The 57,671-nt window shown below is 42.6% G+C and carries 55 protein-coding genes and 1 pseudogene (1 of these 56 running past the window's edge); 20 read left to right on the forward strand and 36 right to left on the reverse strand.

Annotated features, from left to right (window positions below; all coding sequences use genetic code 11):
- Nucleotides 1–122, forward strand: a pseudogene (locus EAE91_RS25075) (IS982 family transposase); the annotation flags it as partial.
- A 116-nt stretch (nucleotides 123–238) separates the two neighbouring features.
- Here EAE91_RS25075 and EAE91_RS18975 read toward each other — a convergent pair.
- The 3 genes from EAE91_RS18975 to lsrR all read right to left on the reverse strand — a co-directional run bounded on the left by EAE91_RS18975 (nucleotide 239) and on the right by lsrR (nucleotide 4,725).
- Nucleotides 239–1,705: a nucleotidyltransferase domain-containing protein gene (locus EAE91_RS18975; RefSeq protein WP_214089850.1), complete on the reverse strand. Its 1,467-nt coding sequence runs from the start codon at nucleotides 1,703–1,705 to the stop codon at nucleotides 239–241.
- 336 nt (nucleotides 1,706–2,041) lie between these two features.
- Nucleotides 2,042–3,634 (reverse strand): autoinducer-2 kinase, encoded by a 1,593-nt coding sequence (lsrK, locus tag EAE91_RS18980; RefSeq protein ID WP_214089851.1) that lies wholly within the window; start codon nucleotides 3,632–3,634, stop codon nucleotides 2,042–2,044.
- Between the two features lie 89 nt (nucleotides 3,635–3,723).
- A complete protein-coding gene (lsrR, locus tag EAE91_RS18985) occupies nucleotides 3,724–4,725 on the reverse strand; it encodes a transcriptional regulator LsrR (protein WP_214089852.1) in 1,002 nt (333 codons plus the stop codon).
- A 231-nt stretch (nucleotides 4,726–4,956) separates the two neighbouring features.
- On the opposite strand from lsrR, the gene lsrA reads away from it, so the two are divergent.
- The 6 genes from lsrA to lsrG all read left to right on the forward strand — a co-directional run bounded on the left by lsrA (nucleotide 4,957) and on the right by lsrG (nucleotide 10,824).
- The gene (gene lsrA, locus EAE91_RS18990; protein ID WP_214089853.1) at nucleotides 4,957–6,492 is read left to right on the forward strand and encodes an autoinducer 2 ABC transporter ATP-binding protein LsrA; all 1,536 of its coding nucleotides are present in this window, start codon (nucleotides 4,957–4,959) and stop codon (nucleotides 6,490–6,492) included.
- Nucleotides 6,486–7,487: an autoinducer 2 ABC transporter permease LsrC gene (gene lsrC / locus EAE91_RS18995; protein ID WP_214089854.1), complete on the forward strand. Its 1,002-nt coding sequence runs from the start codon at nucleotides 6,486–6,488 to the stop codon at nucleotides 7,485–7,487. The genes lsrA and lsrC overlap by 7 nt, the downstream gene beginning before the upstream one ends.
- On the forward strand, nucleotides 7,487–8,488 hold the full coding sequence (gene lsrD, locus EAE91_RS19000; RefSeq protein ID WP_214089855.1) for an autoinducer 2 ABC transporter permease LsrD: 1,002 nt from the start codon (nucleotides 7,487–7,489) through the stop codon (nucleotides 8,486–8,488). The genes lsrC and lsrD overlap by 1 nt, the downstream gene beginning before the upstream one ends.
- 61 nt (nucleotides 8,489–8,549) lie before the next feature.
- Nucleotides 8,550–9,569, forward strand: coding sequence for an autoinducer 2 ABC transporter substrate-binding protein LsrB (lsrB, locus tag EAE91_RS19005; RefSeq protein ID WP_214089856.1), 1,020 nt, complete (start codon nucleotides 8,550–8,552; stop codon nucleotides 9,567–9,569).
- Between the two features lie 68 nt (nucleotides 9,570–9,637).
- Complete coding sequence (gene lsrF / locus EAE91_RS19010) at nucleotides 9,638–10,513, forward strand: 3-hydroxy-5-phosphonooxypentane-2,4-dione thiolase (RefSeq protein ID WP_214089857.1); 876 nt, start codon at nucleotides 9,638–9,640, stop codon at nucleotides 10,511–10,513.
- 11 nt (nucleotides 10,514–10,524) lie between these two features.
- Nucleotides 10,525–10,824, forward strand: coding sequence for a (4S)-4-hydroxy-5-phosphonooxypentane-2,3-dione isomerase (lsrG, locus tag EAE91_RS19015; RefSeq protein ID WP_214052881.1), 300 nt, complete (start codon nucleotides 10,525–10,527; stop codon nucleotides 10,822–10,824).
- A 239-nt stretch (nucleotides 10,825–11,063) separates the two neighbouring features.
- Here the strand turns inward: lsrG and EAE91_RS19020 are convergent, their stop codons facing one another.
- Nucleotides 11,064–11,576: a hypothetical protein gene (locus EAE91_RS19020; protein WP_214089858.1), complete on the reverse strand. Its 513-nt coding sequence runs from the start codon at nucleotides 11,574–11,576 to the stop codon at nucleotides 11,064–11,066.
- Nucleotides 11,573–11,893 (reverse strand): antitoxin of toxin-antitoxin stability system, encoded by a 321-nt coding sequence (locus EAE91_RS19025; protein ID WP_244868937.1) that lies wholly within the window; start codon nucleotides 11,891–11,893, stop codon nucleotides 11,573–11,575. Before EAE91_RS19025 ends, EAE91_RS19020 begins: the two co-directional genes overlap by 4 nt.
- 649 nt (nucleotides 11,894–12,542) lie before the next feature.
- Here EAE91_RS19025 and EAE91_RS19030 point away from each other — a divergent pair.
- Nucleotides 12,543–13,022 carry an Hcp family type VI secretion system effector gene (locus EAE91_RS19030; protein WP_011147363.1) on the forward strand — a complete coding sequence of 160 codons (480 nt, stop codon included), beginning with the start codon at nucleotides 12,543–12,545 and terminating at the stop codon, nucleotides 13,020–13,022.
- Nucleotides 13,023–13,107: 85 nt separating this feature from the next.
- Here the strand turns inward: EAE91_RS19030 and EAE91_RS19035 are convergent, their stop codons facing one another.
- Genes EAE91_RS19035 through EAE91_RS19050 form a run of 4 tightly spaced genes read right to left on the reverse strand, consistent with a single transcriptional unit; the run spans nucleotide 13,108 to nucleotide 14,901 of the window.
- A complete protein-coding gene (locus EAE91_RS19035) occupies nucleotides 13,108–13,440 on the reverse strand; it encodes a hypothetical protein (RefSeq protein ID WP_214089859.1) in 333 nt (110 codons plus the stop codon).
- A complete protein-coding gene (locus EAE91_RS19040) occupies nucleotides 13,433–13,786 on the reverse strand; it encodes a hypothetical protein (protein WP_214089860.1) in 354 nt (117 codons plus the stop codon). Before EAE91_RS19040 ends, EAE91_RS19035 begins: the two co-directional genes overlap by 8 nt.
- Nucleotides 13,779–14,138: a hypothetical protein gene (locus EAE91_RS19045; protein WP_214089861.1), complete on the reverse strand. Its 360-nt coding sequence runs from the start codon at nucleotides 14,136–14,138 to the stop codon at nucleotides 13,779–13,781. Before EAE91_RS19045 ends, EAE91_RS19040 begins: the two co-directional genes overlap by 8 nt.
- Nucleotides 14,131–14,901: a DUF4225 domain-containing protein gene (locus EAE91_RS19050; protein ID WP_214089862.1), complete on the reverse strand. Its 771-nt coding sequence runs from the start codon at nucleotides 14,899–14,901 to the stop codon at nucleotides 14,131–14,133. The genes EAE91_RS19045 and EAE91_RS19050 overlap by 8 nt, the downstream gene beginning before the upstream one ends.
- Before the next feature lie 707 nt (nucleotides 14,902–15,608).
- Here EAE91_RS19050 and EAE91_RS19055 point away from each other — a divergent pair.
- The gene (locus EAE91_RS19055) at nucleotides 15,609–16,478 is read left to right on the forward strand and encodes an AraC family transcriptional regulator (RefSeq protein WP_214089863.1); all 870 of its coding nucleotides are present in this window, start codon (nucleotides 15,609–15,611) and stop codon (nucleotides 16,476–16,478) included.
- 186 nt (nucleotides 16,479–16,664) lie between these two features.
- On the opposite strand, the gene yfcD is transcribed toward EAE91_RS19055, so the two are convergent.
- A complete protein-coding gene (gene yfcD / locus EAE91_RS19060) occupies nucleotides 16,665–17,216 on the reverse strand; it encodes an NUDIX hydrolase YfcD (RefSeq protein ID WP_214089864.1) in 552 nt (183 codons plus the stop codon).
- Between the two features lie 356 nt (nucleotides 17,217–17,572).
- Entirely contained in the window at nucleotides 17,573–19,450 is a 1,878-nt protein-coding gene (locus tag EAE91_RS19065; protein WP_214089865.1) for a lipase family protein, read from the reverse strand.
- Between the two features lie 910 nt (nucleotides 19,451–20,360).
- On the opposite strand from EAE91_RS19065, the gene EAE91_RS19070 reads away from it, so the two are divergent.
- From EAE91_RS19070 to EAE91_RS19085, 4 genes are all read left to right on the forward strand, one after another.
- Complete coding sequence (locus EAE91_RS19070; RefSeq protein WP_214089866.1) at nucleotides 20,361–20,771, forward strand: type III secretion system chaperone; 411 nt, start codon at nucleotides 20,361–20,363, stop codon at nucleotides 20,769–20,771.
- Nucleotides 20,772–20,827: 56 nt separating this feature from the next.
- Nucleotides 20,828–22,357 (forward strand): hypothetical protein, encoded by a 1,530-nt coding sequence (locus EAE91_RS19075; RefSeq protein WP_214089867.1) that lies wholly within the window; start codon nucleotides 20,828–20,830, stop codon nucleotides 22,355–22,357.
- A gap of 266 nt (nucleotides 22,358–22,623) precedes the next feature.
- Entirely contained in the window at nucleotides 22,624–23,244 is a 621-nt protein-coding gene (gene yfcG / locus EAE91_RS19080) for a GSH-dependent disulfide bond oxidoreductase (RefSeq protein WP_214089868.1), read from the forward strand.
- A gap of 154 nt (nucleotides 23,245–23,398) precedes the next feature.
- Entirely contained in the window at nucleotides 23,399–24,313 is a 915-nt protein-coding gene (locus tag EAE91_RS19085; protein WP_214089869.1) for a TIGR01777 family oxidoreductase, read from the forward strand.
- On the opposite strand, the gene EAE91_RS19090 is transcribed toward EAE91_RS19085, so the two are convergent.
- From EAE91_RS19090 to EAE91_RS19140, 11 genes are all read right to left on the reverse strand, one after another.
- The gene (locus EAE91_RS19090) at nucleotides 24,294–24,878 is read right to left on the reverse strand and encodes a UbiX family flavin prenyltransferase (protein ID WP_214089870.1); all 585 of its coding nucleotides are present in this window, start codon (nucleotides 24,876–24,878) and stop codon (nucleotides 24,294–24,296) included. The two genes, EAE91_RS19085 and EAE91_RS19090, sit on opposite strands and share 20 nt — an antisense overlap.
- Before the next feature lie 86 nt (nucleotides 24,879–24,964).
- Nucleotides 24,965–26,482, reverse strand: a complete 1,518-nt coding sequence (gene purF, locus EAE91_RS19095) for an amidophosphoribosyltransferase (protein ID WP_214089871.1) — start codon at nucleotides 26,480–26,482, stop codon at nucleotides 24,965–24,967.
- A gap of 14 nt (nucleotides 26,483–26,496) precedes the next feature.
- On the reverse strand, nucleotides 26,497–27,003 hold the full coding sequence (gene cvpA, locus EAE91_RS19100) for a colicin V production protein (protein ID WP_036778783.1): 507 nt from the start codon (nucleotides 27,001–27,003) through the stop codon (nucleotides 26,497–26,499).
- Nucleotides 27,004–27,222: 219 nt separating this feature from the next.
- The gene (dedD, locus tag EAE91_RS19105; protein WP_214089872.1) at nucleotides 27,223–27,906 is read right to left on the reverse strand and encodes a cell division protein DedD; all 684 of its coding nucleotides are present in this window, start codon (nucleotides 27,904–27,906) and stop codon (nucleotides 27,223–27,225) included.
- Nucleotides 27,896–29,194, reverse strand: a complete 1,299-nt coding sequence (gene folC / locus EAE91_RS19110) for a bifunctional tetrahydrofolate synthase/dihydrofolate synthase (protein WP_214089873.1) — start codon at nucleotides 29,192–29,194, stop codon at nucleotides 27,896–27,898. The genes dedD and folC overlap by 11 nt, the downstream gene beginning before the upstream one ends.
- A complete protein-coding gene (accD, locus tag EAE91_RS19115; protein ID WP_214089874.1) occupies nucleotides 29,187–30,131 on the reverse strand; it encodes an acetyl-CoA carboxylase, carboxyltransferase subunit beta in 945 nt (314 codons plus the stop codon). The genes folC and accD overlap by 8 nt, the downstream gene beginning before the upstream one ends.
- Nucleotides 30,132–30,233: 102 nt before the next feature.
- Nucleotides 30,234–30,923 carry a DedA family protein gene (locus EAE91_RS19120; RefSeq protein ID WP_214089875.1) on the reverse strand — a complete coding sequence of 230 codons (690 nt, stop codon included), beginning with the start codon at nucleotides 30,921–30,923 and terminating at the stop codon, nucleotides 30,234–30,236.
- 46 nt (nucleotides 30,924–30,969) lie between these two features.
- On the reverse strand, nucleotides 30,970–31,764 hold the full coding sequence (gene truA, locus EAE91_RS19125; RefSeq protein WP_214089901.1) for a tRNA pseudouridine(38-40) synthase TruA: 795 nt from the start codon (nucleotides 31,762–31,764) through the stop codon (nucleotides 30,970–30,972).
- A 41-nt stretch (nucleotides 31,765–31,805) separates the two neighbouring features.
- Nucleotides 31,806–32,816, reverse strand: a complete 1,011-nt coding sequence (locus EAE91_RS19130; RefSeq protein WP_214089876.1) for an aspartate-semialdehyde dehydrogenase — start codon at nucleotides 32,814–32,816, stop codon at nucleotides 31,806–31,808.
- A 51-nt stretch (nucleotides 32,817–32,867) separates the two neighbouring features.
- Nucleotides 32,868–33,995 (reverse strand): 4-phosphoerythronate dehydrogenase PdxB, encoded by a 1,128-nt coding sequence (gene pdxB, locus EAE91_RS19135; protein WP_214089877.1) that lies wholly within the window; start codon nucleotides 33,993–33,995, stop codon nucleotides 32,868–32,870.
- A gap of 91 nt (nucleotides 33,996–34,086) precedes the next feature.
- The gene (locus tag EAE91_RS19140) at nucleotides 34,087–34,860 is read right to left on the reverse strand and encodes a helix-turn-helix domain-containing protein (RefSeq protein ID WP_214089878.1); all 774 of its coding nucleotides are present in this window, start codon (nucleotides 34,858–34,860) and stop codon (nucleotides 34,087–34,089) included.
- A 102-nt stretch (nucleotides 34,861–34,962) separates the two neighbouring features.
- Between EAE91_RS19140 and EAE91_RS19145 the strand changes: the two genes are divergently transcribed.
- Entirely contained in the window at nucleotides 34,963–35,877 is a 915-nt protein-coding gene (locus EAE91_RS19145) for a DMT family transporter (RefSeq protein ID WP_214089879.1), read from the forward strand.
- Here the strand turns inward: EAE91_RS19145 and EAE91_RS19150 are convergent.
- The 3 genes from EAE91_RS19150 to EAE91_RS19160 all read right to left on the reverse strand — a co-directional run bounded on the left by EAE91_RS19150 (nucleotide 35,858) and on the right by EAE91_RS19160 (nucleotide 38,793).
- A complete protein-coding gene (locus EAE91_RS19150) occupies nucleotides 35,858–37,279 on the reverse strand; it encodes a sensor histidine kinase (protein ID WP_214089880.1) in 1,422 nt (473 codons plus the stop codon). The genes EAE91_RS19145 and EAE91_RS19150 overlap by 20 nt on opposite strands.
- Entirely contained in the window at nucleotides 37,266–37,943 is a 678-nt protein-coding gene (tctD, locus tag EAE91_RS19155) for a transcriptional regulator TctD (protein WP_214089881.1), read from the reverse strand. The genes EAE91_RS19150 and tctD overlap by 14 nt, the downstream gene beginning before the upstream one ends.
- A 196-nt stretch (nucleotides 37,944–38,139) precedes the next feature.
- The gene (locus EAE91_RS19160) at nucleotides 38,140–38,793 is read right to left on the reverse strand and encodes a DUF7424 family protein (RefSeq protein ID WP_244868938.1); all 654 of its coding nucleotides are present in this window, start codon (nucleotides 38,791–38,793) and stop codon (nucleotides 38,140–38,142) included.
- 381 nt (nucleotides 38,794–39,174) lie between these two features.
- On the opposite strand from EAE91_RS19160, the gene EAE91_RS19165 reads away from it, so the two are divergent.
- The 3 genes from EAE91_RS19165 to EAE91_RS19175 are packed head-to-tail and all read left to right on the forward strand — an operon-like array spanning nucleotide 39,175 to nucleotide 42,131.
- Nucleotides 39,175–40,155 (forward strand): Bug family tripartite tricarboxylate transporter substrate binding protein, encoded by a 981-nt coding sequence (locus EAE91_RS19165; protein ID WP_214089883.1) that lies wholly within the window; start codon nucleotides 39,175–39,177, stop codon nucleotides 40,153–40,155.
- A gap of 13 nt (nucleotides 40,156–40,168) precedes the next feature.
- The gene (locus EAE91_RS19170) at nucleotides 40,169–40,600 is read left to right on the forward strand and encodes a tripartite tricarboxylate transporter TctB family protein (protein WP_214089884.1); all 432 of its coding nucleotides are present in this window, start codon (nucleotides 40,169–40,171) and stop codon (nucleotides 40,598–40,600) included.
- Between the two features lie 10 nt (nucleotides 40,601–40,610).
- The gene (locus tag EAE91_RS19175; protein ID WP_214089885.1) at nucleotides 40,611–42,131 is read left to right on the forward strand and encodes a tripartite tricarboxylate transporter permease; all 1,521 of its coding nucleotides are present in this window, start codon (nucleotides 40,611–40,613) and stop codon (nucleotides 42,129–42,131) included.
- A 54-nt stretch (nucleotides 42,132–42,185) separates the two neighbouring features.
- Here EAE91_RS19175 and EAE91_RS19180 read toward each other — a convergent pair whose 3' ends face one another.
- The 3 genes from EAE91_RS19180 to EAE91_RS19190 form a co-directional block, all read right to left on the reverse strand.
- Nucleotides 42,186–42,452, reverse strand: coding sequence for a hypothetical protein (locus tag EAE91_RS19180; protein ID WP_214089886.1), 267 nt, complete (start codon nucleotides 42,450–42,452; stop codon nucleotides 42,186–42,188).
- Nucleotides 42,453–42,821: 369 nt separating this feature from the next.
- Complete coding sequence (fabB, locus tag EAE91_RS19185; protein ID WP_214089887.1) at nucleotides 42,822–44,036, reverse strand: beta-ketoacyl-ACP synthase I; 1,215 nt, start codon at nucleotides 44,034–44,036, stop codon at nucleotides 42,822–42,824.
- Nucleotides 44,037–45,357: 1,321 nt separating this feature from the next.
- Nucleotides 45,358–45,822 (reverse strand): Lrp/AsnC family transcriptional regulator, encoded by a 465-nt coding sequence (locus EAE91_RS19190; protein ID WP_214089888.1) that lies wholly within the window; start codon nucleotides 45,820–45,822, stop codon nucleotides 45,358–45,360.
- A gap of 177 nt (nucleotides 45,823–45,999) precedes the next feature.
- Here EAE91_RS19190 and EAE91_RS19195 point away from each other — a divergent pair, with 177 nt between their 5' ends.
- The 3 genes from EAE91_RS19195 to EAE91_RS19205 all read left to right on the forward strand — a co-directional run bounded on the left by EAE91_RS19195 (nucleotide 46,000) and on the right by EAE91_RS19205 (nucleotide 49,233).
- On the forward strand, nucleotides 46,000–46,611 hold the full coding sequence (locus tag EAE91_RS19195) for a LysE family translocator (protein WP_214089889.1): 612 nt from the start codon (nucleotides 46,000–46,002) through the stop codon (nucleotides 46,609–46,611).
- Between the two features lie 168 nt (nucleotides 46,612–46,779).
- Nucleotides 46,780–48,822 (forward strand): bifunctional tRNA (5-methylaminomethyl-2-thiouridine)(34)-methyltransferase MnmC2/FAD-dependent 5-carboxymethylaminomethyl-2-thiouridine(34) oxidoreductase MnmC1, encoded by a 2,043-nt coding sequence (mnmC, locus tag EAE91_RS19200; RefSeq protein WP_214089890.1) that lies wholly within the window; start codon nucleotides 46,780–46,782, stop codon nucleotides 48,820–48,822.
- Nucleotides 48,823–48,933: 111 nt separating this feature from the next.
- On the forward strand, nucleotides 48,934–49,233 hold the full coding sequence (locus EAE91_RS19205) for a type II toxin-antitoxin system RelB/DinJ family antitoxin (protein WP_214089891.1): 300 nt from the start codon (nucleotides 48,934–48,936) through the stop codon (nucleotides 49,231–49,233).
- Nucleotides 49,234–49,356: 123 nt separating this feature from the next.
- Here the strand turns inward: EAE91_RS19205 and EAE91_RS19210 are convergent, their stop codons facing one another.
- From EAE91_RS19210 to hutU, 8 genes are all read right to left on the reverse strand, one after another.
- On the reverse strand, nucleotides 49,357–49,635 hold the full coding sequence (locus tag EAE91_RS19210) for a YfcL family protein (RefSeq protein ID WP_046396548.1): 279 nt from the start codon (nucleotides 49,633–49,635) through the stop codon (nucleotides 49,357–49,359).
- A 21-nt stretch (nucleotides 49,636–49,656) separates the two neighbouring features.
- Nucleotides 49,657–50,208: an elongation factor P hydroxylase gene (locus EAE91_RS19215; RefSeq protein WP_214089892.1), complete on the reverse strand. Its 552-nt coding sequence runs from the start codon at nucleotides 50,206–50,208 to the stop codon at nucleotides 49,657–49,659.
- 22 nt (nucleotides 50,209–50,230) lie between these two features.
- On the reverse strand, nucleotides 50,231–51,034 hold the full coding sequence (locus tag EAE91_RS19220; RefSeq protein WP_214089893.1) for a sulfite exporter TauE/SafE family protein: 804 nt from the start codon (nucleotides 51,032–51,034) through the stop codon (nucleotides 50,231–50,233).
- Nucleotides 51,035–51,123: 89 nt separating this feature from the next.
- On the reverse strand, nucleotides 51,124–52,209 hold the full coding sequence (gene aroC, locus EAE91_RS19225) for a chorismate synthase (protein WP_214089894.1): 1,086 nt from the start codon (nucleotides 52,207–52,209) through the stop codon (nucleotides 51,124–51,126).
- A gap of 74 nt (nucleotides 52,210–52,283) precedes the next feature.
- The gene (gene prmB / locus EAE91_RS19230) at nucleotides 52,284–53,216 is read right to left on the reverse strand and encodes a 50S ribosomal protein L3 N(5)-glutamine methyltransferase (RefSeq protein ID WP_214089895.1); all 933 of its coding nucleotides are present in this window, start codon (nucleotides 53,214–53,216) and stop codon (nucleotides 52,284–52,286) included.
- A gap of 231 nt (nucleotides 53,217–53,447) precedes the next feature.
- The gene (locus tag EAE91_RS19235) at nucleotides 53,448–54,842 is read right to left on the reverse strand and encodes an amino acid permease (RefSeq protein ID WP_214089896.1); all 1,395 of its coding nucleotides are present in this window, start codon (nucleotides 54,840–54,842) and stop codon (nucleotides 53,448–53,450) included.
- A gap of 87 nt (nucleotides 54,843–54,929) precedes the next feature.
- Nucleotides 54,930–56,474 carry a histidine ammonia-lyase gene (gene hutH / locus EAE91_RS19240; RefSeq protein WP_214089897.1) on the reverse strand — a complete coding sequence of 515 codons (1,545 nt, stop codon included), beginning with the start codon at nucleotides 56,472–56,474 and terminating at the stop codon, nucleotides 54,930–54,932.
- A gap of 8 nt (nucleotides 56,475–56,482) precedes the next feature.
- Nucleotides 56,483–57,671, reverse strand: partial view of a urocanate hydratase gene (hutU, locus tag EAE91_RS19245; protein ID WP_214089898.1) — the 3' portion only. Its footprint extends 491 nt past the window's final position; only the last 1,189 of its 1,680 coding nucleotides appear in the window; its start codon lies off the right edge, out of view; its stop codon occupies nucleotides 56,483–56,485.

Genomic DNA, 57,671 nt, shown 5'->3' on the forward strand with positions numbered 1-57,671 from the left:
ACCGCAGTCAACTCGGTTTTTTATTGGAAATCGTCGCTGGCCTAATTGCTTATACATTCCAACCTAAAAAACCGAGCTTGAATTTACGGGATTGTGATATCGCTATTTTTAAACGAAGCTGAGGTTAAATAGGATTACAATAATTAAATTATTGCACTAGCTAATGACGATGTTTAGATACGAATCAATACCTTACTCATCGTAATATGTTTAGCTAAAAGAACTAGCGTCATTCCGTCTATAAAATTGACTTCTCGACCTGTACCATATTTAATCTCTCTGCTACTATTTCACATGCGTCAAGTAATGAATAGAATAAACTTTCTAATTCTGCTCGACTTCCAATAAGCAATTTTTGCTTTAGCGTATTCTCACATTCTTTTAGGTTTTGCGTATATTTAATAATACCAATGAGAATTTCGTTATCTCCATAGTATTCCAAAACCTGAGTTTTTTTTGTTGGGTAGAAACCACTTTTTAGGATTTGCAAAGGTCGTAAGCAACCGTGATCGGTGAGTTTCATCATCAGTCCAAGCATATAATGTGCCCGGTGTCCATATGTACCAGAAATCAGATAAGAACGAGCTATTTGCCTGATAGTAAATAGATTGTTGATAATGCCATATACATCACCTTTCAATGACGGTTTCATTTCTAAAGCAAGATTACCATAGACTCTCTTAGTTCCATTGATGAGCGCATATGCTCTGAAACTAGGATATTGGTGAATATTCGATTCACTATATACGGAGATGGATAAATCCTTGAACCTGGATTGCGTTGAGCGAATTGCTTCAAGGATAACTGTATCAACTTTATCCACAATAACAATAGAGTCTATATCTGAACCACTTCGCATATCACCCCGGGCAGCACTACCGTGGAGATAAAAAGCTAATAATCTATCTCCAATAAACTGCCTTAAAATAATAACCACTTGATCGATGAGGGGTTGTAATGAAAGAAGATAGTCTACTTTACCATGTGCTGGAACAATACGTGCCTCTGGGTACAAGTGCTGTAATAATGCCGAATAGTACTCCGCAATTTTACTTAACCGCGCCGCTGCATCACGGAAAATATTAATATCGGACAAAAGCTCTTCTTCGAACTTTTGCCAAGATGTATTGCAAGAGGTCAACCAATTAAGGTCTTCTATCGGCGCTTTCAAAACATACACGCTATCTTTGTGAATACAAGATAGTTCCGTCGATTCGAGCAGACGATATAGCCCAAATTCGGCGTAACGCATTGCCCAACCAAGCTGGCGTACTCCCCAAACGTGAGTCTTTGGCGTTAAGTTTCTGAGGTAGTAAAGACGCGCAATATGAGCAACGCTAAAAACTGCTTGTCTATATATATCAAGATTTCCTTTGATATTAGGGAGTACCACATCACTTATTTTTTCTGACCGTAAGAGCCAAGGATTCTTAGTAAATTGCCACATACAATGAGGCGGATAATACGATAACTCACTAATCGTAAGATAATTTAGGGTGAACTCAAAAAACTCCGCCTGAAGATATCTTAGCGATGTAATGCAATCTGTGACTAAATTGTCAGTTACAATCACGTAGAAATGCCTCACACACCGAGAAGAATAATCAGGTTGGCGGAGATATGAATCAGTTTCCACAATACCAAGGAGATTTTCTCCAAAAACTTCTAATGCGGACTGAATAAAATAGTCAGTTCTTGCGTCCATATAAATTTACTCTATAAGTATATCAAGTCTATAAATCATGCATCGAATCAAGCCACATGCTTTAATAGGTTATAGTCGTAAGCAACAGGGATCTCAATTAAAAACGGATTATTAAGAATGATATGCTTGTTCCAAGACTTTCGGAAGCTCTTCTGTTCCTACATGTCTATTCATTCTTAGTTGAATAAAACCGAACAATAGTACGGTTGCATGAGACAAGTAACCATTACCATCAATCCATGCAAAATTAATTAAAAAATTAAGAAAATACTTGGTGCACAAGTCGCCTATCAGCACAAGCGCACCTAGCAATACGGCAGATCAATCCATTGCAAGCTATAGTCCCGGTGCCTTCCACAATGAAGTTGTCAAACCATGATCGACCAACGTTAATTGATCAGCATATATCGCCTGCCAGTCCTGTTTAGCCTTTTGATACACTTCATAATGTTCAGGATTTGGCTGATATTCATGTTGCCAACGCACCAGTCTTTCTCCTGTCATCCCCATTGCATCATAAAGCCCAACCCCCACTCCGGCAGCAATTGCACACCCCAAAGCGGTCGATTCTTTAACCATCGGCACCCGAACCGGCAATCCTGTCACATCAGATAAAATCTGGCTCCATAATTTTCCTTTTGAACCACCACCAGCGAATACCAGTGAATCCGGTTTCACTGCGGAAAAAGCAGAAATCAGATCCAAGTTACAGGCCGAGACAATCGCTGCATTCTCTTCCAACGCACGAAATAGAGTCGCTTTATTGCATTTTTCAGGATCAATGGAAAGGTTAATAAAGGAAGGTGCGGCGTGATACCAAGCTTTAAACCGCATCACATCAGAGAAAATTGGCATGATACCGTAAGCGCCTGCCGGGACTCTGGCCGCCATATCCTCCAGTAAGCTATAAGTATCAACACCAAGACGCTCCGCCAATAGCTTTTCTTCCGCGCAAAATGCATCCCTAAACCAACGCATGGTTAAGCCAGTAAAGAAACTAATGGACTCCGCCTGAACCATACCGGGAATAACATGAGGATTTATCCGTGTATTCATATTTGGGTCAGTGACCGGTTCCGGCAAATTGACCACCTGCTGCCAAAATGTGCCACCAATCACGGCGGTCTGAGCTGGCTTGACCACACCTAAACCAAGGCAGCCTAGCTGTACATCACCACCACCCATAATGACCGGTGTGCCAACATTCAGTCCACATTGAGCAGCGGCTTTCTCAGTGACGTAACCTAGCAAGGTTCCCGTCTCTTTTACCGGCGAAAGAATATCGGAACGCAATCCTGCCATTTCCAGTAGATCGGGACGCCAATCACGGCTTACCAGATCCAGCATGCCTGTCGTACCAGCATTGGAGGGATCGACAGCCAATTCACCACTGAGCATATTTGCCAGCCAGTCGCTGATCATGGTTAAGGCCGTCGCCTGATGATAGATATCCGGGCGATGATGAGCCAACCATAACAGACGAGGCATTGCCCCCAAGGCTAATGTTTGCCCTGAACACTGATAAACATCATATTCAAAAGTGTTGTTATACAGCGCCTTCAATTCACTCACTTCATGGCTGGAACGCGCATCCACATTGGCACAAGCCCAGATCGGCTCACCATTGCGGTTATAAAGCACAATGCCTTCCCGCATGGAACAGGATGCCACCCCCTGAATAGCACTAGCGGGCAATTGTGCGGTTTTCAGCGCCTGGCGGATACATTGGCATGTAAGTTGCCAGTTCGTCGCTAAATCAAACTCCATTGAGCCCGGTACATCAGGTACAGGCTGATGTATCCATTCAGCCTGTCCTGCGGCGATCTGATTCCCTTCAAGATCAAATATCACTGCACGAACACTCCCTGTTCCTGCATCAAGCGCCATCAGATATTTTCCCGATGGATTAGCACTACGGCGTTGATTCATGATGCTATCCTCAGTTTAATTACTTTTTGAACTTATAGCTTTACCTCAAATTTTTTCTGCTTATTTCACGGATAGCGTCAATACAGGGTTCAACGCAGCAAATTCAGCATTGCTTTGGCAGTCTGTTCTTCCGTCACCAGTCCATTGATATATTGACCATTCAGCGCAGCAATAATGGCTTCCGCTTTCTCTTCCCCTCCCGCCACGCCAATCACTGTCGGGATGGTTTTTAGTTCCGGCATGGAGATACCAATCAGCTCTTGGTGAATCTGCATATCCTCCACCAGTTCACCATCAGCGCGCATAAAATAGCCAAGGATATCGCCCACCGCGCCTTTCCGGCCAAACATTAGCTGTTCACCACCACTGATATAACCAGAACGCATAATTGTCGCCTGTTGTTGCTGATTAACCGCACCGATACCAACGATAGCAATATCAGCCGCACAAGCCGCTAGCAAAACATCACGGACACTGCTCTCCTGACGGAATGTTTCAGCAACCTGAGCCGTGGAAGCACGTAATGGGGCGGGGATAATACTGATTGAACAAGCTGCATCCAGTTGACCAATACCGGTCATATAAGGACCGACACCACCGGATAATGTGACTAGCCTAATTTGTTGTGATGAGATAAAACCACTTAAATGTTGCAATGTGCACATGGTAGTTTCACCAAATCCCACTGCTAATAATTGCTGCGGTTCAATCAATGCCATCAGCAAATGTGCCGCACCAACCCCCAATCTGGCATTAAGATTCATATTCGCCAGCGCAGGTAAAACGCGTACCTGTTTCAAAGAGAAATGTTTTTGCAGGGTATCTTCCAGCTCCAGACACCCCTCATAACGAGAGTTAATTTGTACCCGAATGACACCTGATTGCCGACCTTTCTCCAGTAATCTGGAAACTTTTAACCGGCTCAAACCAAGCAAATCGCCGATGTCGCCTTGTGTCAGGCCATCGTGATAGTAAAACCATGCAATACGCGCAAGCAGCTCTTCTTCACTCATGCTATTACCCGGATAGGTGTCCTCAGACGATATATTTTTCTCTTTCACTGATTTTTCTTTCACTGATTTTATCGACATAACCACTTTCTTTTATCCGCACTCAACAGATAACCATTAAAACGTATAACACGCCAGAGTCTTACCGCAAAAATTTGAACACAATGCAATTAATATGCAAATTTTTCACAAAGTGTGATCTAAATATTGCCAATATCACAGTTTAACAGCTACCATGTTGAACAATTGTTTTTTAAATAGATAAATGTTCATTTTATTTGCCTCCGCACCTGTATGTAAGAGGATGCCGCGATGTTACATAACAACACCGCAGTACCACCGCTATTAGAAGTCAGTGGCATCAGTAAGCAGTTTTCCGGCGTAATGGTACTGAAACATATTGATTTTACTCTGCTTCCGGGGCAGATACATGCTCTGTTAGGGGGTAATGGCGCGGGCAAATCAACACTGATGAAGATTATTGCCGGTATCGAACAGCCGGATAAAGGCATTCTCAAGATTAGCGGTCATCATGTTAGCCATCTTAATCCCACTAAAGCCCATCAATTCGGTATTTATCTGATACCACAAGAACCATTGCTATTTCCGAATTTGTCTGTGCAGGAAAACATCCTGTTTCGTTTGCCAAAGCATCAGGTAGATAAGCCTAAAATGAAGCAGCTACTGGCATTACTTGGCTGTCAATTAGATCTACATGTCAGTGCTAGCAACCTTAATGTTGCCGATCAGCAACTGGTCGAAATTATGCGTGGCCTGATGCGTAATTCGAAAATCTTAATCCTTGATGAACCAACCGCCTCCCTGACACCAGCAGAAACCGAACGCCTATTTACCCAGCTCCGCGAGTTACAACAGCAAGGCGTCGGCATCATTTTTATCTCTCACAAGATCCCTGAAATTTACCAATTAGCGGATCAGGTCAGTGTCATGCGTGACGGTAGTATTGCTTTAAGTGGCAAAATCCACGATTACACAACCAATGACATTATTCAGGCCATTACACCCGTCGCGAAAAATCAGCCATTAAATGGCACCCCAAAATTGGGTCTGGATCTCGGAAATAACCAGCACCAAACAGCGCCAGATCGACCAATACTGACAGTCACAAAACTGAGCGGCGAGGGTTTCAGCAATATCACATTCTCAGTAAAACCGGGTGAAATTCTTGGCTTGGCCGGGGTTGTCGGCGCAGGCCGTACAGAACTGGCTGAAACACTTTATGGCCTGCGCCCTGCGATATCCGGTGAAATCAAGTTAAAACAACATGCTGTCAATGGGCTAAAAACCGCTCAACGTCTGGCTCAAGGTTTGGTTTATTTGCCGGAAGATCGGCAATCATCAGGGTTATTTCTGGATTCATCACTCGGCTGGAATATCTGCTCTCTAACCCACAACCACAATACATTCTGGATACGCCCTGCCTACGATACCGCGGTACTTGAACGCTATTGCCAAGTCCTGAATATCAAATTCAACCATATCAACCAACCGATCAAAACACTGTCCGGCGGTAATCAACAAAAAATTCTGATTGCTAAATGTCTGGAAGCTCACCCCGCCGTCCTGATTATTGATGAACCTACACGTGGTGTGGATGTCGCGGCACGCAATGATATTTATCAACTGATTCGCCATATCGCCCAACAGCAAGTAGCCATTATTTTTATTTCATCGGATCTGGATGAGGTGGTTCACATGGCTGATCGGGTATTAGTCATGCATCAGGGCGAAATCAATGGCGAATTAACTAAGCAACAGATGGATGTTGACACCATTATGCATATCGCCTTCGGCGAACATAAACCACAACAGGCGGCATCATGTTGAAACTTATCCAGAATAACCGCGAAATTACCGCATTGATTGCCATTCTCGGTCTATTTGGCTTACTCAGTATCATCGACCACCAGTACTTTAGCTTACACACTGTCACCCTCGTTTTTAGCAGTGCGCAGATCCTTATCTTGCTTGCTATAGGGGCAACACTGGTCATGCTGACTCGCAATATTGATGTCTCTGTCGGTTCCATTGTCGGCTTATGCGCAGTCATTATGGGAATGTCATTGAATGCCGGTTTTGGCCTGCCGGTTTCCTGCCTGTTGACTCTTCTGCTCGGTATGTGTGCCGGGTTCATCAATGGCGCACTGGTCGCCTGGCTGAAAATTCCCGCGATTGTTACCACCCTCGGTACCTTGGGGCTCTACCGCGGCCTGATGTTATTGCTTACTGACGGTAAATGGATTGAAGGCTTGCCGGACGAATTAAAGCGCCTTTCCGCACCTTTATGGCTCAATATCTCACCTATCGGCTGGCTGTTAATGATCCTGATATTAACAGTGGCGTGGATACTAGCAAAAACCACATTTGGCCGGAGCTTTTACGCCACCGGAGACAACCTGCAAGGCGCTCGTCAACTGGGCGTTCGTACAGATAGCATTCAAATTATCGCTTTCTCCGTGAATGGCGTCATGGCAGCACTGGCCGGGATTGTTTTTGCCTCCCAGATCGGTTTTATTCCGAATCAGACCGGCAGTGGGCTGGAAATGAGAGCTATCGCCGCTTGTGTGCTAGGAGGCGTCAGTCTGCTCGGCGGCACTGGTACAGTGATCGGCGCTATTTTAGGCGCATTTTTCCTGACACAGATAAACAGCGGATTAGTACTGCTAAAACTCCCTGCCTGGTGGAATGATTTTATTGCCGGATTTGTTCTGCTGGCGGTATTGATTTTTGATGGACGCCTTCGTTGTGCCATCGAAAAAAATATCCGACAACAGAAATATGCCCGTTTCCTCAAAAATGACAAAAGTAATCAGGTGACATAATGAGTATCGGTCAACGTTATGGTTGGGAATTCACCTTAGCCGCATTACTGATTATTGAAATTCTGCTATTTGGCATAGCAAACTCGCGCATGCTGGATATCAATATATTGTTGCTGAGTACCAGTGATTTTATCTGTATCGGGATTGTGGCCTTGCCACTGACGATGGTTATTGTGAGTGGCGGCATCGATATTTCATTCGGTTCAACCATTGGTCTGTGCGCGATATCGCTCGGAGTGATGAATCAGGCCGGTATTCCAATGGCTGCCGCTATTCCTTTGACACTACTGGTCGGTGCGATATGTGGAATAATCAATGCGGCGCTGATTTTATATACCGGCATTAACCCATTAGTTATCACACTCGGCACCCTATATCTGTTCGGTGGCAGTGCCCTGCTGCTTTCCGGCATCTCCGGTGCAACCGGTTACGAAGGTATTGGCGGCTTTCCACCAGCATTGACTGATTTCGCTAATTTGACTTTATTTGGCCTGCCTATGCCATTGATGCTATTTCTACTTTGTGTCCTTATTTGCTGGCTATTCATGCATCGTACCCACAGTGGACGCAATATTTTTCTGATTGGACAAAGCAGTAAAGTTGCCCGTTACGCAGCAATTCCCATTGCCCGGACACTGTATCTTCTCTATTCCCTGACCGGCATAGCTTCTGCTATCGCCGCCATTGTATTAGTTTCCTATTTTGGATCAGCTCGCTCTGACCTTGGCGCGTCATTTCTGATGCCGGCAATCACCGCAGTAGTATTGGGCGGAGCCAATATTTACGGTGGTTCTGGTTCAATCATCGGCACCGCGCTGGCTATATTATTAATTGGTTATTTACAACAGGGGTTACTGATGGCTGGCGTCCCCAATCAGGTCGCCAGTGCCCTCGCCGGTGCCCTGTTGATTATTGCCGTGGTAGGACGTTCCATCAGCCTGCACCACCACCAAATCCGTGACTGGATACAGCGATGGCGAAATCAGAGATTGTCTTCATAAACTTACAGATTGAATTTTATGACATTACAACCCCTCTGAAACCCAACAAATGGAGAGAGTAATGAAAACATTAATCCTGAAAAAACTGGCTCTAATTAGCCTATTAAGTCTGGCTTGCGCCTCTTGGGTACACGCCGCCGAAAGAATCGCTTTCATCCCTAAACTGGTCGGTGTCGGCTTTTTTACCAGTGGCGGCCAAGGTGCGGTAGCCGCCGGGAAAACCTTGGGTGTCAATGTGACCTATGATGGGCCAACAGAACCCAGTGTTGCCGGGCAAGTTCAACTTATCAACAACTTTGTGAACCAAGGCTATAACGCTATTGTGGTCTCTGCGGTTTCACCGGATGGCCTATGCCCTGCGTTGAAACGGGCCATGCAACGAGGTGTGAAAATTCTAACCTGGGATTCAGACACTTCGCCGGAATGTCGTTCTATCTATATTAACCAAGGAACGCCGAACCAACTGGGCGGAATGCTGGTGGATATGGCTGCCAATCAGGTGCAAAAAAAGCAAGCCAAGATCGCCTTTTTCTACTCCAGCCCAACGGTAACTGACCAGAACCAATGGGTAAAAGAAGCCAAAGATAAAATTGCCACGGAACATCCGGGTTGGGAAATTGTTACCACCCAGTTTGGTTATAACGATGCAACCAAATCCTTACAAACCGCGGAAGGGATCTTAAAAGCCTGGAGTGATCTGGACGCCATTATTGCCCCAGATGCCAATGCCCTGCCAGCCGCGGCACAAGCGGCGGAAAATCTGAAACGACAAGATGTTGCAATCGTGGGTTTCAGCACCCCCAATGTCATGCGCCCTTATGTTGAACGCGGAACCGTCAAGCAATTCGGGCTCTGGGATGTGGTCAACCAAGGCAAAATATCAATTCATGTCGCCAATCAATTACTCAAGAAAGGTGATTTAAATGTCGGCGATAAACTAGATATTCCCGATATTGGTATTGTTGAAGTGGTGCCAAACCGCGTTCAAGGCTACCGCTATGAAGCTAAAGGAAACGGTATTGTTGTTCTGCCTGAACGGGTTATTTTCACCAAAGACAATATCAATCAATACGATTTCTAATACTACGGCCCAGCAATCTCTGCCATGCATGGTTGCTGGCCCAATGTCAGTGAGTTAGGAGAAGAAAAATGGCAGATTTAGATGATATTAAAGATGGTAAAGATTTTGGTATTGATATCCCGCAGAAGAACAGCCTGTTTGAACTGAAAGGCTGTGGCGCACTGGATTGGGGAATGCAATCACGACTTTCACGCATTTTTAATCCTAAAACCAATCGAACGGTTATGCTGGCTTTCGACCACGGTTATTTTCAGGGGCCAACAACCGGGCTTGAACGCATTGATATCAATATTGCTCCGCTGTTTCCCCATACCGATGTCTTGATGTGTACCCGCGGTATTCTGCGTAGTCAGGTTCCACCCGCGACCAACAAACCCGTGGTCTTGCGGGCCTCCGGTGCCAACTCGATTCTGACGGAGCTGTCTAATGAGGCAGTCGCGGTTGCGATGGAAGATGCTTTACGCCTGAATGTCTGCGCGGTAGCCGCTCAGGTCTATATCGGCTCTGAATATGAGCATCAATCAATTAAGAACATTATCAAATTAGTCGATCAGGGAATGCGTTACGGCATGCCAACAATGGCAGTCACCGGCGTTGGGAAAGATATGGTTCGGGATCAACGTTATTTTTCTCTGGCGACGCGCATTGCGGCCGAAATGGGCGCACAAATCATTAAAACTTACTATGTCGATACTGGCTTTGAGCGTATTGCCAGCGGATGTCCAGTTCCTATTGTGATTGCCGGTGGTAAAAAGTTACCAGAAAAAGAGGCTCTGGAAATGTGTTACCAGGCTATTGATCAAGGGGCTGCCGGTGTTGATATGGGACGTAATATTTTCCAATCCGAAGCACCGGTTGCCATGTTAAAAGCGGTTCAAGCCGTCGTACATCAGAATGAGAGTGCCAACAAAGCTTACGAGTTATTTTTAAGTGAAAAACAATAAGGAGAATCGAGATGCACGTAACTTTGGTTGAAATTAATGTTAAGCAAGACAAATTAGACGAATTTATTGAAGTTTTTCGCCTTAATCATTTGGGATCAATTAAAGAAGCAGGCAATTTACGTTTTGATGTATTACGGGATGAAAATATCCCTACCCGCTTTTATATTTATGAAGCCTATGTTGATGAAAACGCGGCTAACATACACAAGCAAACCCCTCATTATCTGAAATGTGTCGAACAACTCGAATCCCTGATGTCTGAACCAAGGAAAAAGAGATCGTTTATTGGTGTGATGCCAGAAATAAAATAAATATACCCGCCATCTTTCAAGTTGCCTCTTTGTTGGCTGCACTCACTCACCCCGGTCACATAGTTACCTATGCTGCCGGGGATTCGTTCCCTTGCCGTCGCGATGCATCTTGAAATCCATAGGGTATAAAACGCTTCAATATAACGATAAAATACAACTTCGTTTAAATCACTAAATTATCCGGGATAGGATATTCTGCCCGGGGGTTTTAAGCTCCTTGTAATTCTTGGTCTTTTTTCTTAACCATGAACACCCCTTTCCAGTTCTTCCCTAGCAGCAATAAGTACTTGCTCTGGCATTGTTCTCAAAACTTCTTTGGGTTTTTTGTTACCTAACCAACTATTATGCGAACCAAACCAAACAGCCAATCCCCAAGAGGTCTTTTTATTACCAAATAACGTGATTATTTTCTTAACAATATCAAGCGGTTTGAAATCTTCATTCAAAGCATATTGAGGAAAATAATCTTTACCATCAATCGTAATCGCAAAAATCTTATTACTATTTTTCCATCTGTTTGGCCCTGAGCTCTTATTACTGGATTTAAACCCGTACCCCTCTGAAACAGCCATCGAGGTTAACCAGATTGAATCTGATAGGATTAATTCCTTTAAAGCCTTTCGACGTGCTGAAAAGCGAGCATCACGATCTTGCTCATGTTCAGATGATAGTTTCCTAACAGAATTATCTGCCTTTATCTTATTAAATCCTTTCTTTTTGGGTCGAATCTCAAGCTCTGCTTTCTGATTCACTTTTTTATCGGCCTTAAGTACAGAGAACCGCGTTTGAGTTTCGTTGCCATCTCAGTAGCAACCTGATTCATATCCAAACCTTCACCAGTAAAATTAGCTGGAATGTTTTTTAACTCAGTTGTCCCTCGTTTAGCAAACTCAACAAAATTAATAATCTCTTCATACATATGTGCAGGCACAGCATAAAACTGGATCTGATTGTTTGATGAGACAGCAATAGCATCTCCTTGGGCTTCCGCCAATGCCGCGCTAGGATTGGCTTTGAACTTGCTTATCGGTATGGTGTAACCACACATAACCTTCTGTAACATATACATATAGAATACCTCCACTGAACGCTGCCATATATAGCTCTAAATATAGAGCTATATTCGGATACCACTAACATCTCGTAGATTAATAAATTATTAATTTACAGGGTTCTCATAATAAACCAGTACACTCTGATCATATTTTTACTTCTGAGGACTATACTGTGAAGTAGTATATATTTGCAACCAGAGGGACTCATGCGGCATCAATATTCCTTATTCCCCTCTACGTTCTTTCTCTATAAACCTCTATTCATATTTATCCCCCCAAGAATAACGCTACATTCTCCTTGCCTATCACTAAAATCAACAAGTAATAATTCCCAACAAAATCTCTCAAAGTCAAAATCTGCATTACTGAATATCGTGTTAATAATACCGATATCGTCAATAAACAATTGCTTTAAAACCAACCAAAAAGATTGACTTTTAATCAAATTTCGCTATTTTTGAGGAATGGAAAGAGCCTTGATCAGCATTCTCCTCTTTGATACTAACTTAGGATATTTCAAAATGCTCTCCAAACAGGCAAGCATACTTATGTTTTACCTTCTTGGCAGCATGACGAAAGTTAGAAGAAAGAGAGATGAGTCTGAAAACAAAACTACTTTCTTATCTACATCATTCATACCAATGACATAGGAGTAAATATATTTTGGCTGACTTAATCTATCTGACGATAAAAGGAAAAAATCAGGGACTCATCTCTGCGGGTTGTTCATCAATTGACTCGATTGGTAATAAATACCAAGTTAACCATCAAGATGAAATTCTGGTTTACGGTTTGAGCCACTCAATGTTACGTAAGAAAAACGTTAAACATCAACCGGTGATAATTAGAAAACCCATTGATAAATCAACACCTCTGTTAGGTGTTGCAATTTCCAATAATGAAGTAATGGATTGTTTTATTAACCATTATCGGACAAGTTTAAATGGAGGATTAGAATTATATTTTAATTTAAAGCTAATCGGAGCTCAAATATTGGAATACAGTGTACTCCATCCTAACTCTTTAGAAAATAATGACCAGCAACCTCAAGAAACGCTATCGTTAATATATAAAAGTATAACGTGGAACCATATTATCGCAGGGACCGGCGGTTATAGTATATGGGAAGATACGGTATATTAACTCTCAATAAAATACCACCTCCCAAACGGGAGGTATTTAGATAAACCTCAAAATAAATTTCACTCTATAATCCATCAAATAAATATCAATTATTTTCTTTTTTTTTACTATCAGGTTTATTCATAGTAAGAAGACAAGAATATGCAATTGCAAAAAACAAAGCACCAAACCGGATTGATCTATAATCATAAATACTAAAATAATGTGGAAATATATATACCAATACACCACCATTTACAGCAATATTATGCTGAACAGTATTAACAACCACAAAAATAACAGTAAAAAGCACCGCTCGAATATAACCCCTTACATATCCCCTCAGCTTAAACAGTACAATAAGCACGAAAATAGACATTGCGTAATAAATAATTACAAAAAAGATATTATAATTGGATAACGTTATACCATCACTCATCTTTTTCACCATTATCTCTGTTTTCTTTTTCTTTACTATAGGGTTTATCCATAATAAGAAGACAAGGATATAAAAATACAAAACCCCAAGAGCCATACTTAATTGAATCATAATCGTAAATACTAAAATAATGTGGGAATATATATACCAGCACACCACCATTTACACAAATACTAAATTGAGCAGTACTAACAACCACAATAATAACAGTAAAAATCACCTCTCGAATATAGCCTCTTACATATCCACTCAGCTTAAACAGTACAATAAGCACGAAAATAGATATTGCGTAATAAATAATTACAAAAAAGACATTGTAATAGGATAACGTCACATCATCATTCATTTTTTTCACCATTATTTCCATTTTGCTTTTCTCTTTCCTCACGATAAAATTTGCTCACAGGCATCAGACAGCAATATACAATAAAGAAAAACAAAGCACCAAACCGAATTGAGCTATAATCATAAATATTAAAATAATGTGGACATATATATATCAGAACATCGCCATTTAATAAAATATTATATTGAATAACAGTAAAAACCAAAAAAATAATAGTAAAAACAACCGCTTGAATATAAATTTTTACGTACCCCCTCAACTTAAAAAGTACAACAAGCACGAAAATAGACATTGTGTAATAAATAATTACAAAAAAGACATTATAATAGGATAACGTCACGTCATTATTCATCTTTCTCACCTTTAGAAATCGAATAAATACTGAAACTAGTCACCATATCACCAATAAGTTCAGCAAGCAAAGGTACTTTTCCCATCTCTTGCCACCCTCTGATATAATCAGTTTTTATATATCTAAATAAACGAAAAGTTCCGGGCCTCACAACAGATCTTGCCATTCCGTACCCAGACAATCCCAGATCTACATAGCCGTAAACTCTATCACCATCAGCTTCACTATAACCAAGCGTTTTAGCCGCATCACGATAAACATCCCTTACCGGACCTGAAACCTCTTTTCTTAATAACAGGTAATACCCATTCTCATAAACATTATTTCCTCCCTGTATCATTAGAGGTACACCAAAACCCGCACAAGCTGCACCAAGAGAGGCCACGCATACGCCAAAACCTGCAAAGATTTGAGAACCACCACTAACAAAACCAACTTGTTTCAAAAATAAATTGATTATTTCATCCTTTTTTTCTTTTTGAACAATCATATATAGCTGGCTATCATTCATTAACAGGTCAAATTCCTGTCTCTTCAGGTTATCTATTTCATCTTGCAGGATTGCAATACCACCATCAACAGACAAGCAATTTGTACCTATCTCATGATTAACCGTTCTGATGAGTTCATTTATTTCAAAAAGGAAACGACACCTACTTCTAGCATCAGAAAGATATCTAAAATTAAGCTTGGATGATATCTCATGTAATTCTTTAATTTTGAGTTCTAAATAATACAAACTCTGTCTTGATGAAAATGCCATGTTAAACCTCTATAACTCGTTAATTTTGACTCATACGATCCCCAAACAATGTGATAACCATTCCATGATCCTGTCCAAAAGAACATTGTAAACCCTTAGTCTTAGAATGCTGATTCTAAACTCCAATGGATAACCGTTATATAAAAAAGTCCTCATCCACGGCTGAATCAGATAGCTATGATTTGGTCCCACATGATCCTAATTCCTAACAACACCTATTAAAGCACTCCAATATCGAGAAATGTTTTTCCATAGCGAATACCCAGATTATCTGGGTCATACAATATCTTTACGACTTCTATCAAACCAAACCCATTAAATCACAATAATAGAACAATAAATAGTCTTTTCTTCCCCAGATATTCTATCTTCTAAATACTAACCATTATTCAAACCTAATTTTTAACCTTACTTAAACACTATCTATTCTTCAACAATAACAATTATATCCCCATAGAGTTTCTCATCCCTAAAGAATCCGGTTATTTTCATTAATAAGATCAATAGGATTAAAATCTTCATACTCTTTTTACTACCTAATGCGCTTTCAATTCATTGCCCTGCTATGTGCTATTATTTTCTTCCTTACACGATTAGAGCTTCATTTAAAATAATGTTTCTCACATCGGCTTAATGCCAAAATCAGCAAGATCAGTCAGGCAATGTCTCTTATGTTTAGGCATAGTGCTCTCTAATTGGAGGATGCAATGCACAATGATAAAACTGACGCCTACGTCAAACGATTCAATCAGGTATTTCATTATATTGAGCGCCATTTGGATGAGCCACTCACATTGGAACAACTGAGTGAGGTAGCGAATTTTTCGCGTTATCACTTTCACAGACAGTTTGCCAATTACTGCGGTATACCTGTAGGACGCTATATCCAATTAATGCGATTAAAGCGTGCTTCCTACCGCCTGGCATTCAATCCGCTAGAAAAAATCATCGATATTGCGTTGGACGCCGGTTTTCAAAACCCGGAATCATTCAGTCGGGCCTTCAAGCAATCATTTGGTCTGACACCAAGCCAATTCCGAAAACAACCGGCTTGGATAAATTGGCACCAATGTATTCCTGAACAAAAACATATAAGGAGACAAACCATGAATGTAAAAATTGTTAATTTTCCAGAAACACGTGTTGCCATATTGCCCCATCATGGTCAACCCGAATTGATCAATGCAACCGCTGCACGTTTTATCGAATGGCGTAAAACCACAGGACTGTCGCCGGTTATTAGCAGTCAAACCTACGGTATTGCTCCACACGATCCAGCAACAATAAAAGGAGAAGATTTCCGCTTTGATATTTGCGGTACAGTAGTCACGCCAATCCAAGAGAATAATCGGTTCGGAGTGACTAACGGCACCATACCCGGTGGACGCTGTGCCGTGGCTCGTCATTATGGTTCACATGATTCTTTATCGGAAAGTGCGCGATATTTGTATCGCGACTGGCTACCTGCCAGCGGGGAAGAACTGCGCGATTTCCCACTGTACTTTCATTACCTTAACTTTGTGCATGAAGTCGCTACACACGAATTACTGACGGATATTTACTTACCGCTTAAATAGAGTGGTGCTTGTGTCTCCAAGCACATATTTTACGGCATGTTATTAACACGTTTCCGAAAAAATAGCGTGGTCATATTGGAGGATGACCACCAGCCACCCTCCAGCTCTTCATCAATAATCAATAAAAATGTACAGCCTCATTAATTTTTACTCAGATTAATTTAGATAATTCTTTTCGGGCTATTCTCATTTTTTTCTATTGACAATAATTGCATCAAAATCGTTATTACGTGTCAGCCACAGAGAAAGTGCTTTCAGCGAATCAGGGGTGAATTCATCACAGCGAGCGGTTATCTCCTCCGGCGTCAACCAGCACACATCATCAATTTCCGCTTCCTGTAAAGCAAACGGACCATGACAGATACAACTGAATAATGCGCCACAAATACGGCAATCCTCCGCTTCATAATAAAAACTACCATGTTCTGCAAAAGGCACACCGGCAATACCTAACTCTTCTTCTGCTTCGCGCCGGGCAGAATCCAGCATATTTTCACCCGCTATCACAACACCACCGGCGGTCGCGTCCAATTTTCCCGGATAAAAATCTTTAGTTATTGTACGATGTTGAACCAAAATCTTTCCCATGCCGTTGTGAACGACAATATAAGTCGCACGGTGTCGTAAACGTTGAGCTCGCATTTGCCGACGCGTAGCCTGAGCAATGACTTCATTATTTTCATTAACGATATCAATCCACTCAACACTCACTACACTCTCTTGATTCTCTTGTTCCATCTTCAAAAAACCTTTTTTATTAGCAAAAAATTGCAAATCCACAAGATGTTTATTTTACTCAAAACAACCAAATCGATAGGGACTCTACGAAGTTATTCGTTTCGGACGGCTCATGCAACCTTTTCGCTAAACTTGAAATAGAACTGTAAAGAAACTGTAGTCTGATAAGATTGTTACTGGTAATGATAACAGGGTTGATAGCTTCACCTTATCAACCCTGAAAATTATAAAAGAGAATTTCAACCATTATCCGTCCATATTTCTCATTATGGCGGCATTATTTCCTAGCATTCTATTATTCGGTTATAAATATCAATTCCCTAATCTTAATATTTAATTTATTCACCTCTGTTTCGTCATAACTCTTTTTCAATCCGCGTAGCAATATTGCTATAACGTGTTAAAGCCAAAATGCCACGTTGATCTTGCAGAGTATCAATAAGTGCCAGTTCTAATTGGTCATCCATATTCAAAAATAGTGTATTACGTTGCCGAATATCAGGAACAATATCACTCCTTTCATCCATTGTTCTTTCAAATAATTGTTTCTGATCCCGATAAACATAATATACATCTGGCACAAACAACTCTGCAATTCTATCACCAATATAATGAACATATTTAAGCATATAGTGGTCAGGTACACCCAAGGCATATTTTAAGGTCGGGTTTGCATTACGTGGAAACCATTTTTTCCTATCATTATCGCTTATCTGTTTGAAAAACGCTTTTTGAATCTCCAATGCTTGCTTCATATTATCTTCCGTTTGATGATTCAATGACGGAATCAAATACAATTTTGCCATGATAGGCAATACCTCCGTAAGCCGTATAAGGTTATTTGAATCATCTTTTTTGAAAGTTTCAATAATAAGATCAGCTTTATAAAAATGAACTATTTCCCCATGATGCAAGAAAACTTCCTGACCTTTTGTCAAACCCAACAACTCAATGGTACTAAATAGATAACCCAATGGTCCCCAATAATTATAAAGCCAGTTATCCAAATCTTTTTCCGGCGGCATAGAGGGAACCAAATCATTTTCATTCACATGACGGTAATGTGTAATATCTTCCAATTCTTGTACCGCACTACGAGTTAATGTCCGAGGCATCCCATAGCTATACAAGCAAGGATAATATTCTTTCAGTTGGGCACTATGTAATAATCCTAAAGCGCCCCCTAAACTATGCCCACAAACAAATACGTCTCGGTCTTTAGCTAAATCAATAATCTTATCAAACACATTTTCATCAGAACCGGGAGCTTTTAACTGACCAATAAGATTAAATGCCTCCCAAAACCCCCTATGAACTTTACCATTATTAATAAAACCACTGCATACACCATCTGGTTCACAACCCAATTTCAATGGTTGATACATAATATCAGTGATGGCGTCATCGACACTTGCCGTCCCTCGCCAACTGATAATAATATCCCGTTGATTAGCTACATAAAATAATTCCGTATCTCCTATTCCGCTTTCACCCGCCTTTGAATCAATAAATACAACATCAGTGTAACGTTCACTAAATGGCACATCATAAACAATGGGAGTACGCGCTATTTTTTCTACCTTACTGGGCAATTGAGATATATCCAGCATCTGTCGGTTAAAAAAATGAGTAATAGAGCCTGCTATATCAACATTATCATCAAAATATGACAGCAATCCCATCAATGCCAAATTATAAGCATTCACCAGGGAATAATCTTTCTGATGATGTAACAATAGTACCCACGCACGAAACGGACACACTTCCAAAACATACCGGCAGTTTGTCGAGAGAACACGAAAACCTTTCGGTACCGGGTCTGGGAAATGATAACGTGGCGGTTTCTCTTCTATCCATTTATCAATGACAGGCAAGCCATCACTTATTTGTCCAATCGTCACATAACGGTGTTGATGACCTTCCGCGTCTGCTTTTGGTTTGACAACTGACGCCCTAATACTGCGTTTTTCCCGTAATGGACGCTGTTCCATTTCATCAGCTAATGGTTGAGCACTGATATATAACGTTACCGCATCAGGGGATAAGTTTTCTTCCCTAAGCAATCCTTGGTTATTAGTCACACCTTTGCGCTCATCTCGCAACCTCCCGCTACTAATCAGACGATAAGGTATATTCACTAATGGATTACCTTGTTCATCAACTAATTGAAACTCCACCCAATTTTCTGTAATTTTTTGGCTATCAATAGTGCCATCTGGGCATAATTCGCTCATAATTATTATTTTCCTTTTTTATTCTGCAATATTGATTCGACGCTTATTATCAGGTCGATACACTAATAATAGTGGGAGAGAAAATTCATTCGCTCAAGTCTGTAATTGCAATAAAATTCAATAAATGCAAAACGAATATCATTATGAAAAACTCAAGGTAAAAAATGGCAGCCAAATAACAATGCAGATCATTGATTTATTTAATTTCACAAACACTAAATCCACAAAAAATAAAAAACACAAACTTATTAACCTGATACAAAATTATCATCACCACAAAACATAAGAAATAACAATTTGATTTACATGAAAAAAGCATTATCCTTACTCACTATCATGGTTAATCATTAAATTTTATCTTTAATGAATCAAATAATAAAAACACCCCATCTATTCCAAGCCAAAATAGCAAAAAAGATCAAGTGATAATATATCATTACTTTATTATTGACATAAATATTATGTCAATTATTTATAATCTATTTTCATTTAAATATTATTTAAAGAATATGCAGATTTTATTGTCCCGGTCATATTAAGTATTTTAGCTTTAAATAAGTTAGATAAAATCTATATATCAAAGTAATAGAAATATTTTACATTTCTATGTTCTTGCCATAGTCATCATATAAAATAGTCATCCCGCAATATGCTCGAACTAGCTCCTTAATCTACCAGGGCTCGGAAATCCTCGCTGAATGCAGTCTTAGCATGTCACTTTATTCCGCTAGGTTTATCACCATATTCTTCATAAAAACCAGCCGTCACCGTATGTTGAAGTCCTACCAAGAACCCATTTATCTGATTAATTCTTACAATATTATTGCCTGTTTTTGATAGACGATCCCGCGCTTCGACCACATAATTTGTGGCAATATTTTACTGTTAATTTTTTTGATGAGATTTATTGATGTCCAAATTAGAAAAATTATGCGCAGATTTTGCCGCTCAAACCAACATTATGTTGAATCTTTCCACCGGTGCAGTGCAATTGAACATTGGTGATTATGGCCCCTGGTGGTTAGAAGTAGATTCAACAGGATCGATGCTGACTTTCCATCATACAGTGGCTTCATTTGTTAATAATGATGCGGAATTTTGGCTCTCATTAAACAGTAATATAAATATACTGGGAGGAGCATGGCTTGCATTACATCAGCCAACGCAAACTATTCGTCTCTGTTTATTACAAGATATAGAACGAATCGATGCTACTGACTTGGCTAATATTCTGGGAAACCTGCAAAAAATAAGAGCCGAACTTCCTTTTCCAGAAATTAAATCCACCACTTCCGCTTCGGCCCACGATATTTTTGTTTGATCTGTTTTTTCAGACCAAAGGGTTCACAGCAGAAAATAAAATAATGGAGAGAAAATATGCCAGATTTTTCAATACATAGAGCTAACACCAGAATAGATATTCATCAAACTGAGTTGCATCAACCAACTGCAACAGATAAAACTAGCCATTGCTGCGAGCCATTATTAAATAATACCATTGATAATCCACTTACAGCGCCGACCTCTATTATCACACGATGGAATGAAAAATCCGTCGTAACCAATAAACAAATTGAAACTAATATTTCTCGTTTAGCTGGCGAAAGCACCGCCGCCCATAAAACGGTTGATTCTCTCTTATCCAACCTGGTGAAACTTTTTGTTCGAGCGGAGGGTAATGAGTTAACCGCAATCACTAAAATGCTTCATGCCTATACCGGTGATAAACCCGGTTTTAGTATTGTCGGTCAGCTTGGCGCAGGTGGATTTACTCGCATCATTAACGAAGCACGGCAGAACGGTGTCGGACCTGATAGAGCAAATACAGAGCCGCTAACACTGAGAGAGAAGGCCACTGCTTACTATGATCTCACCAACTCAGCTTATTTCCGGGACACTCTGGAGAAAATCTATTCATCACCTGAATTGAAATCAGAATTCAAGGATATAATTGATATTGGTTACCTGGAAAGTAAAAACTTTGCGCCGGCTCGCGGTTCCACTAAGGAAAAGCCCTTACCTGATCAATTGGCACTCTACACTTTCAAAAATGAAAATAAATTTAATGCCTCTGAAAACCCCGAATTATATCAGGTGACTAAACAGGTAAATGGGCAAGAAGTTATTAGTAACCCGGCTCTGGCTGGCAATAGTCTGACAAAAGTCCAAAATGATTTCAGAGCACCGGCTCCTGATAAGGATGGGGTCTGGTCAACCGCCGCTTCACTTGAGGCCGATAATCGTTTGACCAATCGGGAGTTGGCGTTTGCCAGTTTAAATCCTCGTAACCGGCTGGATAGAACTGACTATCAATTTGGTCAGTCAGAACCTATCAAAGCACATCAAGAATTAGCTAAGGAAAACATTATCGTACAACGTGGTAACGGTTTTTCTGTCTGGAATGTGAAAGAAAATACCGGATTTTCCAAGGATGCAGCTCTACACAATTTGCCAACTGTCGCTGCACCTTCCGGCACCACAGATCGTTTTATTACTGCGGCCAGGTTGTTGGGGGCGGGCCTGAAAAATGATCTTGCTTTAGGTACGCCTACTAACGGCGAATCAACAGAGCAATCAATTCAACGTGGGGATCGGGAAATGAAAGAACTTACTCGATGGCTGGCAACAGGTTATCTGGTTGATGATAATCATCACTCTATGATTGAAGTGAATCTAGGGGCGGCTAACCACGGTTTAGCGCCTCAGTGGGGATTGAATCTCTATACCGAACCCTTCTCTTCTCCTATACATGCCAAAGGGTTTAGCATATCCAGCCAGGAAATATTGGCAGAATTAGAAGGCCGTGATGATGTCCACACAGATTACTCTACTTTCAGGAAAGATCTGTACGGCGGAAGCCGGGCAACAGTTAATGCGGATGGCAGCATAAAGACGAGCTCCAAATAAGTACGCTTTTATCCAGAAGAAAAGCTGATCACCTCTTTATTAATAGATCTTCCTGTCGTGCTATTCAGGAAGATCATTAACACCGCCACAGCATGCAGACCGGTTAATATAGCAGGAGATGAAAAGGCACATTAAAGAAACCAAGACAACAACCTACCCACTGCAATAATCGTCGCTCTCAGACCAAGAAGGATATCAACATACCTTACACGCAGCACAAATTAATGATAATGTGTGATGCAATTACATGTTCCACTGGAGGTTCCATGATCGATCTGTATTATGCTCCAACGCCAAACGGCCATAAAATCACACTCTTCCTGGAAGAAGCTGGCATTCCCTACAATATCCACCGCATTGATATTGGTACCGGGGATCAATTCAAACCTGAATTTCTTGCCATTTCGCCTAATAATAAGATTCCCGCTATTGTTGATCAGCAACCAATCGATGGTGACAAACCTATCGCTATTTTTGAATCTGGTGCCATTCTTACTTATCTGGCAGAAAAAACGGGCAAGTTACTTAGCAAAGATATGCGTGAACGCATTCAAAGCCTGCAATGGCTATTTTGGCAGGTCGGTGGCTTTGGACCAATGCTAGGACAAAATCACCACTTTAGTCATTTCGCGCCAGAAAAAGTCCCTTACGCGATTAATCGTTATCAGGAAGAGACAAAGCGCTTGTATCAAGTCCTGAATACTCAATTGGAAAAAACACCCTATCTGGGTGGTCAGGAATACAGTATTGCTGATATCTCAACTTATCCGTGGGTTCGTGCCTATGAACGTCAGAATATTGATCTGAATGATTATCCGGCCGTGAAAAAATGGTTTGATGCTATTAGTCAACGCCCCGCCACTGAAATTGCTTATAGCAAAGCTTAATACCTGTCTGCGGGGTAACTATTTCCCCGCAAAACTTGATCCGGCTAACAGATAGCTATATCTTTAACCACAGCCCTTATATCTCTGCTATATGCTATAGTTTTTTATATCAACAACAGTTCTTATATCAACAAATTAGGTTATAGGAGTGGTTATGCATATTTTAATCACCGGAGGAACCGGTTTGATTGGTAGCCGTCTGGTTTGCCAGCTTCTTTCCCTATCCCATTCCATTACTATTCTAAGCCGCTCACCTCAAAAAGTTTATTCTCTATTCAGCAATCAAGCTGAATGCTGGACCAGCCTGAAAGATAAAACCGATCTCAACGATTTTGATGCCGTAATCAATCTTGCCGGCGAACCCATAGCAAATAAATTATGGACTCCAACTCAAAAAGAGAAGCTGTGTCAGAGTCGCTGGACATTAACAGAGCAACTCAGCAAGCTCATTAATGCCAGCCAGACACCACCAGAAGTCTTTATTTCCGGCTCTGCGGTAGGCTATTACGGGGATCAGAATCAAACAGTTGTCACAGAGCATGAGCCACCTCATGATGAATTTACTCATCAGCTATGTAAGCAGTGGGAACAACTTGCATTACAGGCAGCCAGTGATAAAACCCGAGTTTGTCTTTTACGTACTGGTGTTGTGCTGGCAAAAAACGGCGGGGCACTGAAAAAAATGCTTCCCCTGTTCCGTCTTGGGCTTGGTGGCCCTATGGGGAGCGGAAAACAGTATCTGCCCTGGATTCATATTGATGATATGGTGAATGGCATCTATTACCTGTTAATGACGCCTGGTTTGAGTGGTCCTTTTAATATGACCGCTCCTTATCCAGTACATAATGATCAATTTGCCGCAACACTGGGAGAAGTATTGCATCGCCCTACCATTATTCGAACGCCTGCTTTCGTGCTGAAATTACTAATGGGAGAAGCTTCGGCACTGGTACTAGGCGGACAACAGGCCATACCGCATAACCTGGAACAAGCCGGTTTTGGCTTCCGCTATTTTCAGCTAAAAGAGGCATTTCAAGACTTACTGGATACTAAATCTCAACGCTTTTAACCCCTTGCCAGCGGGTAAATAGATCATAAGGCAGCTCGATATCAAACTGATCAAGCACTCGGTTAACCGTTTGGTCAATAATATCCTGAATCTGTTGAGGCTGATGATAAAATGCAGGCACCGGTGGCATGATCACCGCGCCAATTTCCGCCGCTTGAGTCATCAGCCTGAGATGCCCCAAATGCAGCGGCGTTTCTCTCACCCCAAGCACTAACTTACGACTTTCTTTCAATACAACATCTGCCGCTCTGGTCACTAATCCATCAGTATAACTGTGAACAATACCTGAAAGGGTTTTCATTGAGCATGGTAAAATTACCATGCCCAAGGTTTTAAATGAACCTGAAGAGATTGCCGCAGCGATGTCTCTGTTGTCATATACAACATCAGCCAGCGCCTGCACATCCCGTAAACGATAATCTGTTTCAAGTGCCAGTGTCTGGCGAGCGGAATGACTGATAACCAGATGCGTTTCTACTCCTTCAACTGGCTGTAAAACTTGCAGTAGCCTTATACCATAAATGGCCCCACTTGCTCCTGTAAGCCCTACTATCAATCTTTTCATTTTTCCCTCATACAAACACTGAACAACTATCTGACTACTCCCCGCCGTAAAGGGTTTACGGCGGTTTTAGCTAAACCCGAAGGCCATCAACCTTCATTATAGATATCCAGATTTTCGATTTCATTCTGATTATTCAGTTTTACTTCATCGTCTTTACGCAGATTCTCCAGATAATAGAGATAAGTCTGGTCAACGTCTTTGGTAACATAAACACCGTTGAATACTGAACTCTCAAACCCATCAACATCCGGGTTTTCTTCACGAACAGCGTCGATCAAATCGGTTAAATCCTGAAATATCAATGCATCCGCACCAATAAGTTGGCGAATTTCATCCACTTCACGCCCATGAGCAATCAGTTCATTTGCATTGGGCATATCAATGCCATAAACATTCGGGAAACGCACTTCCGGTGCTGCCGAAGCAAGATAAACTCTCTTCGCGCCGGCTTCACGAGCCATATCAACAATCTGTTCTGACGTTGTACCACGCACAATAGAATCATCCACCAATAGCACATTTTTATCGCGGAATTCTGCACGATTGGCATTCAGTTTACGGCGGACTGATTTCCGGCGCTCCTGTTGCCCAGGCATGATAAATGTTCGGCCAACATAACGGTTTTTCACAAATCCCTGACGATAGGGTTTACCGAGTATGCGGGCAATTTCTAGCGCAACATCGCAAGATGTTTCGGGGATTGGAATAACCACATCAATATGCAAATCTTCCCATTCACGGGCAATTTTCGCCCCTAGCTTATGCCCCATTCGTATACGGGCGTTATAAACCGAAATTTTATCAATAAAGGAATCTGGGCGAGCCAAATAGACAAATTCAAATAAACAGGGGGTCAGAGAAGGATTTTCAGCACATTGACGAGTAAATAACTGACCTTGCTCAGTAATATAAACCGCTTCACCTGATGCGACATCCCGCAGGAATTCAAAGCCTAGCGTATCCAATGCAACGCTTTCAGAAGCGACCATATATTCATTACGGCCATCATCCAAAGTACGCTTACCTAAAACCAACGGACGAATACCATGCGGATCACGGAAAGCCACTAATCCATGACCAATAATCATCGCAATGCAGGCATAAGCACCACTCACCTGTTTATGCATTGCCGCTACTGCCGCAAAAATATTGTCAGGCTCTAACGGATAATGCTGGAAGCAATCCAGTTCACTAGCAAAAACATTGAGCAAAATCTCAGAATCTGACGTGGTATTCACATGGCGACGGGCATCCTCAAACAGCTTTTTCTTCAACTCATGAGCATTCGTCAAATTACCATTGTGTGCCAGTGTAATACCAAATGGAGAGTTCACATAAAACGGTTGAGCTTCCGATGCACTAGAACTGCCCGCTGTCGGGTAGCGAACATGACCAATCCCAATTGTTCCCTGTAAACGCAGCATATGCCGGGCTTCAAACACGTCTCTCACCAAGCCATTAGCTTTGCGTAAACGAAACCCATTGTTACCATCAATAGTGGCAATGCCCGCAGCATCTTGCCCACGGTGCTGAAGCACCGTCAACGCATCATAAATCGACTGGTTAACCGGTGTAAAACCGACGATACCAACAATACCGCACATGTAGTTTTTCCTCATCAGCCAAACGGAGAGGTATATTTCTCCGGCAAGAAACTTGACGCATTTTGCAGGTAGTCAAAAAACCACCTAATGATATGACTGAACTGTGGGATCAATTGCGACTGTTTCCAATCCTCACTTCGAGCTAATGGTGTAAATGTATCCAGAAAAAACAGAATAGCAGCGACAATCAACACACCACGCAATGCCCCAAAGCAGACCCCCAGTACTCGATCAGTACCTGACAATCCAGTCCGTTGCACAAGAGAACCTATCACATAGTTCACCACAGAACCGACAATCAAAGTAGCAATAAACAGCAACGCAATAGCGATCCCATTACGCACCAATTCATCTTCAAAACGGGTGAAATAGACCGCTAAGTAAGTATAGAAATGGCTTGCCACAAAGAAAGCACATCCCCAGGTGACCAGCGATAATGCCTCACGAATAAACCCACGAATCAGGCTAACTAATGCCGAGAAACCAATAATGGCGATAATAACGTAATCAATCCAAACCATGTTTTAATTCCAAAATAGACACCTCGGCATCCGTTTCAAGTGCATTCTAACAGAAAACGAAAACGTTTGCGTAGCAAGATTTCCTATCCCACTGAAAATAATTGGGCGGCGAATTTGAGTAATCATCATCACCGCAGTCACTTAATATTTACTTCTTCATGAATATTTACTTCTTCATGATAGTTGTCCTATTCGTCATATAGGCACCACCCACTTTTATTACGGCCTGTAACTCCTTACCTGCCCTTGTAATCCAGTCAAACTTTTCAATTCTGATAATGCTGAGTCAAGTTGTTGCTTAGAGGCATTCGGACCAACATATATTCTCGTTAATTGACCCTGAACCGGAGATGAAGGAACCGTATAAACCTGATAACCAGATAAGCGTAGTCTGGCAACTATCTCATCTACCTTTCCGGCATTTTTCAAAGCTCCCAGTTGTACAATATAAGCCTGCCCTTGCGGGGCGGTTTCAACCGGTTTAACTTCAGGTTTCGGCTCTGGCTTAATGTCTGGTTTAGGTTTAAGCGCCGGGGCTGGCAACTTAGTATCTGGTTTGGGTTCAAGTTTAATCTGTGGTTGAGGCTTCACTTCTGGCTGAACCGCAGGAGGGACTATCGGCGTGGGCTGAGGAGTGGTAACCAATGGTATTTCCGGCTGCTCCAGTGTTTCTGGCTGCCATGCCTCTGTCTCATCTTCCAGAGGCACTGATAATATTGGTGGATTAAGAGGAGGTATAGATTCAATTTCTTGCTCATCCCCCGGCTTTGGAACCAAGGGAATTGATGCAAATTTATCTTCGTTATATTTCTTGTTGCCGTCCAACAACGCAGGTAGCACAATGACACCCAATGCTACCAATACAATTGTACCAACCAAACGATTCTGAAATTTACTTGCCACTTCCTTTCTCCCTGTCCAGAGCCTCCATGACATGCGCTACTGTGTGGAATGAGCCACAAACGACAACAATATCTTGCTCATTAGCATCAGCCATCGCCTGATGCCAAGCACTTTCCACATCAGTAAATAGCTGTGGCTGTTCAAGATACTGAGCCAGTGTCTGTGCATCGGCACCACGGAATTCAGTCAACGGAGCGCAATACCACTCATTTATTTGCTGTGACAAGCAAGTCAGTGTACCGGCAATATCTTTATCACCTAACATACCCACGATGCCAAGGACTCGACTACCCGACTGACGAGGCAATTGAGCCAATCTCTGCACCAGATAAGCCGCCGCATGGGGATTATGTGCCACATCCAAGATCAACAATGGATTTTCACGAACTATCTGAAAACGCCCGGGCAACTGTGCATTTTGCAACCCTTGATGGATGGCGCTCTCATTAATAGCCTGACCGACTTTATCCTCTTGTCGTAACAGGCAACAAATAACAGCCATTGCCGTTGCAGCATTCATCAGAGGAACATTTGGCAAAGGTAGATTGCTAAATAGCCTATCATCAGATTGCCAGTGCCAGTTTTTATCCTGTTGAGAGAAACGCCAATCAATGCCACAGCGGAACAGCTTGGCTCCTAATTCGCCCGCAACTTCCGCAATAGAAAATGGCATATCCGGCTCACCGACCACGGCAAAGCGATCTTTACGGAAAATCCCGGCTTTCTCACGACCAATATGCTCGCGGTCTGACCCCAACCAATCAATATGATCAATTGCAATGCTGGTAATCGCAGCAATATCGGCGTCCACAATATTTGTCGCATCCAGCCGACCACCTAAGCCTACTTCTAAAATGACCACATCCAGACAAGCTTGTTTAAACAGTTGCAAAGCCGCCAATGTGCCATATTCAAAATAAGTTAGTGAAATATCACCGCGACGAGATTCAATATCCGCAAATACACGGCAGAATTCCTGCTCAGGTAACTCTTTCCCCTGAATACGCACTCTTTCGGTATAACGTACAAGATGCGGAGAGCTGTAAACACCCACTCTCAGCCCGGCCGCCAACAGAATGGATTCTATCGTGCAACAGGTGGTTCCTTTGCCATTAGTACCAGATACAGTTATCACCTTAGGCGCGGGGTTAACCAATTCCAAAGTTTGGGCAAGTTTCCCCACACGCTCAAGCCCCATATCAATGGCCTTAGTATGCAGATTTCCAAGATAGGAAAGCCACGTCATCAATGGCGACGTGGCTTGAGGAATTTGTAAAGTGTCAGACATCTTCTTTATTGGTATTTATTTGAATATCCGCCTCAACATCAGCGGGTTCTGCCACAAATTCAGCAACAATTGGCTTAGTACCTGGCTGCGATTGATGAGTTAGTTTAGAAAGTAAACTGGCAAGTGTGTCACGCATTTCAGGACGACGAACAATCATGTCAATCGCCCCTTTTTCCAGCAAAAACTCACTACGCTGGAAACCAGACGGTAATTTTTCACGAACCGTCTGCTCAATAACTCGTGGCCCGGCAAAACCAATCAACGCCTTTGGTTCAGCAATATTGATATCACCCAACATCGCCAGACTTGCTGAAACACCGCCCATTGTCGGATCGGTCATGACAGAGATATAAGGCAAACCACGTTCTTGCATTTTTGCTAACGCAGCACTGGTTTTCGCCATCTGCATCAGTGACATCAATGCTTCTTGCATACGAGCGCCACCACTAGCAGAAAAACAAATCAGAGGACAATTGTCTGCCAACGCCTGTTCTACGGCACGAACAAAACGGGCACCAACAACCGAAGCCATAGAACCGCCCATAAATGCAAATTCAAAAGCAGCAGCAACAACTGGCATACCACTCAGGGTACCTTTCATCACGACCAGCGCATCTTTCTCTTGAGTTTGCTTCTGCGCTGCTGATATACGATCTTTATACTTTTTGGAATCGCGGAATTTAAGAATATCTTTTGGCTCTAATTCCCCTCCCAATTCCGTCGTTGTGCCCTCATCAAGGAGTGTAGCCAATCGGGTTCGCGCCGAAATACGCATGTGATGATCACATTTAGGACAAACCTCAAGATTGCGCTCTAGCTCAGCACGGTAGAGCACCTGACTGCAACTATCACATTTAGTCCAAACCCCTTCTGGGATATTTGCTTTACGAGTTTGGGTAATGTTGCTTTTATTAAGAATTTTTTCAATCCAGCTCATTGAATGATCTTTCCGTCTGAATCTGACTTATGCCAGTTTTGTTATTGTGTGCCATTAAACCACAATGCTATTACAGTGTGGATAAAAAACTGCTCAAACCTGTTACCGGTTATCTGTTTTCTGCTTCATCACCGTACGACGATGACGCCAAATTTCAATCACTCCGGGCAGGATTGAGATAAAGATGATAGCGACAATCAACAGTTTCAAATTCTGTTGTACCATTGGCATATCACCGAATATATAACCAGAATAGGTGAATAACAGTACCCAAACTAGTGCGCCAATCACGTTATAAGCAGCAAAACGACGATAAGACATTTTCCCCATACCTGCAACAAATGGTGCAAATGTTCTGATAATCGGCACAAATCGCGCCAAAATAATTGCCTTCCCACCATGTTTTTCATAAAACTCATGTGTTTTATCTAAATAACTGCGGCGGAAAATTTTTGAATTTGGATTAGTAAATAACCTTTCGCCAAAGATGCGGCCAATAGCATAGTTCACTGCGTCACCAATAACAGCCGCAATAATCATCAATACCACCATAAGATGTACATTCAGATCATTTGAGCCCAAAGCCGCTAAAGCACCAGCAACAAATAACAGTGAATCTCCCGGCAGAAACGGAGTAATCACTAATCCTGTTTCACAAAATAAAATCAGAAACAGAATGCCATACACCCAATTACCATATTGTGCGACCAGTTCGGCTAAATGAATGTCAATATGGAGAATGAAATCAATAATAAATTTAGCAAAATCAACAAAATGAGTCAGAAATTCCATAATATTCCCCGCTATGTCCAAACATCCGTGTCGGCAACTAAAAATGTTAAATCAAATCATCTGCCAGAAACAGAGGCCCCATAACAGCGCCAGGCAAATCAAATTGCGCCGGATAATCGACAGCAACCAAGTACAACCCTGCCGCTTTTGCCGTCGCAGCGGCTTTCGTCCGATCTTTTAAAGCAAGCAACTGGGCCATCCAATTAATATCCTGATTCCCGCAACCAATTTCCATCAGGCTGCCGACAATATTACGCACCATATGATGTACAAAAGCATTGGCTTTAATATCTATGACGACGTAATGTCCGTAACGATTGACATTAATATGCATCACATTACGCCAAGGTGTTTTAGATTGGCATTGAACTGCACGGAAAGAGGTAAAATCATTTTCCCCTAATAAACATTGCGCAGCCTGATGCATCCGCTTTTCATCCAATGGATAGTGAAAATGAGTCACGCCATTAGCCAACACGGCCGGACGATAACGATGATTAAAAATAATGTAACGGTATCGCCGGGCAGTTGCACTAAAACGGGCATGGAAACTCTCATCCACGGTTTTTACCCAACGAACAGCAATATCCGGCGGTAAGTGTACATTCACACCCATTGTCCATGCGGCATCCTTGCGCTGAACAGGCGTTTCAAAATGCACAACTTGCCCTGTTGCATGTACTCCAGCATCGGTCCGACCAGCACAAAATACCGATATAGGTTCATCGGCGACTTTTGATAATGCTTCCTCAAGACATCCTTGAACACTTTTCACTTCTTGCTGACGTTGCCAGCCATAATATCGGCTGCCATCGTACTCAATTCCCAATGCAATTTTCATTTTTGAATCTGGCACAGATTCCGTTTGTTCTGTACCGAACATCAGTAAAATTGCTCCTGAGTCAGTTTTTCCGCTGTTTCAACAGCCATTAATGCACCACCAAACCGGATGTTATCGGCCACAGACCAGAATTGTAATACTTCCGGCATACCATAATCATGGCGCAGACAACCAATACTCAGCGCATCATTACCCGATGCTTCTGTCACTGGAGTCGGATAATCACCTTCATCTGCAACGTTAATATCAACCATCCGCTCTAATTCTTCTCTAGCTTCTTCCACCCCAACCGGACGCAATGTTTCCAAATGGACTACCTGAGCATTACCATAAAAAACTGAAGACTGAACACAACTCACTGAAATGGGTAGTCCCTCATCCTGCAAAATTTTGCGTATTTGATCCACAAGGCGACGCTCTTCATTCACAGAACCTTCAATATCTGTTGGCAACGGCAAAAGATTAAATGCCAGTTGTTTACTAAAACGACCCGGCTCCGGTGGGATGCCGTTAAGTAAACGGGCGCTCTGCCCTGCTAATTCATCAACCGCCGCTTTGCCGTGAACAGAAACAGAGAACAGATTAGTCAAATGCAAACGTGCAATTCCAGCAGCATCCACCAGCGGTTTAATAGCTGTCAGTACCTGACTGGTCATACTGTCTGCCAAGGCAATAATATTTCGGTTACGATAATCCGCCAAGGCATGAGGATTCACCCCTGGAACAACCAAAGGTACATCCGGTTCCATAGCAAACAGTCCACTGCTATCAATCACCAAGCAACCTTCTTCTGTCGCTTTTTCAACATATCGTGCCGTGGCCTCCAATCCAGCGACGAAAAAAGCGAGTTGTACCTGTGACCAGTCAAAATCAGCCGCATCACCAACAACAAAATTTTTACCATTAAAACGCAGGCTTTCACCGGCACTACGCTCACTGGCGAGAGGATACAATTCACCAACGGGAAACTGACGCTCTTGTAATAACGCCAATATCGCTTCACCTACTGCTCCTGTCGCACCCAACAGGGCAATATTCCAACCTTCTGACATGTTGGTTTTCTCCATCTATATTTCTGACATGCAGATATATTTCTGCACGGATTAAATCAGTTCTGTACTGAAACCAAGAGCGGCTAACAACTCAGCACTTTCTCGGTTATCGCAACATACCGTCAGGGATGACCACTCCCGACGTTCTAAATAGTTTTTACGCAGATAATCAAATTGCCCTTTTTGACCGGCTACTTGCCGTAACGGGGCATCATCGCGGCGCACATCATACACTAAATGTATCAACCGCTTTAGTGTGCTTTGAGTCACATTACCATGCAGGGTAACCCGGCTGAAATCCGGCTCGGGCAATAAATCAGATAAAACCACTTTACGGGGTTGGCCAAGAAATTCACAGTAAGCTTCAAATACCTGTGTGGTACCACGCGCTTTACCTTCGAGGGTATAACCCGCGATATGCGGTGTACCAATATCAACTAATTCCAGTAATGGTAGGGATAAATCAGGTTCCGGCTCCCATACATCCAGAACAACACGGAGTTTTTTGCCGCGTTTCAACTCGGTAAGCAATGCTTGATTATCAACAATTTCACCACGGCTGGCATTAATCAATATGCAATTATCCGGTAAAGCCGACAATAATTCAGCATCCACTAAATGGTATGTTTTATATGGCCCCGATTTATTCAATGGCGTGTGGAATGTCAGAATATCCGCCTCTTTGACAAGTTTTTCCAGTGGCCAAAATTCGCCGACATCCCCTCTGGTAGCTCTTGGTGGATCACATAAGAGTATCCTCACACCAAGAGCAGCTAACCGTTCCGCCAATCTACTGCCGACATTACCGACACCAACGATTCCGACAACTTTATCTTTAAGCTCAAAATTATCACGTTCAGCTAGCAACATTAATGCAGAGAAAACATATTCAACCACAGCAATGGCATTACATCCCGGCGCGGCTGAAAACCCAATTCCTGCCTGTGATAACCATGACTGATCCACATGGTCAGTCCCTGCGGTAGCTGTGCCGATAAACCTTGTCGTGCTACCTTTTAACAGATCTTCATCGACTTTAGTCACCGAGCGAACCATAAATGCATCCGCGTCATCTAATGCACCCTCCGGTACCGGACGCCCCGGAATAGTTCGTACATCCCCCAATTGCTGAAACAGTTGCTCAGCATAAGGCATATTTTCATCAACCAGAATCTTCACTTAATTCCATCCTGTGGCATAAAACGGACGTAGCCAGCTATTTTGCCACTGAATCTTAACAAAACCCATTAATGTATAGTTTCTTTTGTTGTTAACTTTTCCTGAAACGCTCTGGTGTTTTGCCCGCCAGTTGCTGAAACATAGCAATAAACGCCGAAGATGAGCTGTAACCCACATCAAAAGCAACTTCATTAACCGTTTTCCCTTGCTCCAATAAGGAAATAGCATGTAAAAACCGTAACCGTTGCCGCCACTCGCTAAATGACATGCCTAATTCTTGTCGGCAACGCCGTGATAATGTGCGTTCCGAGGTATAGCACCGTTTTGCCCATTGCGCTAATGATGTATTATCAGCCGGATTATGTTCAAGCTCCTGTAATATCGGTGCCAAAAGTTTATTTTTAGATGACGGCAGGTAGGTATATTGCACAGGAGATTGAACTAATTGATCAATCAGTACCTGCGCTAACCGCAAATCCTGTTCTGTTTCCGGTACCTTCAAGCCGCGCTCAAAACAATCCGTCATAATCGCATTAAATATTGGACTAAGTTGAATAATACAAGGGGTATCCGGCAATAATTTCCCCCACGGAGGAGAGATATCTATTGCTCTGAATCGCATAGCCTTTTTGCTATAGCCCGAATGTTCTACCCCTTCCGGTATCCAGACACAAAATTGTGGTGGAGCCAAAAAATGTTGTTCCCCAACATTCATTGCCATTACGCCACAAACTACATAAATAAGTTGCCCAAACGGATGGACATGAGGTAAACATTCTGTATTCGCACTGAATAATTCGTTACGAAAAGAGATACTCGCAGGAATAGCCATAATATCTACAGGTTCATTCAGCTTTTCTGTCATATTGTCTTAATTGCCTTATCTATTGTCTGATTATCGTTATATATAATAAACCAGACACCTTTAGACTGAGCCTTCATTTTTATCTCAATGCGATTCACTTATATGAATATGATCTTTCCACTTCTGGCAGTCTTGATCTGGTCAATTAATGCTGTAGTGAGTAAAGCCTCCGCCACTGTTATTGATCCGGCTGCAATCTCTTTTTACCGCTGGTTCCTTGCTTTTCTCACATTAACCCCCTTTGTTGTATTACCTGTCATTCGCCAATGGAAAACAATCCGTCAACACTGGTGGAAACTCTTAATACTTAGCTCACTTGGTATGGTGCTTTATCAGAGCCTGGCTTATTACGCAGCACACAGCGTCAGCGCAACATTTATGGGAATTCTTAACTCACTTATTCCTCTTTTAACTGTCGTTATCAGTACATTTATTTTACGTGTTATCCCCACTGTCGGTATTGTTCTCGGTACCGTTCTATCTCTGTTTGGTTTAGTCTGGTTGGTTAGCTCTGGTGATCCTATATCATTACTACAACACGGTTTAGGCCGCGGCGAGTTGATGATGTTGATTGCTTCCATCTCCTACGCACTCTATGGCGTATTAACCAAACGTTGGTCTATTCCATTACCCAACTGGCAATCCCTGTATGTGCAAATCACTTTTGGCGTCCTGTTATTACTGCCCAATTTTTTGTTAGCAAAAGATGTTCAACTAAACACTAACAATATTTCGTTAGTCCTATTCGCTGGCATTCCGGCCTCAATCCTCGCTCCCTACTTATGGATACAAGGTGTTATAAAACTTGGCGCTAATACCGCCGCCATATTTATGAATCTAGCCCCGGTATTTACCACAATTATCGCTATTCTGGTTCTGCATGAAGAAATGCACAGTTACCATCTGATTGGTGGCGGTATAACGTTATTGGGCGTTATGCTGGCACAGCAACTACGTACTCCTCTTATTAGACGTAAAACAGGAAAATCTCAGGATGTTAATCATCAGAAAGCCTAAAAGGGATTCTTACCAATAAGCCTCCTAGCATTTCGCTAAGCAATAATTGGGGATGAGTACCATGATAAATACTGATGTCTTTGACCAGGGCTAATCCCAGCCCTGCCCCTTCATGCCCCGCAGCATTATCAAGACGATTAAAAGCCATCAGAGACAAATTGACTTCTTCTTTAGCAATCCCCGGCCCACTGTCATCCACTTCCAAATAACAGTATGCCTTACAAGAGCTGAGAATTACTCTAGCCGTGACAATGCCACCTTCCGGCGTATATTTAATTGCATTGTCCAATAAATTAGCGCACATTTCTGTCAGTAATACAGGTTCCCCCTTGATCCATTGAGCACTTTCACCTTCATAACCCAAATCAATATTCTTACTTTCAGCCTGTTGCAAACGAGAAAAACACGCCTGTTGTAGCAATTCAACTAAATTAACCGGCCTATAATCTCGAACAGCCTCCTTTTCATGCGCTTTCAAGCGAGAGAGTTGTAATAAACGATCCGTCAGAGAGATAGTATTATCCAATGTATTATCAATGGCCTGTAAGCTTTCTTTCCATTGCGCGGGATCTTCGCTGGCAAGCGCTACCGCTACTTGAGTTTTTAATACCGTTAATGGTGTCCTGAGTTGATGAGAAGCATCCGCACTGAACCTCTCCTGTCGGCTCACCATCAGTTTCAGTCGCTCTATATAACGATTAAATGCATATAACAATGGGGAAAGTTCTGACCAAGGCAACATATCCGGTAACGGAGTGAGATCATTCGCGGGACGACGGACCATGACGCCAGAAAGTTTATGCAATGGTTTAAGTAACTGTTTCAACAGAAAATAAGCCAGAATCAGAGTCAACCCAACCACGGTTCCTTGACTCATCAAAGAAGATATTAATAATTGTTGCGCAAGATAATGACGAGAAGCCACTGTTTCAGCAACCAGTATCAACGCCATTCCCATCATTCCCCCTTCATTGATTGGCTGATAAAGGGCTGCAACCCGAATGGGATGTCCGTGATATTCAGCATCATAGAAATAAACCAAAGCGGTGTATAAATTGGAGCGAAGCGTATCTTTAGGGATCAAAGGTAAATCATCATAACCAGAAATTATCTCCCCATCAGGAGATAACACCTGATAAAATAGCCGATCATTCATATTTCGCTCAAAACTATCCAGAACCACATAAGGTACATCGACAATTAATTGGTTATTCTTAACTGCCAGCCGTTCTGCCACAGTTCGAGCAGATGCTAATAAAGTACGGTCATAAGCCAATGTCGCCGCATTCTCTGCACTGAAATAATGGGTGCAAACCGATAAACAGCCCAACAAAAATAGCGGCACCCCAAAAAACAAAAGCAACTGGTGAAACAATGAGTTCGGTACTTTAAACCATGTCATCTTTCTGGCACTCCAGACGATAACCTAATCCCCGTAATGTACTGATCCCCACATTACTGCCTGACAATTTCTTTCGAATCCGGTGGATATAAAGTTCAATACTTTGTGGATTTGCTTCATCTAATAGTGCAAATACCTGTTCAAATAGCTGTTGTTTAGAAACAGGTCGCCCTCGACGATGGAACAATGTTGTCAAAACCGAAAGTTCCCTTGGCGTCAAAGCTAATGGCTCATCGTTCAGAACAAAGTAACCATCATCCTGATAAACCAGAGAGCCGAATGTCAGCGTCTCCTGTAGCACATTTGCACTACGCCGAAGTAATGCCCGGATACGTGCTTCCAATTCCTGTAAATCAAAAGGTTTCGTCAGATAATCATCAGCACCAGAATTAAGCCCTTTTACTCGATCGGAAACATCGGCTTTCGCCGTTAATAATAATACCGGCAAATTTTGTCCACGTTTACGCAAACGAACCAACAATGAAAGGCCATCTAGCCTCGGCAAAGAAACATCCAAAATCAGCAAGGCATAGTTTTCTGTCTGCAATAATTGATCAGCGACAATACCATCACTCGCAACATCTACAGCAAACCCCGCACTACTCAGTGCTTTTTGCAACCAGTGCAATAATTCAGGGTGGTCTTCCACTAAAAGTAAGCGCATATTTTAAATATCTAACCGATTAATATAAATATAATTACAAACATAACTATATTTTCAGTTCATATCGCCATACCTATTTTCTGAAAAATAGTCAGACACTGATTCAATTCCATTTTCATGCCAAAATACCGTGCTATCAATAACAGGATATCCTGTCATACCGAATCAAGTAATAGATTTCTATTACCATTTCCATTTACTCAGATATTGCCATGAGCACAGGGGTAAAATCAAAACGTTCATCCAATGCAGATGCCACAGAGACATTAGACAAAGTGAGTTTTATTTCACTGCCTACTTTTAAACTAAAACTCGATATCACCATCGGCTCTTTATCATTAAGAAATGCAGATAAGCCCGTCATTTTTAAAACCTTATCTGTATCATTCTTAATATTAATTGAGATCTTGGTCTTTGATGCCATTGAACTATCTACCTGGCTAATTTTCTTTTTCATCTCTTTCGGGACACTTATCACCAAGATATCTGCGCCACTACCGTAAAGATGAATACCCTTAGCAGAACCAGTTACACTTGAATTACCTACACTCACAGGAACTTTAAAGTGAGCAAACGAATCCATATTTTGTCTAAAACATTCCACGTATTCTGCATTGGCAAAAATAGTCGGCACTTTTTCCTGAGCGTCTAACAAAGATTTTGATGGTTGTCTGGAATCTTTATAATCACCACAGGCACTGACTTCAACCAACAAATCAGATGTCACCGTTTTAACTTGTTCAGATAACAGTTGGTTAACCGATACCGAAGTACTGAGTTCTGTTTTACATCCCGCCAAAGCAAAAACCATAGCACTACCCATAACACTACAAAGAATCAATTTTTTCATCATTTCCTCAATTCAGATTTTTTCAAGATAAAGTCTTATTATGTGAATCCAAGTATTCAATAAATTCTCCGTTTAATTTAACACATTGTATAAATAATTAATTACCATTTGCATGATCCGAATGTAAAGTTCTTGCGAGCAAAACAGAGCAACCTCAAAACTACGAGAAACTTACAACAAACCAAAACAAAAAAGAAAGCCTGTAGCCACTTGTTAACTCATTAATGCGAAACACTACGCAAATTTAAGCGATTAAAATCACATATCAACAACTTTTCTTGTTAATGAAAGGTAAATGAAAGGTTTTGTTATTACTAATTAAATCAACCAGGGCCATTTGTAATGGTTATGTCTTACACCGGTATTGATGAGAGCAAGCAAATGAAAACTATAATGATCAAGATGTTAGCGGCAACCGCTTTACTATTTGGCACAAGCAGTGTTTTTGCTGCCAGCGCGCCTAACAGGACCGAATGTATTGCTCCTGCAAAACCAGGGGGAGGGTTTGACCTGACCTGCAAGCTGATCCAAATTTCATTACTGGATACGAAAGAGATCAGCAAGCCTATGCGTGTCACCTTTATGCCCGGTGGTGTTGGTGCTGTCGCCTACAATGCTATCGTCGCACAGCGACCTGCTGAAGCGGGAACCCTTGTTGCCTTTTCTGGCGGCTCTCTGCTCAATTTGTCTCAGGGGAAATTTGGCCGCTATAACGTTAATGATGTGCGCTGGCTGGCAAGTGTTGGTACTGATTATGGAATGATCGCTGTCCGTGCCGATTCACCTTACCGCACCCTGAACGATTTGATGGACGCTTTCAAGGATAACCCTAACAGCATTGTATTTGGTGCTGGCGCGTCTATCGGTAGTCAGGACTGGATGAAAACCGCACTACTAGCAAAAGAGGTCGGTATTGATCCTCACAAGATGCGTTATGTCGCTTTTGAGGGGGGCGGCGAACCTGTTACCGCTCTGCTAGGTAATCATATTCAAGCGGTTTCCGGTGATTTGAGTGAGATGGTGCCTTACCTGAATGGAGACAAAATCCGAGTTTTAGCTGTTTATGCAGATAAACGACTGGATGGTGATTTAGCCAATATTCCTACTGCCAAAGAGCAAGGTTATGACTTGGTATGGCCGATTATCCGCGGATTTTACATGGGCCCAAAAGTTTCTGATGAAGAGTACCAATGGTGGGTTGATACTTTTAATAAACTACAACAAACGGATGCTTTTAAAAAACAACGTGATATCCGTGGGTTGTTCGAATTCAACATGACCGGCAAAGAATTAGACAGCTATGTGAAAAAGCAGGTCGAACAATATCGTGAACAAGCCAGAGCTTTTGGTTTAGCCAAATAATAGAGTCATCATCATGAGCGATCGTATCTTTGCTACTGTCTGGTTAGTGCTCTGCGCCATTGGGATGGTTATCGGTTGGGGTATTCAAAGTGAATACACTTATGAACCTCTGGGGCCCAGACCTTTCCCAATGATCATTCTGTCTCTGATGGCACTTTGTGCCTTATTACTACTTTTCAAAAAACCAGAACAGAGCAATTGGCCTAGCGCCCCTGTTATCCGCCGCTTAATGTTGTTGATTCTCTCTCTAGTTATTTATGGTTGGTCATTTGAGTGGCTTGGTTTTCCTCTGGCTACAGCGCTGCTGACATTCAGTATCGCACTGTTGTTTAACGCAACACTGCCTGCCGCAATCATTTCCGGGGTGTTCCTTGGCGTCACATTCTATTTCGCCTTTGACCGCTTACTTGACGTAACCCTGCCTCTCGGTAGCTGGCTAAACTAACGGAGAATTTATGGAAACCTGGATGTATCTCAGTCAAGGTTTTGAAGTTGCGATGGTGCCGCAAAACCTGATTATTGCTTTAATTGGCTGCTTTGTCGGCACGATTGTTGGGCTGTTGCCCGGGCTTGGGCCGATTAATGGTGTTGCGATTCTGCTGCCATTGGCTTTCGCTTTAAAACTGCCTGCTGAATCTGCCCTGATCTTATTGGCAACCGTTTATATCGGTTGTGAATATGGTGGGCGTATATCATCGATTCTGCTGAATGTTCCTGGTGATGCCTCTGCCATTATGACCGCACTAGATGGTTATCCGATGGCCAAACAGGGCCGTGCAGGTGTGGCGCTGTCTATTTCCGCGGTGAGTTCTTTCTGTGGTTCTTTGCTGGCAATTTTAGGCATCATTCTATTTGCACCATTACTGGCGCAGTGGTCACTGGCTTTCGGCCCTGCTGAATATTTTGCACTTATGGTTTTTGCTATTGCTTGTCTGGGTAGCATGATGAGCCAGAATCCGCTGAAATCACTATTAGCAGCATTAATAGGATTGGGCCTGGCAACTGTCGGAGTAGACGCCAACACCGGGGTTTATCGTTTTACTTTCGATAGTGTTCATCTGTCAGACGGTATTCAATTTGTTGTTGTGGTAATAGGTCTGTTTTCTGTTAGCGAAATTTTACTGATGCTAGAGAACACCTCAACCGGCAAAACCATTATCCGCAAAACAGGCCGACTGCTGTTCAATCGCAAGGAAGCGGCTGAATGCGCCATACCAACGCTTAGATCATCCTTTATCGGTTTCTTTGTCGGTATTTTGCCTGGCGCAGGAGCGACAATTGCCAGCGCCATTACCTATATGACTGAGAAGAAACTCAGTGGGAATAGCGACTCATTTGGTAAAGGTGATATTCGCGGCGTAGCAGCACCAGAAGCAGCTAATAATGCTTCGGCCTGTGGCTCCTTTATTCCAATGCTAACATTAGGAGTGCCAGGTTCAGGTACCACTGCCGTTATGATGGGAGCATTAACACTCTATAATATTACGCCTGGACCGGGAATGTTCACTGAACAGCCGGATATTGTTTGGGGGTTAATTGCAGCTTTACTGATTGCCAATATTATTCTGCTGATTATGAATATCCCAATGATTGGTCTGTTTACACGGATGCTCACTATTCCACTCTGGTTCCTTGTCCCAGCTATTGCTACTATTTCAGCGGTTGGTGTATATGCCATACACAGTACGACGTTTGATCTTCTATTGATGGTAGGATTGGGCGTTTTCGGCTACATTCTGAGGAAGATGAATTTCCCGATGTCGCCATTAATCCTCGGTTTTGTATTGGGAGAAATGCTGGAGCAAAATTTACGTCGCGCACTTTCTATTAGTAATGGAGAATTTAGCATTCTATGGAGCAGCGCAATTACTCAGAGTTTACTGATACTGGCCGTTCTGGTTTTGGTTATTCCACCAATATTGCGAATTATTCGTAAACGCCGTATTCAGCAAATGGCGACTGAAAACAAAGTATAACAAGGAAAAGCCCATAGTATTATAAAATCACAATTATCATATACCCTATGGATTTCAAGATGGATCGCGACGGCAAGGGAGTAAATCCCCGGAAGCATAGATAACTATGTGACCGGGGTGACCGGGGTGACCGAGTGCAGCCAACAAAGAGGCAACTTGAAAGATGACGGGTATAAAAATATTATGGGCTTTCTTACCGAAATAAGAATATATTTTCATATTCACATTATATTTCACACAAAAATCAAAATTCGGCAAAATAGGTTCGAATTTATTTTTATAAACGATAATACAATACGCCAAGTTGACTGCAACATTCATAGTAAGAATCATCCTTTGGTGGAATACTATCTTTGCCAAATCGATGATTCAAAACTCCATCCCAACGACTGTTAAATGGCTATTAAATGATATTAATAATGGCCTTTCCTGTTAATACGAACAGCACGTAAAAATGGGACCATACACATATATACCCTATGGATTCCAAGATGCATCGCGACGGCAAAGGAGTGAATCCCCGGGAGCATAGATAACTATGTGACCGAGGTGACCGGGGTGAGCGAGTGCAGCCAACAAAGAGGCAACTTGAAAGATGACGGGTATAAAAGGTGATCCGCTGTACGCGGTCACCTAAGATGCATAAAATAATGACCATTTTTGGTCCGAAGTAATCTGTGATGGAGGGAATCAACCTGAATATTTACTCATCACCAAAGAAGCATTAGTGCCACCGAAGCCAAAACTATTGGACATCACCGTATTCAACTTTTGCTCAGTAGGTTTAGTGATGATATTCATGCCTGCCGCTTTATCATCGAGATCTTCAATGTTAATACTTGGTGCAATAAAGCCATGCTCTAACATCAGTAGGCTATAAATCGCTTCGTGTACACCAGCCGCGCCCAATGAATGGCCAGTCATCGCTTTTGTTGCAGAAATTGCCGGTGTTGTATCACCAAAGACTTCCCTGATCGCTTCCAACTCTTTCAAATCACCCGCAGGAGTAGAGGTACCGTGCGTATTCACATAATCAATGGAACCTTTCACACCTTGCAGTGCCATATTCATACAACGAACCGCACCCTCACCAGATGGAACAACCATATCTGCGCCATCCGATGTTGCTCCATAACCAACAATTTCAGCGTATATGTGTGCGCCGCGTGCCAGTGCATGCTCTAATTCTTCCACAACAACAACACCGCCGCCGCCAGCAATAACAAAACCATCACGGTTCTTATCGTAAGTACGGGATGCTTTTTCTGGCATTTCGTTATATTTCGTTGAAAGTGCACCCATTGCATCAAATTCACAGCTCATTTCCCAACACAGCTCTTCGCCGCCACCAGCAAAAACAATATCCTGTTTTCCTAACTGAATAAGTTCAGCCGCATGACCAATGCAATGGGCAGAAGTAGAACATGCAGAACTGATAGAGTAGTTTACTCCTTTGATTTTAAAGGGAGTTGCAAGGCAAGCTGACACACCGGAAGCCATTGCACGGGTTACCATATAAGGCCCTACACCCCGTAAACCACGAGTACGCATCCCATCAGCACCCGCAACTTGGTTATACGGGGAACCACCTCCAGACCCCACTACCAGCCCGCTACGAATATTGGAAACCTGATCATCAGTCAGACCCGAATCTTTAATTGCCTCATCCATCGCCAGATAAGCATAAACAGAGGCATCGCTCATGAAACGCTGAATTTTTCGGTCTATTAACCCAGAGGTATCCAGCTTTACATTACCCCAGACATGGCTTCTCATTCCTATATCTTTGAATTTTTCAGAAAAAGTTATCCCGGAGCGGCCTTCTTTCAGAGATGCCAGTACTTCTTTCTGATTATTACCAATGCTGGAAACAATACCCAAGCCAGTGATCACTACGCGCTTCATTAAATACCTCATCAAATGTGTTTATCTGCCGGATTTTTATCTATAGCTATGTAGCACTTTAGCGTACACTTGTACGCTGAACAAGTCCGATCAGGATAAAATTATGAAGAAAGTTTCATCTCTCTAAAAATTACAATATATTTTCACGTCAAAATAACTGTTAACTTTCATAGAATACAGTAAAAAACATTCGAATTTTAATAGATAAAAATAAATTTCAGATAAGAATTATTTTGGTAAACAATAAGATCATAAAATACGTGTAATTCCCATCAAAAATTTAACCTAAGGATAATAATATCAATGCAATACATATTAACTTATCAAACATTCGAATAATGATTAGTAGGCTTATATTTATATAGAGGTTGCTATACTTGCTATTTTTATTAAGTTTCCTGCTAGTTAGAAACAAATTTAATAACTGAGAATAATAAGGATAAATAAAATTTCCATGAAATGAATCAATCCCTATGTTATATTACTGACTGCATTAGGTAAAATACTTAAACTTACAGCAACAAATGTTTTAGAACAGAAAATTTTCCGACTTTATCAACCGATAAAGCCATTATTCACACAAAAAGTGATGGCAATTATGCTATGTCATATGCAAATGGTCGGTTCATTGTAAGACCTAAATAACTTTACCCAATAATCCTAATGGGGGTTAATAATGAGAGGACTTGGTTATCTTCTACTGAGCGTTGGTATCATATGGATCTTAGTGGCTTTTAATATGGACACAAACATTACATCACAATATGGCAACAAATTTAACAATATAGAACCAATTTCTTCACAACAAAATCATATCCTAATCGGTGCATTCATCACGCTTTATGGACTAATTATGATTATATCCAGTAAGAATCAGCGATTATTAGAGTCTATATACAGAAGTAATACTAAGGAGATTACTGGGCTCAATTCAGAGGAAATATTTATACCTATGCAAAATTCAAATTACTTAAAACGGGCTAATAAGAAGCAGCCAAGCGTAAAGTGATATCAATGATTGATACGATTTCCTCACATTTAAAAGAGAGGCAATCAAAAGAATTTAAAAAATTATGTAAATTCCATATTCATTTATAAATAAAAACCCCGCTTTACTGGCGGGGAATTATCTCCTTGAGCATGCCACTTTTATTACGAGGAGAGCTTACTCATAATAAAGTAGAGTGTATAAAACTATTTATTATTTAATAGTGAACATATCTCCAGAGAGAAACGTTCCATATCAAAGCAAATGTCTCCTCAGTAATTCCCTTTGCCAAACAATATGTTATTCAGGTACACATAGGGAAAGATTGGTAACTCATATTGGCAACATATGAGTAAGTTTCGCCGTTTCCATCGGTACCTCCGTCTTAACGCTTTGAATACTCTCGATCCGAGTTAGATGTTCGGCATGGAAACGACGATAAGAATGGAGATCCTCAGTAACGATTCTCAGAAGCGCGTCACATTCTCCTGCCATTAAGTGACATTCCACAACTTCAGGCATTTCTTGGATAGCATCAGTGAAACGCTGAATCGTCTCTGCATCCTGAGCCTTGAGCCAAATTCGGGCAAACAATGAAAGACTAGCGCCGATCTTCGAGCCATCAAGAACGGCAACATAACGCTTAATGACCCCTGCTTCTTCCAATAACCGTACACGCCGCAAGCAAGGCGATGGCGATAAACCAACCTCTTTAGCTAATTCGACATTCTGGAGTCGGCCGTTACGTTGTAAGGCCCGAAGAATACGTTTATCAATATTATCTAATTTCATTGGCATTCGATTCCATTAAAACTAAAAATCAATTATACAGATTTCAATATTAATATAAAAAATGAAAAAATAGACACAAAATACCATAAAAATTAGCTTAAAATACCAAAAATTATATTTTTATAGATTGATTATAGCGTCTAGCCTGCCAGCTTACTCTTAAATATTTATGGAGGAAAAATCATGCAGTTAGAGAACTTTTTAATTTTCGCTGCAACTGTACTGCCATTAATCTGTACTCCTGGACCCGATATCATGTTTGTGGCATCTCAAGGTCTGTCAGCAGGAAAAAGTGCAGCCCTACGCGCCAATGCAGGGGTTATCTCTGGTTATTGTCTGCATGGCATTCTTGGTGCTCTGGGTGTTACAGCTATCGTGGCAACCTCACCAATTCTGTTCGAGGTGATGCGTTGGGTTGGCGTTGTCTACTTAGCCTATTTAGCGGTTCAGATGTTTCGTTCAGCCATGCGTCCTGGCAAAATTATTTTCTCGCCCTCATCAGCCAAGACCTCTCTGACCAAAGGTTTCCTAACCAGCTTTCTAAACCCCAAGGGGTTGCTAGTCTACTTTGCTATTCTGCCAAACTTCATCACTGCGGACAGCAACTATACGCTCCAATCCATTATTCTCTCAGCAATTTTCATCACGACCTGTGCTCTCATTTACGGATTAATCGGTGTCATCATAGCTAGCATGGGGCAAAAAGGTTCATTCAGCGATCGTCGCCGTCGCTGGGTTGAAGGAATTGCCGCAGGGCTTTTGTGTTTAGCCGCAGGACACTTGGCAAAGAGCTGAACAGAATAATTGTTGATATAACGACCAATAATGTCCAGCACCTGTCCAAATACAGGTGCTGTCTGCTGTTCAAATCAGCACTTTTCCACCCTTTTCTTCTGTCAAGTGGTACATCAACCCCGATCTCGCTAAAATCGCATTATTATCAGTAACATTGCAGGCATTACCGTGAAAAATTCTGCTATCTGTACCGCTACCCTAAGTTGGAATGATCAAGGTACCCCGGTTTCAACACAATTTGATGACGTTTACTTCTCAAATCAGGATGGGCTGGAAGAAACCCGTTATGTATTTCTTAATGGTAACCACTTCCCCCAACGATTCAGCACTCATTCCCGTTCTAACTGTGTCATCGCGGAAACCGGCTTCGGAACAGGATTAAATTTTCTGACGCTCTGGCAATCATTTGATCTATTTCGACAGCAAAATCCTGATGCACCGTTGAAACGCCTACATTTCATAAGTTTTGAGAAATATCCACTGAAAACCAATGATTTAAAAGCCGCTCATCAACGCTGGCCTGAGCTTGAAATTTTTTCACAGCAACTTTGTCAGCAATGGCCTCAACCACTAGCTGGTTGCCACCGATTGATTATGGCAAATGGCACTGTCACATTGGATTTATGGTTTGGTGACGTCAATGATCTGTTACCAACAATGGATTCCAGTCTTCACGGCAAAATAGATGCTTGGTTTTTAGACGGTTTTGCTCCTGCCAAAAACCCGCAAATGTGGAGTGAACGGTTGTTTGCCGCAATGGCACAATTTGCCCATCCAGAAAGCACCTTTGCAACCTTTACTTCTGCTGGTATCGTCCGTCGCGGTTTACAACAATCTGGTTTTAATGTCAGTAAAATCAAAGGATTCGGGCGAAAAAGAGAAATGCTGACTGGGGTTCTGGCAACTCAGAAACATCAACCATTACCAGCACCTTGGTTTGCCCGGCCGCCAGCAAGCCACACCGATGATATCGCGATTATCGGCGGAGGGATTGCCAGTATTCTTACCGCACTTGCGCTATTGCGTCGTGGAGCACAGGTGACGCTTTACTGTCAGGATGCAGCCCCGGCACAAGGTGCGTCTGGTAATCGCCAGGGAGCACTTTATCCGCTACTGAACGGTAGTAATAACGGACTCGAAAAATTCTTTACCTCTGCATTCACCTTTGCCCGCCGCCAATATGAACAGTTATTAGCGCAGGGAATTGATTTCGACCATCAATGGTGTGGTGTCAGCCAGCTTGCTTATGATGAAAAAAGTAGCAAGAAAATTGAGAAAATGCTGGCAACAGAATGGCCGAATGAACTCGCCATCGGTATGAATTGTCATCAGTTGAGTGAAAAATGTGGGCTGGATATTCATCACCACGGCATTCACTATCCACAGGGCGGATGGCTATGTCCGGCTGAATTCACTAAAGCAGTAACAGAATTGGCACAACAACAAGGAATGCTCTGTTGCTTCAATCATCAAGTTACCGCGCTTAACCACAACCAACATGGCTGGCAACTGCACATCATGCATCAAGGACAATCGTTAAATGCACAGCACAAAACGGTGATAATTGCCAACGGTCATCATCTACCCCAGTTTGAACAAACTGAGAAACTGCCGGTAACTGCTGTGCGTGGTCAAGTCAGTCACATCCCAACCACAACTGATCTGAACCAATTGCAAAATGTACTTTGCTACGATGGTTATATGACACCAGCTAATCCAGCCAATCAACACCACTGTATCGGTGCCAGTTATCAGCGCCATCGGCTTGATAATGAATATTCTGAAACAGAACAACAGGAAAACCGTGATCGATTACTGAAATGTTTATCTAATGCCGAATGGACAAATCAGGTTGATGTTTCTGCTAAACAATCCCGCCAAGGTATTCGCTGCGTTATTCGTGACCATATGCCAATGGTGGGAAATGTGCCTGATCTCAATAAAATAATGGCAGATTATCAAGATTTGCCAGAAAAAATCCGCACAGGGAGCACCATCACTGATGCACCCTGTTATTCCAATCTGTTTGTTATCGGTGCATTAGGTTCCCGTGGATTATGCTCAGCGCCACTCAGTGCAGAAATTCTTGCAGGACAGATCTTTGATGAGCCATTACCGCTGGATAATGAAACACTGGCGGCCCTTCACCCAAACCGTTTTTGGATCAGAAAACTACTGAAAGGCCGTAAAGTGAAAACTGAAAGACCATAAGGAACTGCGCTGCCTAAGCAGTGAAATGCTTATGTAACTTTTGGAAGGCAGCTTAATACTATTGCAGATATCACATCACATAATTAAAGTCTGACAAGTGGAGGAGACAAAATGGCTGTTCAAACATCAATGCTGCATGTTCGTGTAGACGACAAACTCAAGACTGATGCGACAAAAACGCTCGCTAATTTAGGTCTAACCATATCGGATGCTGTACGCATCCTGCTAACCCGTGTCGCCAGAGATGGTGCATTACCCGCTGGTTTCACCGCTGATACGGAAACTTACGACGCTTGGTTTTTCGCTAAAGTGCAAGAAGCGCTCGACGATACGCGCCAACCGGTCCCACATCAGCAAGTCATGGACGAAGCGCAAGAATTAATTGAACGGAAACTTCGTGCTTGCTCTTAAATGGTGGAAAAAGGAATAAAAATCGCCACTAAGTCTCCGTTTCTGATGCACTGCCCCCAAGAAACTCATATGGTTTCGTGGGGGGTGTAGCTCGTTTTTTCTATTCTATTGCTTTAATTCAACTTATTGAGTTTTAGCGTTATCCAATAGGCGCTGCCAGGTATTAAGAACAAGAATCTGATCCGGTGGTGCCAGTTCTCCCGCTTTAATCGCATTTTGGATACTTTCTTCAACACGGTCATGAAGCTGCTCAGCCGTATGCGCACCTTCCTGCTCCAATTCTGCTACCGCTAAAGTGAGATGCCCGCGGAGATAACCACCAGCAAACAATTCATCATCACTGGCGTGATCTACCATGTCATCAATTTGCGCTAAAATACGCGTTTCAAACTCAGCGAGCATCATTTTTCCTCAAATTCAGTTTCATTCTGCGAATATATCTTCCGGGTAAGGAAAATGTTCCGCTTTTAACGGAGGCGTATTGTAGAACGATTGCAGCCCCTGAATAAAGCACTCCGCTCGCGTAGGTATTCCTTCTGCCAAATAATCCATGATCTGAGTATGAACTTTACGCTGAAAAGTTAATCTATCAGGCTCAAAATCTCCTTCAAGGTTGTCACAACTAATATTGAACGGAAAACCTGCCGCGGTACAAAACAACCAATCAAGTGCCTGTGGTTTAATTTCTACTTTTTCAAATTCACTTTGCGTCTGTGCGTCACGCCCATCCGGGCAATACCAGTAACCAAAATCTACTAGCTTACGGCGCTCTTTGCCCGCAATGCACCAATGCGCAATTTCATGTAATGCACTGGCATAAAAACCATGAGCAAATACAATCCGGTTATAGGAGACCTCTTCATCTGCCGGCAGGTAAATAGGTTCATTATCACCTTTGACCAAACGTGTGTTGTATTCATCACCAAAACAGCGATTAAAAATATCAATAAGTTGTTGATAGTTATGTATTATCATGAATTAAAAACAAAACCCTGAATCAGAAATAAAATGCCAACCAGCTACGGATCGTATCACCGTGATTATCATTCAGTAATTTAATACTCATCAAAAAGGAGATGATTACAATCATAGGGCGAATCAGTTTCTGTCCATGAGTCAAAACTAAACTTGCCCCCAACCGCGCACCAATCACCTGTCCTGCCAACATCACAAGGCCCAATACCCACAAAACTTGACCGCCAAGGATAAAAAGCGCCAGTGAACCTACATTAGAAGCAAAATTCAGTACCTTAGCATGAGCGGTGGATTTCGCCAGGTTATAGCCACACAACACGACATAAGCTAACGCATAAAATGAGCCAACACCGGGGCCAAATATGCCGTCATATAAACCTAGTCCACTCCCAACAAGCAAAGCAAAGGCCACAGGTGCCAAGCGACGATGGCGTTCTTCTCTGCCAATGGCTGGCGTCAAAAGGAAGTAAAGACCAATGATAATGACCAGAACCGGTAATAGCTGACAGAGAAAATCGGGCTTTATAAACTGGACAATAATCGCACCAGCCATTGAGCCAAGTAATGTCATCAATATGGCAAGGCGTTGAGATTTGAGATCAACCGCACCATAACGGACAAAATAGACGCTGGCAGAAAAGGAGCCTCCGACTGCCTGCAACTTGTTTGTCGCCAATGCCTGTACCGGGGAAACACCAACGGATAACAGCGCTGGGATGGTTAGTAAACCGCCACCGCCAGAAATCGAGTCAATAAATCCAGCCATCATTGCAACCAGAAAGAGCAGAATGTAAACTTCCGCACCTGACGACAATAACCAGTCCATATTTCATCCCATTAACAGAAACCGCTTATCAATATTCAAGCTACCCATTTCAGTCTCTGGGATTTTCAAGGCTAGCTTCATTCTCAAGTTCACCAGCGAGGAAGGCTGGACGCAACATCAGCACACTGCGCTCTCTGACGTAATAAGTGATCCATCAGCACGATAGCTACCATTGCTTCTGCAATCGGCACAGCTCGAATACCAACACAAGGATCATGGCGACCACGAGTGATCATTTCCACTTCTTCACCCTGACGATTAATCGTTTTACCCGGCACCATGATGCTGGACGTTGGCTTCAACGCAATATGAGCAATAATTGGCTGACTACTGCTAATACCACCCAGAATCCCTCCCGCATGATTACTGGTGAATCCCCGATCAGTTATTTCATCTCTGTTTTCGCTGCCACGTAAATTAATAACATCGAAGCCATCACCAATTTCGACACCTTTTACTGCGTTAATACTCATCAGCGCATGAGCAATATCGGCATCAAGACGATCGAAAACCGGTTCTCCCAAACCAGTCGGAACATTTTCCGCGACCACTGTCACTTTCGCGCCAATAGAATCACCCGCTTTTTTCAGTTCACGCATCAAGGCATCAAGTTGTTCAAGTTTAGTCTCATCAGGACTGAAAAATGGGTTTTGCTCCACCTGTTCCCAATCTTTCAATTGGCAATGGATATTGCCCATTTGGGTCAAACAGGCACGGACACGAATCCCATATTTATCCAGCAAATATTTTTTCGCTATTGCACCCGCGGCAACACGCATTGCCGTTTCACGCGCAGAAGAGCGGCCCCCACCACGATAGTCGCGGATACCGTATTTCTGTTCATAAGTGTAATCAGCATGGCCTGGACGAAACACATCTTTAATAGCGCTGTAATCCTGAGAACGCTGGTCAGTATTTTCAATAAGTAAACCGATACTGGTCCCGGTTGTTACCCCTTCAAATACCCCCGAAAGAATGCGAACCTGATCCGGCTCACGGCGCTGCGTTGTATAACGGGAAGTTCCCGGACGACGCCTGTCTAAATCAACTTGCAAATCGGCTTCTGTGATTGCAATGCCCGGTGGCACACCATCGACAATACATCCCAACGCCAAACCGTGAGATTCGCCAAAAGTGGTGACCCGGAAAAATTGCCCGATACTATTTCCCGCCATCCCAATTCCTTCCTGTTAATCGTGCTTTTATTTGACTCTGCCCGTTTTGCATTATTACCGCAGCTATAGCCTATTCAATCTTTGAATAAGCGAAAATGCTCGTGATGTTCAACCAACTGTTGACGTGTCAACATAAATACGCCATCACCACCATATTCAAATTCCAACCAGGTAAATGGCACATCAGGATATTGTTCAATCAAATGCACCATGCTATTACCAACCTCACAGATCAATACACCTCGTTCGGTGAGAAAATCTGGAGCAGTCGCCAGAATACGACGTGCCAGTTTCAAACCATCTGAACCCGCCGCCAAACCCAACTCCGGCTCACGGCGAAACTCTGCCGGCAAGTCGCTCATATCCTCGGCATCGACATAAGGCGGATTTGTGACAATAAGATCGTATTTAACCGGCGGCATATCGCGGAATAGATCAGAACGAATCGGAATAACCCGGTGGTCAAGGCTATGATTCTGAATATTCTGTTCAGTCACGGCCAGCACATCCGCGGAGATATCCACGGCATCTATTTCTGCCTCCGGGAAAGCATATGCACAGGCAATGGCAATACAACCACTACCTGTGCAAAGATCGAGGATATTAGCGGGTTGATCAGGGATCAATCCTGCAAATTCATTATTAATTAATTCACCAATCGGTGAACGCGGAACCAAAACCCGTTCATCAACATAAAATTCATGACCACAAAACCAGGCTCTGTTAGTCAAATAAGCAACTGGAATGCGCTCATTAATACGGCGCAGTACCCGCTCGACAATACGATGACGTTCAGTTGATGTCAGTCGCGTGGTTAGCATCTCTTGTGGGATATCCAACGGCAAAAACAGTGATGGAAGAACCAGTTGCAGTGCCTCATCCCAAGGATTGTCTGTACCGTGCCCGTAATAAATATTCGCCGCATTAAACCGGCTAACAGACCAGCGCAACATATCCTGAATGGTATATAACTCAGCCACTGCCTCATCGATAAAAATCTTGTCCAAAAGCGCCTCCAGCCCTGCAAATTCATTAGCCTGCTAGTTTGCCACGATCATTGAAACAAATCAGCTTTATATCAGGTTAATGACATAGAATTTTAGGTGCTAATGTTCAGCGAACAATGAATTAAGGAATGACAACTAAAAAGGCAACCCAGATATTTTATTGTAAATTCTTAATTAATTTCCAGCCCAAACCGTCTTATTCAACAACAAGACGGTTTAGTTTCTACATATTTAACACTGTGTTTCTTTGACTGATTGAGCGCTCACAATAATGACATTTTTTCGTATCCATAAATAATAGGCGGCTGTTAACAGCACGAGCCATACTCCTCCCACATAGAAGGCAATTCGTGTCGCCGGAAAATAGCTGAGAATAGCAATAATGAATATCATAAACACGATGGTCAGAATCGGCGCAACAGGCCACATCGGTACCGGGAATTGTAATTTCTGCACTTCTCCCGGCGACATTTTTCTGCGCATAGCAAATTGAGACAGCAAAATCATTAACCAGACCCACACGGTGGCAAAAGTCGCAATCGAAGCAACAATGACGAATACCTGTTTAGGGAGCAAGTAATTGAGAACCACAGCACACAATAATGCCAGCGTCATAACCATGATCGTCACCCAAGGCACCCCGTTACGGCTTAAATGCATAAATTTTTTATGGGCTAATCCTTTCTCAGCCATACCGTACATCATACGACCAGCACCAAAGATATCACTGTTAATGGCCGAAATTGCCGCCGTAATGACGATAATATTCAGAATATTCGCCGCCGAACCAATGCCTAACCCCTGAAATATTGCGACAAATGGACTACCTTCTTGGCCAATGCTATTCCAAGGGTAAATTGCCATTAATACAAAAATAGTGAGTACATAAAACAGAAGAATACGAAACGGGATAGAGTTAATCGCTTGCGGGATCATTTTCGCCGGATTTTTAGCTTCACTGGATGTAATGCCGATGATTTCAATACCACCGAAAGCAAACATGACAACAGCCAGAGACTCAATAATGCCACCCAACCCATTAGGCATAAACCCACCGTGTTGCCACAGATTTTGAATTCCCGTTGCCTGAAAATGGCCGCTAAAACCAAACAAGATAATACCTGTTCCGGCAATAATCATGGCGCTGATTGCAGCAACTTTCAGAATCGATAACCAAAATTCCATTTCGCCAAACACTTTAACTTTACAAAGATTGAGTGCGCCAATAATGAAAATAATACTCAGTACCCATATCCAGCGCGGCACTTCCGGGTACCATAGCCCCATATAAATGCCAAAAGCGGTCACATCCGCCAGACAAACGATGATCATTTCGAAAGTATAAGTCCAGCCGGTAATAAATCCGGGTAACGGGCCTAAATATTGATGAGCGTAACTGGCGAAAGAACCGGCATCCGGCCTGTGAACCGCCATTTCTCCTAAAGCACGCATAACCATAAAGACAGCGGCACCACCCACTAAATAAGCTAACAATACCGCCGGACCTGCCATGCTTATTGCTTCAGCAGAACCATAAAAAAGACCTGTACCAATCGCAGAACCCAACGCCATAAACCGGATATGGCGTGCATTGAGTCCTCGTTCTAGTTGTAATGAGGCTTGCATGATTTACCCTCTTATCTTTTATTATTGGGTTTTATGAGAAAGATAAATGTGATAATCAGGCCGGTCAGACGCCGGCCATTGGTTTATTTAACGGTTATTTTTACTCTGTAATATCTGTCCAGAAGGAAGTAATAAGGAGAGATGTTGCTCGGCTAATAATTTTACAGCAGCATCAATATCAGGCGCAAAGAAACGATCCTGATCGTAATAATCTACTTTCGCTCGCAAGATACCACGTGCTTCTTCCAAAATCGGGCTGCTTCTCAGGCCATTGCGGAAATCGATTCCCTGGCAGGCAGATAGCCATTCAACTGCCAGAATACCTCGGGTATTTTCTGCCATCTCCCATAAACGACGCCCTGCGGCAGGTGCCATTGATACATGATCTTCCTGATTGGCCGAAGTTGGTAAACTGTCAACACTCGCCGGGTGTGCCAACGCTTTATTTTCACTGGCAAGCGCCGCTGCCGTTACCTGTGCAATCATAAAACCTGAATTCACACCACCATTCTCAACCAGAAAAGGCGGAAGCTGTGACATGTGTGAATCCATCAACAACGCAATACGTCGTTCTGACAATGCACCTATTTCTGCCAATACCAGCGCTAAATTATCAGACGCCATTGCAACAGGTTCAGCATGGAAGTTACCACCAGAAATCACCTCCTCCTGCTCAGCAAACACCAATGGGTTATCAGATACGGCGTTAGCTTCAGTCAGAATAACATCAGCAGCATGCCGCAATTGAGTCAGACAAGCGCCCATGACTTGTGGCTGACAACGTAATGAATAAGGGTCCTGTACCTTCGGGCAATTGATATGAGAATCTGATAGTTCGCTGCTCTCTTCTAGTACATAACGATACAATGCGGCAACATCGATCTGCCCCTGTTGCCCCCGTACTGCATGTACACGGGCATCAAATGGTTTACGTGAACCCAATGCCGCCTCTACGGATAAAGAACCACAAACTATCGCTGCCGCCAGCAGATCTTCTGCTTCAAATAACCCACGTAACGCAAAAGCAGTAGATACTTGGGTTCCATTCAGTAACGCCAAACCTTCTTTAGCCGCTAATGTAATGGGTTGTAAATTGGCCTTTGCCAGCGCTTCTTTGGCTGGCAGCCATTCGCCCTGATAACGCGCTTGCCCTTCCCCTAGTAATAACAGGCTCATATGTGCCAACGGTGCTAAATCACCAGAAGCCCCCACCGATCCTTTACAAGGAATATGAGGATAAATTTCCGCATTGACTAATGCGATTAATGCCTGAATAACTGTAAGACGAATACCGGAGTAACCACGGGAGAGGCTGTTAATTTTCAATACCATGATCAACCGGGTCATATTATCGTCCAACGCTTCACCGACTCCGGCAGCATGAGAGACAACCAGCGAACGCTGTAGTTTTTCTAAATCATCTTTTTCAATCCGTGTACTGGCTAATAGTCCGAACCCAGTATTAATGCCATAGGCAGTGCGATTTTCAGCAAGAATCGCATTAACACACTCCACGCTGTGTTCAATAGCAGGAAAAATCCGACTATCCAGCGCGATTTTCACCGGTTGTAGATAAACCTGACGTAGTTCATCAAGGGTTAATTTACCTGGATAAATAGTTAGCTGCTTCATAATGTTCCTTATTTTGTATTAAGCATCGGCAAGTCTAATCCTTGCTCTTTAGCACAATGGATAGCGATTTCATAACCTGCATCAGCATGACGCATAACCCCAGTGGCGGGATCGTTATGCAGCACCCGAGCTATACGTTCTGCGGCTTCATCCGTTCCATCACAAACAATCACCATACCGGAATGTTGTGAGAAACCCATGCCAACACCACCGCCATGATGCAGAGAAACCCAAGTAGCGCCGCTGGCCGTGTTAAGTAAGGCATTTAACAACGGCCAGTCCGAAACGGCGTCAGAGCCATCACACATAGATTCGGTTTCGCGGTTCGGACTGGCTACAGAGCCGGAATCCAAATGGTCACGGCCAATAACAATCGGTGCCGAAAGTTCACCACTGCGTACCATTTCGTTAAAAGCTAACCCTAGCTTGGCTCGTTGTCCTAAACCAACCCAACAGATACGGGCAGGTAAACCCTGAAAGCTAATGCGTTCCCTCGCCATATCCAGCCAATGATGCAAATGTTGATCATCAGGGAGTAATTCTTTAACTTTGGCGTCAGTTTTATAGATATCCTGTGGATCGCCGGAAAGCGCTACCCAGCGGAAAGGCCCGATACCACGGCAAAATAACGGGCGAATATAGGCAGGAACAAAACCAGGAAAATCGAAAGCATTTTCTACGCCGACTTCATATGCCATTTGGCGAATGTTGTTGCCGTAATCAAAAACAGGAATGCCCTGCTGTTGGAAAATCAACATCGCCTTAACATGTTCCACCATTGAAGATTTTGCTGCTTTGATGACCTCTTCCGGTGCTGAAATAGCACGTTGGCGGTACTCTTCCCAACTCCAGTTTTTTGGCAAATAGCCGTTGAGAGGATCGTGTGCACTTGTCTGGTCAGTGACCAAATCCGGGCGTACACCACGACGAACTAATTCCGGCAAGACTTCCGCCGCATTACCACACAGAGCGATAGAGATAGCTTTACCTTCCTGAGTGTATTTTTCGATCCGGGTCAGGGCGTCATCTAGATCTTTCGCTTGTTCATCGACATAACCAGTACGCAGGCGGAAATCAATTCTGCTTTGCTGACATTCAATATTTAGCGAACACGCTCCAGCCAATGTTGCAGCCAGCGGTTGTGCTCCCCCCATACCACCCAAACCAGCAGTTAACACCCAACGGCCCTGTAAATTA

Origin of the sequence: Photorhabdus noenieputensis (assembly GCF_018448935.1) — a bacterium.
Taxonomy (GTDB): Bacteria; Pseudomonadota; Gammaproteobacteria; order Enterobacterales; family Enterobacteriaceae; genus Photorhabdus; species Photorhabdus noenieputensis.

Excerpts from the sequence above, each read along its gene's own strand:
- EAE91_RS19035 (WP_214089859.1), bottom strand. The coding sequence starts at position 13,440 with ATGAGTGATGGTATAACGTTATCCAATTATAATATCTTTTTTGTAATT.
- EAE91_RS19140 (WP_214089878.1), bottom strand. The coding sequence starts at position 34,860 with ATGACAGAAAAGCTGAATGAACCTGTAGATATTATGGCTATTCCTGCG.
- purF (WP_214089871.1), bottom strand. The coding sequence starts at position 26,482 with ATGTGCGGTATTGTTGGTATCGTCGGTTTTACACCGGTTAACCAGTCG.
- EAE91_RS19040 (WP_214089860.1), bottom strand. The coding sequence starts at position 13,786 with ATGAATGATGATGTGACGTTATCCTATTACAATGTCTTTTTTGTAATT.
- EAE91_RS19190 (WP_214089888.1), bottom strand. The coding sequence starts at position 45,822 with ATGCCAATGAAATTAGATAATATTGATAAACGTATTCTTCGGGCCTTA.
- EAE91_RS19145 (WP_214089879.1), top strand. The coding sequence starts at position 34,963 with ATGAATATGATCTTTCCACTTCTGGCAGTCTTGATCTGGTCAATTAAT.
- EAE91_RS19130 (WP_214089876.1), bottom strand. The coding sequence starts at position 32,816 with ATGTCAGAAGGTTGGAATATTGCCCTGTTGGGTGCGACAGGAGCAGTA.
- EAE91_RS19070 (WP_214089866.1), top strand. The coding sequence starts at position 20,361 with ATGTCCAAATTAGAAAAATTATGCGCAGATTTTGCCGCTCAAACCAAC.
- EAE91_RS19215 (WP_214089892.1), bottom strand. The coding sequence starts at position 50,208 with ATGATAATACATAACTATCAACAACTTATTGATATTTTTAATCGCTGT.
- EAE91_RS19175 (WP_214089885.1), top strand. The coding sequence starts at position 40,611 with ATGGAAACCTGGATGTATCTCAGTCAAGGTTTTGAAGTTGCGATGGTG.
- EAE91_RS19235 (WP_214089896.1), bottom strand. The coding sequence starts at position 54,842 with ATGCAAGCCTCATTACAACTAGAACGAGGACTCAATGCACGCCATATC.
- EAE91_RS19195 (WP_214089889.1), top strand. The coding sequence starts at position 46,000 with ATGCAGTTAGAGAACTTTTTAATTTTCGCTGCAACTGTACTGCCATTA.
- hutH (WP_214089897.1), bottom strand. The coding sequence starts at position 56,474 with ATGAAGCAGCTAACTATTTATCCAGGTAAATTAACCCTTGATGAACTA.
- accD (WP_214089874.1), bottom strand. The coding sequence starts at position 30,131 with ATGAGCTGGATTGAAAAAATTCTTAATAAAAGCAACATTACCCAAACT.
- EAE91_RS19055 (WP_214089863.1), top strand. The coding sequence starts at position 15,609 with ATGCACAATGATAAAACTGACGCCTACGTCAAACGATTCAATCAGGTA.
- EAE91_RS19165 (WP_214089883.1), top strand. The coding sequence starts at position 39,175 with ATGAAAACTATAATGATCAAGATGTTAGCGGCAACCGCTTTACTATTT.
- EAE91_RS19045 (WP_214089861.1), bottom strand. The coding sequence starts at position 14,138 with ATGAATAATGACGTGACGTTATCCTATTATAATGTCTTTTTTGTAATT.
- EAE91_RS19210 (WP_046396548.1), bottom strand. The coding sequence starts at position 49,635 with ATGCTCGCTGAGTTTGAAACGCGTATTTTAGCGCAAATTGATGACATG.
- EAE91_RS19065 (WP_214089865.1), bottom strand. The coding sequence starts at position 19,450 with ATGAGCGAATTATGCCCAGATGGCACTATTGATAGCCAAAAAATTACA.
- EAE91_RS19075 (WP_214089867.1), top strand. The coding sequence starts at position 20,828 with ATGCCAGATTTTTCAATACATAGAGCTAACACCAGAATAGATATTCAT.
- lsrG (WP_214052881.1), top strand. The coding sequence starts at position 10,525 with ATGCACGTAACTTTGGTTGAAATTAATGTTAAGCAAGACAAATTAGAC.
- EAE91_RS19025 (WP_244868937.1), bottom strand. The coding sequence starts at position 11,893 with ATGTATATGTTACAGAAGGTTATGTGTGGTTACACCATACCGATAAGC.
- lsrC (WP_214089854.1), top strand. The coding sequence starts at position 6,486 with ATGTTGAAACTTATCCAGAATAACCGCGAAATTACCGCATTGATTGCC.
- yfcD (WP_214089864.1), bottom strand. The coding sequence starts at position 17,216 with ATGGAACAAGAGAATCAAGAGAGTGTAGTGAGTGTTGAGTGGATTGAT.
- fabB (WP_214089887.1), bottom strand. The coding sequence starts at position 44,036 with ATGAAGCGCGTAGTGATCACTGGCTTGGGTATTGTTTCCAGCATTGGT.
- EAE91_RS19090 (WP_214089870.1), bottom strand. The coding sequence starts at position 24,878 with ATGAAAAGATTGATAGTAGGGCTTACAGGAGCAAGTGGGGCCATTTAT.
- EAE91_RS19085 (WP_214089869.1), top strand. The coding sequence starts at position 23,399 with ATGCATATTTTAATCACCGGAGGAACCGGTTTGATTGGTAGCCGTCTG.
- lsrR (WP_214089852.1), bottom strand. The coding sequence starts at position 4,725 with ATGTCGATAAAATCAGTGAAAGAAAAATCAGTGAAAGAGAAAAATATA.
- lsrF (WP_214089857.1), top strand. The coding sequence starts at position 9,638 with ATGGCAGATTTAGATGATATTAAAGATGGTAAAGATTTTGGTATTGAT.
- lsrD (WP_214089855.1), top strand. The coding sequence starts at position 7,487 with ATGAGTATCGGTCAACGTTATGGTTGGGAATTCACCTTAGCCGCATTA.
- EAE91_RS19150 (WP_214089880.1), bottom strand. The coding sequence starts at position 37,279 with ATGACATGGTTTAAAGTACCGAACTCATTGTTTCACCAGTTGCTTTTG.
- EAE91_RS19180 (WP_214089886.1), bottom strand. The coding sequence starts at position 42,452 with ATGAATGTTGCAGTCAACTTGGCGTATTGTATTATCGTTTATAAAAAT.
- yfcG (WP_214089868.1), top strand. The coding sequence starts at position 22,624 with ATGATCGATCTGTATTATGCTCCAACGCCAAACGGCCATAAAATCACA.
- lsrK (WP_214089851.1), bottom strand. The coding sequence starts at position 3,634 with ATGAATCAACGCCGTAGTGCTAATCCATCGGGAAAATATCTGATGGCG.
- EAE91_RS19205 (WP_214089891.1), top strand. The coding sequence starts at position 48,934 with ATGGCTGTTCAAACATCAATGCTGCATGTTCGTGTAGACGACAAACTC.
- EAE91_RS19120 (WP_214089875.1), bottom strand. The coding sequence starts at position 30,923 with ATGGAATTTCTGACTCATTTTGTTGATTTTGCTAAATTTATTATTGAT.
- EAE91_RS18975 (WP_214089850.1), bottom strand. The coding sequence starts at position 1,705 with ATGGACGCAAGAACTGACTATTTTATTCAGTCCGCATTAGAAGTTTTT.
- EAE91_RS19220 (WP_214089893.1), bottom strand. The coding sequence starts at position 51,034 with ATGGACTGGTTATTGTCGTCAGGTGCGGAAGTTTACATTCTGCTCTTT.
- aroC (WP_214089894.1), bottom strand. The coding sequence starts at position 52,209 with ATGGCGGGAAATAGTATCGGGCAATTTTTCCGGGTCACCACTTTTGGC.
- lsrB (WP_214089856.1), top strand. The coding sequence starts at position 8,550 with ATGAAAACATTAATCCTGAAAAAACTGGCTCTAATTAGCCTATTAAGT.
- folC (WP_214089873.1), bottom strand. The coding sequence starts at position 29,194 with ATGTCTGACACTTTACAAATTCCTCAAGCCACGTCGCCATTGATGACG.
- EAE91_RS19160 (WP_244868938.1), bottom strand. The coding sequence starts at position 38,793 with ATGAAAAAATTGATTCTTTGTAGTGTTATGGGTAGTGCTATGGTTTTT.
- truA (WP_214089901.1), bottom strand. The coding sequence starts at position 31,764 with ATGAAAATTGCATTGGGAATTGAGTACGATGGCAGCCGATATTATGGC.
- lsrA (WP_214089853.1), top strand. The coding sequence starts at position 4,957 with ATGTTACATAACAACACCGCAGTACCACCGCTATTAGAAGTCAGTGGC.
- cvpA (WP_036778783.1), bottom strand. The coding sequence starts at position 27,003 with ATGGTTTGGATTGATTACGTTATTATCGCCATTATTGGTTTCTCGGCA.
- tctD (WP_214089881.1), bottom strand. The coding sequence starts at position 37,943 with ATGCGCTTACTTTTAGTGGAAGACCACCCTGAATTATTGCACTGGTTG.
- EAE91_RS19170 (WP_214089884.1), top strand. The coding sequence starts at position 40,169 with ATGAGCGATCGTATCTTTGCTACTGTCTGGTTAGTGCTCTGCGCCATT.
- EAE91_RS19050 (WP_214089862.1), bottom strand. The coding sequence starts at position 14,901 with ATGGCATTTTCATCAAGACAGAGTTTGTATTATTTAGAACTCAAAATT.